Genomic DNA, 57,671 nt, shown 5'->3' on the forward strand with positions numbered 1-57,671 from the left:
GCTCGTCGTCGCTGGTGGCCCTTCACCTGGCCTGCCAGAGCTTGATCAGCGGCTCCAGCGACCTCGCCGTGGCCGGGGGAGTCGCCCTCATGACCACCCCGATCAGCCACGTCATGCTCAGCAAGACCGGCATGCTGTCCCCCACAGGGAGCTGCCGCACCTTCGACGACGCCGCCGATGGACTGGTCCCCGCCGAGGGCGCGGCGGCCGTTATCCTGAAGCCCCTCGACGCGGCCCTGCGCGACCGCAACCACATCTATGGAGTCATCCGTGGATCCGAGGCCAACCAGGACGGCAGGAGCAACGGCATCACGGCGCCCAGCACCCCCTCGCAGGCCGCCCTGGAGATCGAGGTCTACCGCAAGGTCGGCGTCCACCCGGAGACCATCGGTTACGTCGAGACCCACGGCACCGGCACCAAGCTGGGCGATCCCATCGAGATCCACGCGCTCACGGACGCGTTCGCCGCCTTCACCGACAAGAAGCGGTTCTGCCCGGTCGGCTCGGTCAAGACCAACATCGGCCACACGCTGGCCGCCTCCGGCATGGCCTCCCTCATCAAGGTGCTCTGCTGCCTGAAGCACCGCACGCTCGTGCCGTCGCTCCATTTCGACCGGCCGAACCGTCATATCGATTTCGACAACAGCCCCTTCTACGTGAACACCGCGACGAGGGACTGGATCCCCGCCGGCGACCATCCGCGCCGGGCGGCCATCAGCTCCTTCGGCATGAGCGGCACCAACGTGCACGTGATCGTCGAGGAGGCGCCGGCAGAGGCCGAGATCACGGCGCCCACGGTAGCCCCGTACACCCTTGTCCCGCTCTCTGCGAAGGCGCCGGGGCCGCTTCACCGGAAGGTGGTGGACATGATCGCCTGGCTCGACGCCGGCGGGAGCGACCACGAGCTCGGCGACATCGGATACACCCTCGGGGTCGGCCGCACCCACTTCCCCTTGCGGCTCGCCTTCGTGGCGCGCGACACGCGCGATCTGCGCCAGGAGCTCGCGGCGTGGCTCGCGCGCCACCCCGCGGCGGCCGACGCGCCGGCGCCTGCCGGGCAGCCAGATCCCACGTCAGAGCAGCTGGCGAGCCGCCTGGTGAAGGAGCTCCGCGACGCCCGCCCAGCGCGCGCCGAGGCCTACCGCGAGAAGCTGCAGGCGCTGGCCGACGTGTACGCGACGAGGCACGACCTCGAGTGGGCCGCGCTTTACGCTGGTCAGGCGCGGCGTCTGCTGTCCCTGCCCACGTACCCGTTCAACAACCGCAGGTTCTGGGTGGACGAGCCCCGGCAAAGCGGCGCCGAGCACGAGGCCCTGCCCGCCGCCGGCCCCGCGCCGACGCCTCGACCGGAGCGCGCGCCGGCCGAGCGCTCACGGCCAGAGGCCAGCCAGCCGGATCGCGCAGACCCGCGAGCGACCTCGATCCTCTATTTTCAGCCGACCTGGGAGCCTGCGGCCGCCGGGCCCGCGACAGGCCAGCTCCGCGGTCCAGTCCTGCTCTTCGACACCGACGAGGGCGCGCGCGATCGCCTGAGAGATCGCTGCGGTCCGATCCTGCTCGTCAAGCCGGGCGCGGAGTTCCGCGAGCTGGGCGACGGGACTTACGAGATCAACCCTGACGAGGAGACGAGCTATCACCGCCTCGTCGCGGCCTGCGGACAGCAAGGCATGCCGCCGCGCCACGTGGTGTACCTGTGGCCGCGCACGCAAGCTCCCGAGGAGGGTGGGCCGACCGTCCCGTTCTTCCGGGCGACGTCTCTGTGCCGCGCGCTCGCTGCCCATCTCCCGGCCCGCGGCGAGGGCACCGACATCCTGTACACCTACGGGCGGCGCGGTGACCGGCTGGACTCGACCCACGCGGCCATGAGCGGGCTGGCCGCCAGTCTCCGGCTCGACGTTCCGCACCTCCGCCTGAAGGCGCTCGGCCTCGACCCGCAGCGCATGGACAGCGCCGCGCTGAGCGACCTCCTCGTCGCCGAGATGACCGCCCCTCACGAGGGCGCGGTCCGCTACGAGGGGCGAGAACGGCAGATTCAGCGCTCGCGACCGTGGCGGCCCCACGAGGAGACGAAGGCGCCTCTCCGCAGCAAAGGGGTCTACCTGATCACCGGCGGCGCCGGCGGGCTGGGCCGGGTGTTCGCCGAGCACCTCGCGCGCCGCTTCCAGGCCAGGTTGGCCCTGTGCGGGCGCTCTCCCCTGACCTCCGCCACCGAGGAGCTGCTCCGCCGCCTCGCGCAGCTGGGCGCGGAGGTCGCCTACATCCGGGCTGACATCGCCGATCGCGAGGACGTGTTTGCGCTGCTGGGGCGCGTAGAGGCCCGATTCGGCGCGGTCCATGGCGTCATCCACAGCGCCGGCGTCACGGCCGACGCCAACCTGCGGAGCAAGGGCCGCGAGCAGATGGCCGCGGTGCTCGCGCCCAAGCTGCTCGGCGCCCTGCACCTCGACGACGCCACCCGCCATCGAGAGCTGGACTTCTTCGCCCTGTTCTCCTCCGTGACCGCCGTCCTGGGCAACATGGGCCAGACGGACTACGCCTACGCGAACAGCTTCATGGACCACTTCGCGGCGTGGCGCGAGGCCGAGCGGAAGAGCGGCCGCCGCACCGGGAAGACGGTGTCCATCAACTGGCCGCTCTGGCGAGAGGGCGGCATGGGCGTCTCGCAGGAGATGCAAGCGCTGTTGACCTCCGCCTTCGGCATGACCGCGCTCGACAGCGAGGCGGGCGTCGACGCCTTCACGCGCGCCGTGACATCGGAGCATCCTCAGGTCCTCGTGCTGGCCGGCGACGAGGCCAGGATCCACCACAGCCTGGGGCTCGCGGGGTCGCAGGCGACCGCCGGCGGGCCTCGCCCTGCGGCCCCGCGGGCGCGAGGGGCCGCCGTCGAGGCGCACGCGGAGGCGCCGTCCAGCGCGGCCGCTGCCCGGACCGCGCTGGCGGAGCGGGTCAAGGCGCTCCTGCTGGAGGCGGTCTCCAGGGTGCTGAAGCTCACCCCCGAGGAGCTGAATTACGAGACGCCGCTGATGGAATACGGCCTGGAGTCCATCAACGTCATCGTCCTCGCCAACCACCTGAACCGCACGTATGGCCTCGCGATCACGCCGGTGCGCTTCTTCGAGCACGAGACGCTGGCGTCGCTCGGCGCCTGGCTCTGCGAGGCCTACGAGGACCACCTGGCCCGGCGCCTCGGCGTCGCGTCCGCGCCGGCGGTCGAGCCCCCGGCCTCTGCCGCGGAGACCTCCGGGCCCGCGCGGCGAGAGCCAGCGGCGTCGAGCGCGCGAGATGCGCGGCGCTTCGATCCGGCCGTGCCCTCGGCCACCGCCGAGCCGGGCGGCTCTTCACGCGACGAGCCCGTGGCCATCATCGGCATCAGCGGGGCGCTGCCCGGGTCGAGCACCCTGAGCGCGTTCTGGGAGCACCTCGATGCGGGCCGCTGCCTCGTCTCCGAGCTGCCCGGAGACCGCTGGGACTGGCGCGCTCACGACAACGGCGAGCCGAACCGCAAGGGGCTGCGCTGGGGCAGCTTCTACGAGGACATGGACAAGTTCGATCCCATGTTCTTCGGCCTCTCGCCCCGGGAGGCCGAGCTGATGGATCCCCAGCACCGGGTCTTCCTGCAGACCGTGTGGAAGGCCATCGAGGACGCCGGGTACAGCCCCTCCGCCCTGAGCCAGAGCAACACGGGCGTCTTCGTGGGCGCGGCGGCGGCCGACTACCTCGATCTGCTGAACGGACACCGCACCGAGGCATACGCCCTCACCGGCACGACACACTCGATCCTGGCGAACCGCATCTCGTTCCTGCTCAACCTACACGGGCCGAGCGAGCCCATCAACACGGCGTGCTCCAGCGCGCTCATCGCGATCCATCGGGCGGTGGAGGCCATTCACACCGGCTCCTGCGATCTGGCCATCGCCGGCGGGGTCAACGCCATCCTCAGCCCCACGACCGCGCTGTCCATCGCGAAGGCCGGGATGCTCAGCCCGGACGGGAAGTGCAAGACGTTCGACCAGAGCGCCAACGGGTACGTGCGCGGCGAGGGGGCCGGCGCGCTGCTCCTCAAGCCGCTCCGCCGCGCCCTCGCCGACGGCGACCATGTCTATGCGGTCATCAAGGGCAGCGCCGAGAACCACGGCGGGCGCGCCAACTCGCTCACGGCGCCCAACCCGCGCGCCCAGGCCGATCTCATCGTCGCGGCGTTCCGCAAGGCCGGCGTCGATCCCACCACGGTCGGCTACATCGAGACGCACGGCACCGGCACCGCCCTGGGCGACCCGATCGAGATCAACGGCCTCAAGATGGCCTTCGAGCGGCTCTACGAGGCCCATGGCCGACCCGCGCCCGAGGCGCCCCACTGCGCGATCGGCTCGGTCAAGACCAACATCGGCCACCTGGAGGCGGCGGCGGGGATCCCCAGCGTCTTCAAGGTCCTCCTGGCGATGAAGCACCGCAAGCTGCCCGCGAGCCTGCACCTCCGCGACCTGAACCCGTACATCGAGCTCGAGGGCAGCCCCTTCCGCATCGTCACGCGGACGGAGGACTGGAGGCCCGCCCTGACCCTGGAAGGGCGCGCGCTCCCGCTGCGCGCGGGGATCAGCTCCTTCGGCGTCGGCGGGTCCAACGCCCACCTGGTGCTCGAGTCGTTCGACGAGGAGCGCGCCGAGGGCTCGCCGACGGCCGAGGGGCGGCGCGACCCTCATCTCATCGTCCTCTCCGCCAGAGACGAGGAGCGCCTGAGCGACGCCATCGACGCGCTGATCGCCTATCTCCGCGGGACCGCCCCGGAGATGCGACCATCCCTGGAGCGCATCTCGTACACGCTGCTCACCGGTCGTGACGTCATGAGCGCGCGGCTCGCCTGCGTGGCGACCGACGCGGAGGAGCTCATCACCTTGCTCTCCCGCCACAGGGCAGGCGAGGCGGTCGACGGGCTCTTCACCGGGCAGGGGGACGAGCCGCACGCCGCGACGCCCGTGCTGGCGGAGGGGGAGGAGGGCCGGCAGTTCCTGGAGGCGCTCGTCAGCAACCGCAAGCTGTCCCGGCTCGCCCGGCTGTGGGCCGCTGGGCTCACGCGCCTCGACTGGTCCGCCCTGTTCGGCGGCGCCCGCGTGACGCGCGCGTCGCTGCCCACCTATCCCTTCGCGAGGGAGCGGTACTGGGTGCCCGAAGGCGACGGCAAGCCGCGCTCGGGCCAGAACGGCGTCCATCCGCCGCCGGCGAGCGCCGAGAGCGCGCCACACCCGATGATCGACGAGGAGCTCTCCAGCCCTGATGGGCGCGTCTACCGGAAGGACCTGGACGCCGGGGTCTTCTATCTGAAGGATCACGTCGTCGCCGGCGACATCATCCTGCCGGGCGTGGGCCACCTGGAGCTCGCTCGCGCCGCCGGTGAGCTCGCGGGCGGCCGGCCGGTCCGGGTCATCCGCGACGTCATGTGGATCAAGCCCATCCTGCTCGGCGGGCCGCGACACGAGGTGCGGGTCGTGATCACCCCTGGCAAGCAGGGAGTCGAGTACCAGATCCGCCACGAGCGCGAGGGCCACGCCGCGCTCTACTCGCGTGGAAGGCTCGCCCACGAGCCCCCCACGAACGGTCACGGCGACGCGCACCGGTACGATCTCGAGGCCATACGCTCCCGCTGCCGCGAGCGCAGGGATCACGAGACGTTCTATCGGGGGTACCGGGAGGCCGGCTTCCATTATGGCCCCTCGTTCAGGGTCAACCAGGAGGTGCGCGGCAACGAGCGGGAGTCGCTGGGCGCGCTGGTCCTGCCGGATCACCTGCGCCAGGAGTTCTCCCGGTTCGGCCTGCATCCCTCCTTGCTGGACGCCTCGTTGCAAGCCATCACCGGGATCCGGCTCGATGGCGGCCGCGACGCGCCCTCCCTGAGCATCCCGTTCGCCCTCGGCCAGCTGGAGATCCTGGGGCCGTTGCCCCCGGTCTGCTACGCGTACGCGACGCTGGGATCGCGGCGCGGCGAGGGCGCGCGCGAGATCCTCAAGTTCAATGTGGCCATCCTCGACGAGACCGGTCGAGCCCTGGTGCGCATCACGGACTTCAGCGCGCGCGCCTTCAAGCAGGAGCAGGGCCGCGCGCCTTCCGCGCAGCCCGCGCAGCCGCTCACCTACTACCACGCTGCCTGGACGCAGAGAGCGCTTTGAGCATCAAGGGATATTCCATGTCCAGCCATCTTCGTCCTACAGACACCATCCTCGTCTTCCAGCCTGAAGGAGCGGCGTTCGGCGGGCTCGACGAGCAGCTGAAGGCTCGGCTCTCCGGGGCGCACAGGTCGCTCTTCGTCCGGACCGCGGAGCGCTTCACGTCGATCGATCCGCACACCTACGGCATCGACCCGGGTCGCCCGGAGGACTACCGGCGGCTGTTCTCGGCGCTGGAGCAGCGCCATGCCCTGCCGACGCACGTCCTGCACGCGGGCAACTGCGTGGGCGGCAGCGCGGGGGCGGCCGGGGCGGCCGACGCGCTCGCGACCCTGCGCGAGAGGCTCGATGAAGAGCTCGGGCGGGGCCTGTACGCGATGCTCGCGCTGGTCCAGGCCAAGCTGGCCGTGAACCCGTCCGGCGCCACCCGCTGCGTGTTCGCGTTCACCGCCGACGAGGCCGGCCCGCGGCCTCACCACGAGGCCGTGAACGGCCTCGCCAGGGCCCTCACGACGGTCGATCACCGCTTCGAGCTGGCGACGGTGCAGATCGATCGCTGCGACGCGGCCACCGCCGCGCGCCGGCTCGTCGACGAGCTGACCTCCCCTCACCATCGCAACGGCGGCGAGGTGCGCTACCAGGACGGGAACCGGTACAGCCACGAGATTCAGCGGCTCGAGCCCGCTCCGCACGAGCCGGAGCCGACCTCCAGCTTGCCGCTGCGCGCGGACGGCGTGTACCTGGTGACCGGCGGATGCGGCGGCCTGGGCATGCTGTTCGCTCGCTACCTGGCGAGGAGTTACCGCGCCCGCCTGGTCCTGAGCGGCCGCGCTCCGCTCGATGACGAGAAGCGCGCCATGCTCGAGGAGCTCTCGTCGCTCGGCGGTCGCGCGGCGTACGTGCGCGCGGACGTGGGCGACGCGGCGGAGACCCGGCGCCTGCTCGCCGCCGTCGACGCGGAGTTCGGCGGCCTCGACGGCATCTTCCACTGCGCGGGCATCGCGGATCGCACCCCGCTCGCCAGGGCCACCTTCGCGGATTTCGACAGGGTCCTGCGTCCCAAGGTCCACGGCACCCTCCACCTCGATCTGGAGACACGCGACCGGAAGCTCGACGTCTTCGTCCTGTTCTCGTCGGTCTCGGCGCTGGTCGGCGACTTCGGCGCCGGCAGCTACTCCGCGGCGAACTTCTTCCTCGATCGATTCGCCGAAGCCCGCGAGCGCATGCGACGCAGCGGCCTGCGCGCCGGGCAGACGCTGTCGGTCAACTGGCCCCTCTGGCAGGACGGGGGCATGAGGCTAGAGGAGCAGGACAAGGCCCTCTATTTCGAGTTCTCCGGCATGGGCGCGCTGGGAGCCGCCCAGGGACTCGCGGCCTTCGAGGACGCCCTCCGGGCCGGGCGCCCTCAGCTCCTGGTGATGAGCGGTGACCGCAAGAAGATCGACCGCATCCTGCAGGTGCGCGAGCCGCGGGCGGCGTCTGCGCCCCGCGACGAGCCCCGGCGGCCCGACGCTCAGGTCCCCGCGCCGCCGCGCGCGTCCGGCGCGGCGCCGGGCCCGGACCGCCGGGGCGCCGCCGCGAGCTCGAGGCCCTCGTCGGGCCAGGGCGACCCCGCCCGGCCGGCCCCCCGGGCTGCGCTGCGGCGCGAGCAGCTCGTGGCCCTCACGCGGGATTACCTGCGCAGGATGCTCGCCCAGGCCACCAAGATCCCCGTCGACAAGATCCACGCGGACAAGGACCTGGAGGTCTACGGCATCAACTCCCTCATGATCATGGAGCTGAACTCGCTCCTCGACATGGATTTCGACTCGCTGCCGCGCACCCTCTTCTTCGAGTACAAGAGCCTGGCCGAGCTGGCCGCCTTCTTCGTCGACGAGCACGAGGCGCGGCTCCAGCAGCTGCTCGGCGCGCCCCCGGCCTCGTCCCCGATCGCGGCCCCTTCCGAGGAGGAGCACCGTCCGGCCGAGGAGGGCGCGCCAGAGATCGTGCTCGACGCTGGGCCGGAGCCCGCGCTGGCCGCGCCCGCGGCGCTCGGGCCGGAGGATCTCGGCATCGCGGTCATCGGGTACGGCGGCCGCTTCCCGAAGGCCGACGATCTCGACGCGTTCTGGGAAGCCCTCAGAGCCGGCGTCGATTGCATCACCGAGATCCCGCGCGAGCGCTGGGACTGGCGCAGCTACCACGATGATGCCCCGGGGACGCCCGGGAAGAGCTACTGCAAATGGGGTGGCTTCGTCAGCGATGTGGATCGCTTCGATCCGCTCTTCTTCCGCCTCTCTCCCCGCGCCGCGCACAGCATGGACCCTCAGGAGCGGCTCTTCCTGAAGGTGGCCTGGGAGACCCTCGAGCACGCGGGGTACACCGTCGATCGGCTGGTGCGCGGGAGAGAAGCGCCCCCGGGCGCAGGCCGCCGCAACCGGGTGGGCGTCTTCGCGGGCGTCATGTGGGGCGACTACGGCAAGCACGGGCAGGACGAGCTCCACAAGGGCAATCCCGTGATCGCGAGCGCCGACTACTCCTCGATCGCCAACCGCGTCTCCTACGCGCTCAACCTGCACGGCCCCAGCATCGCCTTCGATACGGCGTGCTCGTCCTCGCTCGTCGCCATCCACCTCGCCTGCGAGAGCCTCAGGCGAGGCGAGTGCCACTACGCCATCGCCGGCGGCGTGAGCCTCTCATTGCACCCTGCCAAGTACCTTCAGATGAGCAACCTCAAGGCGCTGTCCGCCGAGGGCAAGTGCCGCAGCTTCGGCGCGGGGGGCGCGGGGTACGTGCCCGGCGAGGGCGCGGGCGCGCTCCTCCTCAAGCCGCTGCGTCGGGCCATCGAGGACGGCGACCACATCCACGCCGTCATCAGGGGCACCGCCGTGAATCACGACGGCAAGACCAACGGCTACACGGTGCCGAACCCGAACGCCCAGGCCGAGGTCATCTCGGAGGCGCTGCGCCAGGGCGGCGTCGACGCGCGCACGATCAGCTACGTGGAGGCCCACGGGACAGGGACCGAGCTGGGCGACCCGATCGAGGTCGCGGGCCTGACCAAGAGCTACCGCCAGGACACCAAGGACAGGCAGTTCTGCGCCCTTGGATCGGCGAAGTCCAACATCGGCCACCTCGAGGGCGCGGCCGGGGTCGTGGGCGTGATCAAGGCGCTCCTGCAGCTGAAACACAGGCAGATCGCGCCGTCGCTGCACTCGCAGCAGCTGAACCCGAGCATCGATTTCGCGAGCTCGCCTTTCTGGGTGCCCCAGGAGCTCAGCGCATGGGAGCGGCCGCGCCTGGCGGGGCCAGACGGCGAGAAGGAGATCCCGCGGCGGGCCGGCGTCAGCTCCTTCGGTGCCGGCGGGGCCAACGCGCACGTCGTCCTGGAAGAGTGGGAGAACCCGCCGCGCGCGCGGCCGGGCCGGGACGAGGTGCTCGTGGTGCTCTCGGCCATGAGCGAGGAGCGCCTGCGCGCCTACGCCGGAAAGGTCGCCGCCTTCCTGAGCCGGGCCGAGCCCGATGAGGCTGCTGCCGAGCGCCGCGACCTCGAGCGCGTCGCGTACACCCTTCAGACCGGGCGTGAGGCCCTGGAGTCGCGGCTGGCCATCCTCGCCGCCGATCACCGGCAGCTGATCGCGGACCTGATGGCCTACGCCGAGGGTCGCCCGGGCGAGGAGCCGTCGCGCGTCGTTCACGGGACGGTCAAGCCCTACGAGCTGCCCGAGCTCGGGGAGGCCGACCTGACCGCGCTCGAGGAGGCCGTGGCGCGCCACGACCTCACCACGATCGCGCGGCGGTGGGTCGCAGGATACGCGGTCGACTGGCGCCGCCTCTATCCCACTCCGCCGCCCTACCCGCTGCCCCTGCCCACGTACCCGTTCGCTCGAGACCGCTACTGGATACCCGTGGTCGCGGAGCGACCTGCGGTCGTCGGCGCCGCGAAGGCGCTCCACCCGTACCTGGACACCAACGTATCCACCCTGGAGGAGCTGGCGTTCGAGAAGACCTTCACCAGCGCTGACCCCGTGCTGCGGGATCACGTGGTCGCCGGCCAGCCCGTGCTGCCCGCGGTGGTGTACCTGGAGATGGCCCGCGCCGCCGGCCGCCGCGCGGGACGCGCGCCGGTCTCCGGCATCCACGACGCCGTGTGGGCGAGGCCCGTCATCGCGGCGGGCGACACCGTCACGCTGCGCATCAGCCTCGCCTCGGAGCGTCACTCCGTCGTCTACCGCATCTACTCGCAAGCCGAGGGCCCGCCCGTGATTCACGGGTACGGGTACCTCGCCACGGATCCGCCCGGGGACGCCCGCCCTGCGGCGTCGATCGAAGCCCTGCTGGGCCGCTGCTCGCGGCAGATCGCGGCCGATGAGCTCTATCGCTTCTTCGAGGGGCTGGGGATTCAGTATGGCCCTGCGTTCCGGCCCGTGGAAGCGCTGCACTGCGGGGACCGGGAGGCGGTCGCCCTGCTGCGGTTGCCCGACGCCGCCGCCGCGGGCGGAGACGATGACGGGCTGAACCCTTCTCTCCTGGACGGCGCCCTGCAGGCGATCGCGCACCTCGGGTTCGATCACGAGCTCGAGCCCGCGCTCCTGCGCCTTCCCTTCACCCTCGGCCGGCTCGTGATCCGGCGGCCCCTCACCGCGCCGTCGTGCTACGCGCACGCGGTCCTCACCCAGGACTCCCGGGCTGGCGGGGAGCGGGTCCTGAAGTTCCGGATCGACGTGTTCGACCCGGGCGGCGCTCTCCTGGTCGAGATCGTCGATTACAGCGTGCGCATCGTGGCGCGCGGCGCGCTCGGCCAGCCCGCGCCCCGAGCAGCCCAGGCGGCTCGCGCGGCGCCCGCCCACACCCTCTGGTACCAGCCGGTCTGGGAGGCGACGCCCCTCCCCACCGGGCACGCAGCCGCCATGGCGGGGGAGCTGCCCGAGCGGATCCTGGTCCTCGGCCGGGAGGACGAGCTGACGTCGCGCCTGGTCGACGCGCTGAGCCGGGTGCGCCCCACGCGCAGGCTGGTCCCGGGCACGAAGTTCAGTGAGCTCGATCCGACGGGCTACCGGCTGGATCCGGCAGATCCGAGCCACTACAAGCGTGCTCTCGAGGCGCTCTCGCGCGACGGCCGATGGTCCGGCGGGAGCCTCGGGGTCGTTCACCTCTGGCGCTATCCCGCCAGCGCCGAGAACGCCCTCGCCGAGGGGCTCCACTCTCTGCTCTACCTCGTCCAGAGCCTCGCCGCGCCGGGCGAAACGCAGCGCGTCCGCTGCCTGTTTGCCTCTGGCCACCGCGACGGCATCGCCGATCCGCACGACGAGGCGCTGGCCGGCTTCGCCGCCGCGCTCGCCCCGGCAACACCGCATATCGAGCTGATCACCCTGCAGGCGGATCCGACGCGGCTCCACGCCCAGGAGCTCGTGGGCATCCTGTCGAGCGAGCTCGCCGCCCGCGACATCGGCCCTGGGAGCGAGATCCGTTATACCTCCGCGACCGCCCGGTGGACGCGCGCGCTGCGGCCTCTCGAGGACGGGCCGCCGCAGATCGAGGACGCCGCGCCGCTGAGGACCGGTGGCGTGTACCTGATCACCGGCGGCTGCGGCCACCTCGGCTCGCTCTTCGCGCGCCACCTCGCCGGGCGTCACGGTGCGCGGCTCGTCCTCAGCGGCCGGTCCCCGAGCGACGCCGCCAAGGACGCCCTGATCCGCGAGCTCCGCGGCCTGGGCGGTGAGGCCATCTACGTTCAAGCGGACGTGAGCGACGCGGAGGCCGCGCGGGCGCTGGTGCAGACCGCGCAGCGGCGCTTCGGCGGGCTTCACGGCATCTTCCACGCCGCCGGCACGGGCGAGGCGCCGCCCATCGCCCAGGCCGACGCCGCCTCCTTCGCCAGGGTCCTGGGGCCCAAGGTCCAGGGTACCTTGAACCTGGACGCCGCCACCCGTCACCTCACCAGCCTCGAGCTCTTCGCGCTCTTCTCCTCCCTCGCCGCGGTCATGGGTGACTTCGGCGCAGGCTGCTACGCTTACGCGAACGCGTTCATGGACCGCTTCGCCGCGCGCCGCGAAGCGCAGCGCGCGCAAGGCCAGCGTCATGGCAAGACCCTGGCGATGAACTGGCCTCTCTGGGCAGGCGAGGGCATGAGCCTGCCCGCAGGACAGAGCGCGCTTTACGCCGACGTGGCAGGCATGCGCGCGCTCGATCCGGCGCTCGGGCTGGACCTCTTCGTCCGGGCCCTGAGGGCGGACGCGCCGCAGCTCCTCGTGGCCCACGGGAGCCCCGAGCGGATGCGGCGGGTGATCGAGCGGAGGAACCCGCGCGCGGCCGCGGTCGCGCCGCCCGCCGCCGGCATCGCCGGCGAGCCTGCCCTCGAGGAGCAGCGCCTCGCGGAGGCCGTCGAGGAATACCTCAAGGGCCACTTCTCCGCCGTCTTCACGATGGCCGCCGACCGGATCGACGCGCAAGCCAACCTGGAAGACTACGGCATCGACTCGATCATGATCGTGGAGCTCCACGCGCGCCTCGATCGGGACATGGCGCCGCTGCCGCGCACCACCTTCTTCGAGCTCCGGACCGTCCGTGCGCTCGCCGACCACCTCGTCAAGGTGCGGGGCGCCGAGATGCGCCGGGTGCTCGGCCTCGACCGGGCGGCGAAGGCGCCTGCTCCCTCGAACGTCGGCGCGCCCGCGCCGCGCGAAGGGGCGCCGGCCTCGCTCCCCGCGCTGGACCCGCGCCCGCCCGTCAGCGCGTCACCGGACGAGGACACGCGCGCCGGCGTGGACAGCCAGCCCGACAGCGCAGCCGCCGCGCGGCCCGGCGCGCCCCCCGCGGACGACGACATCGCCATCATCGGCATGAGCGGCCGGTACCCCAAGGCGCCCGACCTGGACGCGTTCTGGGCCAACCTCAAGGCGGGGCGCGACTGCATCGAGGAGATCCCCGCGGAGCGCTGGGATCACCGCCGGTACTTCGATCCCGAGCCGGGCACCGAGGGGAAGAGTTACTGCACGTGGGGCGGGTTCATCGACGACGTCGACAAGTTCGATCCGCACTTCTTCCATATCTCGCCGAAGCAGGTGGCCACGATGGACCCGCAGGAGCGGCTCTTCCTGGAGACCGCGTGGGCCACGCTGGAGCACGGCGGGTACGCGCGCGTGCACGAGGAGGCCGCTGCGATAGGGGTGTTCGCCGGGGTCATGTGGGACGATTACGGCCTCCTCGGGCTGGAGCAGGCCGCGCTCGGGAACCACGTGCCTGCCGGCTCGGACCATGCATCGATCGCCAACCGGGTCTCGTACGCGATGAACCTGAGCGGCCCGAGCCTCACGGTGTCGACGGCGTGCTCCTCGTCGCTGCTGGCGGTGCACCTCGCGGTGGAGAGCCTCAGGCGCGGCGAGTGCGCGATGGCCATCGCGGGCGGCGTCAACCTCTCCCTTCACCCCAGCAAATACACCCGGCTGTGCCAGCTCCAGATGCTCGCGCCGGACGGCCGCTGCCGGAGCTTCGGCGCCGGCGGCAAGGGATACGTGCCCGGAGAGGGCGTGGGCGCCGTGCTGCTCAAGCCATTGAAGCGAGCCCTGGCCGACCGCGACACCATCTACGCGGTGATCAAGGGCAGCGCCGTCAATCATGGCGGCAAGACCAGCGGGTACACCGTGCCGAACCCCAGGGCGCAGGCCGACGTCATCGGCCGCGCCCTCGAGCGCGCCGGCGTCGACGGGCGCACGGTCAGCTACGTCGAGGCCCACGGCACCGGCACCGCGCTGGGAGACCCCATCGAGGTCGGCGGGCTCGACGAGAGCTACAGGCGCCACACCAGCGACAGGCAGTTCTGCGCGCTGGGCTCGGTGAAGTCGAGCATCGGTCACCTGGAGTGCGCGGCGGGGATCGCGGCGATCACGAAGGTCGCTCTCCAGCTGCACCACCGGCAGCTCGTGCCGTCCCTGCACGCGGATTCCCTCAACCCGAACATCGATTTCGAGAGCACGCCCTTCTATGTGCAGCGCACGCTCGACGCGTGGCGCCGCCCCGACGTGCGCGAGGGTGGAGCGACCGTGGTGTACCCGCGCCGCGCGGGCATCAGCTCGTTCGGCGCAGGCGGGACCAACGTCCACGTCATCCTGGAAGAGTACCAGGGCCCGGCGCCGGTCGCGGAGGCCAGCAGGCCTGAGCCGGCGCTCATCGTGCTCTCGGCGCACACCGAGGATCGGCTGCGCGCCTATGCCGAGCGACTGCTCCGCTTCTTGAGCTCCACGGACGGAGACGGCGGGGCAGAGCCCGCGTCTCCTCCGGCCTCCGCGCCGGCCCTGCGCGACGTGGAGCCGCCGCGGATCGCGCTGCGGGACCTCATCGCACGCCACCTGCGCATCGACCCCGGCGAGATCGACACCGACGCAGCGCTGAGCGAGCTCGGCCTCGAGGCGCTCGACCTGGCGCTCCTGGCGGAGCAGATCGAGCGTCGCTTCGGCGTCCCGGTGAGCCGCCAGCAGCTGAACGGCCAGGCCACCCTGGATGAGCTGTCGCGGCACCTCGGGGGCGGGGCGGCGCCGGACGCGGCGCAGCGCCGCGAGACACGTCGCCGCGACGTGCTCCTCAAGGATCTCGCCTATACGCTGCAGGTCGGTCGCGAGCCCCGGCAGCACCGCCTCGCGCTGCTCGCCGCCAGCGTGGACGAGCTCATCGAGCGCCTGGGCGGGTATTGCGACGACGCCGTCGTGGACGCGTCTTCGTCCTTCACCGGTCAGGCGACCCGAAAGCCCGGACCGGGCAGCTCCCGGCAGGGAGCCCAGATCGAGGCAGATCGCGTGCGCGCCCTGCTCGAGGAGCGGGACCTGGACACGCTCGGCCGGCTCTGGGTCACCGGGTGCCACGTCGACTGGTCGCTCCTCTACCGCACCGAAGCGCCGCGCCGGATCGCCCTGCCGACAACCCCCTTCGCGCGGGAGCGGTACTGGTTTTCCCGGTCCGCGGAGCTCCGGCCGGACGGCCGCGCTGCGTCCGAGGCGGCTCCTGCGGGGACCGCGCTGCATCCTCTCGTCGGCCGCAACACGTCGACCTTCCGGGAGCAGAGATTCGCCACGACCTTCACGGGCGCGGAGGTGTTCGTCGCCGACCACCGGATCCGCGGCCGCGCGTTGCTGCCCGGCACCGCCTACCTGGAGATGGCGCGCGCGGCCGGCGAGCTCGCGGCCGAGCGCCAGGTGCGCCGGATCACGAGCGTCACCTGGTCGAGGCCGATCGAGGTGGCTCGCGGGCCCGTCGAGGCCACAATCCACCTGGAGCCGACCGACACAGACAGCGAGTTCCGGGTCTGCACGGAGGACGGGGCGGTCGTCCATGCCGAGGGCCGTATCCACCTCGATCCCGAGCCCCTGGCGAGCGAGCCGCCCATGGATCTCGCCGCCATCAAGGCGCGCTGCGCCGAGCACCGAACCAGGGAAGACAACTACCGCTTCCTGCGCGAGCGAGGGTTCGAGTACGGGCCAGCGTTCCAGGCGGTGGAGGCCTTCTATGACAACGAGCGGGAAGCCCTGGCCCTGCTCGCCCTGCCCGAGCCCTATTTCAGCGCCTTCCCCGCGGGGTTGCACCCGCTCCTCCTGGACGCGGCCGTTCACTCAGGGGTGCTGCACATGCGCCGCGAGGCCGCGGGCGAGGGCGGAACCCCGGTGCCGTTCCACCTCGACGAGGTGATCCTGCTCCGCCCGCTGACGAGCCGTTGTTACGCCTATCTCCAGCTGCGTCGACCCGCCGCACGAGGAGCCCGGAGCGACGCCGTCCTCGATATCACCCTCCTCGACGAGGGCGGCGTGCCCCTCGTGAAGGTCAGAGGGTTCACGGGTCGACGGCTCGACAGCGCCGACGGCGCCTCGGAGAAGAACAGCCTCCTCTTCTTCGCGGAGGGGTGGCAGCCCGCCCCGCTCGTGGAGGCGCCCGGGCGCGCGGCGATCGCTCGCGTGCTCTTGCTGGCCGAGGACGGCCCGCGGGCGCGCGCGTTCGAACGGCTGGTCCGCGGCCAGGGCACCGACCTGGTGTGGGTCCGACCGAGCACGACAGGCGGGGAGCAGAGCGCGCGGAGCGAGGCATCGAGTCGACCCCGGCGCGCCGGCGCGCGGCAGAGCGGCGACGGTGCCGGGAGGCTCACGATCGACCCGTATTGCGCCGAGGACCACCGCGCCTTGCTCGCGGAGCTCGAGGAGCAGGGCCGATTGCCCGACGGGATCATTCGCCTCTGGGACGCCTCGCTCGATGGCGCGGGAGCGACGGAGCCCGGAGCGCAACCGGAGCGCGTCGAGGAGCTGGAGGAGCTCTTCCACCTCGCCGGTGCCCTCGGGCGGGTCGCTCCTGACCTGAGGGCGCGCCTGCTCCTCGCCTTTCACGGGGAGACACCGCCCCTCGCGCTCGAGGCCGCCTCCGGCTTCTGTCGATCTCTCGGCCTCGTCATGCCCGGCCTCCGGGCGAGCACGATCCAGTGGAGCCACCGAGAACCCGCGTCGCACGCCCGGGAGCTCTGGGCCGAGCTCGCGGCCGGCGGCGCGACCCCCGCGTCGGCGGCGAGCGTCGGCAGGAGCGCGGCGGAGGTCTGCTACGACAGCCGCGACCGCCTCGTGCGCCTGGCCGTACCCACGGAGCTGACGCCCGAGGCGAACGCCGGCTCTCCCGCGCTCCGCCGCGAGGGGGTCTATCTCATCACCGGTGGCTGCGGCGGTCTGGGGCACCTCGTCGCCCACCACCTGGCGCAGCGCCACGGCGCGAAGCTCCTCCTCACCGGCCGCTCCCCGCTCGACGACACGAAGGAGCGGCAGCTGGCCCGGCTCCGCGCCGCAGGCGGGGACGGTATCTACCACCCGGCGGACGCGGCGGACGAGCGGGCCATGGCAGCCGCGGTGCGCCTCGCGAAGAGGCGATTCGGCGCGCTGCACGGGGTCATCCACGCCGCGGGCGTGGCCGACAAGCGGGCTGTCACCGACAAGACCTGGGCGGAGTTTCACGCCAACCTGCGACCCAAGGTGGAGGGCACCGTCGTCCTCGACCGGCTCACCGCCGGCGAGCCCCTCGACTTCTTCGCGCTGTTCTCCTCCACGTCCGCCCTGCTCGGCGACTTCGGCGCCTGCGACTATGCCACCGGCAACCGGTTCCAGATGGCCTATGGCGCCTACCGCGAGCGGCTGAGACACGAGGGCCGGCGGCAGGGCGTCACCCTCGTCATGAACTGGCCTCTGTGGCGCGACGGCGGCATGGGCGGCCGCGCCGAATCGGAGCAGACCTACCTGAAGACCAGCGGCCTGGATTACCTCGAGACGGACGCCGGTCTGGCCACCTTCGAGCGCATCCTCCATGCGCGGCGCTCCCCCATCACCGTGTTCTACGGCAAGCCTTCGCGGGTGGCCCGGGCCCTCGGCGTCGAGGCGCCGCCGCGCGCGGCGAGCGCGCCGGAGGCCGCGGCGCCGGTGCACGCCGCGACGCCCGCCCGCCGAGCCCCGGAGCCGGCGCGTCCGATCGAGGCCGCGTCCACGGCCTCGACGCAGCCAGAGCTGCGCGACGTCATCATCGACGCCATCGTCGACGTGCTTCACCAGAAGCGCGGCGTCATCGCTCCGGACATCAACATCGCCGAATACGGGTTCGACTCCCTGTCCATGGCGAAGTTCGCCGGCCAGCTGGGTCGCCGCCTCGGGTTGAGCCTGCCTCCTCTCATGCTCTTCGAGCACACCACGGTTCGCGAGATCGAGGGTTACCTGGAGCAGAATCACGGGGCCGAGCTCCGCGCGCGGCTGAGCCAGGAAGCAAGGGACGCCGCGCCCGCCTCGCCTCCGGCGTCGAGCGCCGCCGCCTCGCCCCCGGCGTCGCCGGGCGGCGGCTCCCGGCTCGCCGGCGCGCGTCGCTCGAGCGCGGCGCGCCCGTCGCAAGGCGGAGATTCGAGCGGCGACATCGCCATCATCGGCGTCGGCGGCCGCTACCCCAAGGCCGACGACCTGCGCACGTTCTGGTCGCGGATCAAGGCGGGCGAGAGCTGCATCGAGGAGATCCCCGCTGGCCGCTGGGACAAGGAGCTGTACTTCGACCCCCGGAAGGCGCGGAGCGGAACGACGGCCAGCAAATGGGGCGGCTTCCTCGAGGGAGTGGACCAGTTCGATCCCCTGTTCTTCAACCTGCCTCCGAACCGGGCCCGGCTCATGGATCCGATGCAGCGGCTCTTCCTGGAGAGCGTCTACGAGACGATCGAGGACGCTGGCTACACCCGCGGGAGCCTCTCGGCGGGCGGCGGCAAGGTCGGCGTGTACGCCGGCGCCATGTACAACCACTACGCCATGCTCGCCGGAGACGAGGCGACACGCGGCTATCTGCTCGCGACCTGCGGCGCCAGCATCGCCAACCACGTGGCGTACTTCCTCAACCTCCACGGGCCCTGCCTGACGGTGGACACCGCCTGCGCGTCGTCCCTCACCGCCGTCCACCTCGCCTGTGAGAGCCTGCACCTCGGTCACTGCGAGATGGCCATCGCCGGGGGTGTCAACCTCTCCCTCATCCCCCAGAAATACGTGGGTCTCAGCGAGCTCCAGTTCCTCAGCGGAAGCAATCTCAGCCGTCCTTTCGGCGACAGCGACGGCATGGTCCCCGGCGAAGGCGTGGGCTCGGTGCTGCTGAAGCCCCTCGATCGCGCCGTTCGCGACCGCGATCATATCTACGGGGTCATCAAGTCGAGCGCCATCAGCCACGGTGGGACCAGCACGGGCATGACGGTGCCAAACCTCAAGGCGCAGGCGGATCTGTTCGTCGAGGCGCTGGAGAGGGCAGGTATCGACCCGCGTACGATCAGCTACGTGGAGGCCGCCGCCAACGGCTCGGCGCTCGGCGATCCGATCGAGGTGAACGCGCTGACCAGAGCGTTCCGGCGCTCCACGGCCGACACGGGCTTCTGCGCGATCGGCACCGTCAAGTCCAACATCGGGCACCTGGAGGCAGCCTCCGGCATCTCGCAGCTCACCAAGGTGCTGCTGCAGCTCCAGCACGGCGAGCTGGCGCCGACCATCAACAGCGAGCCACGCAATCCCCGCCTCCAGCTCGACGGCACGCCGTTCCGCGTCCAGGACCGCCTCGAGGAGTGGCGACGACCGGTCATCGACGGCCGGGAGGTCCCGCGCCGCGCGTTGATCAACGCCTTCGGGGCCGGCGGCGGATACGCCACCCTGCTCGTCGAAGAGCACCGCCAGCCCCCGCGCCTGGAGGCGCAGGCGCACTCGCCCGCCGGTCCACCGGAGGTCTTCGTGTTCTCCGCGAAGAGCCGGAAGAGCTTGCACGACCTGGCGGCCCGGGTCCTCCGCTTCATCGACGAGGCGGCTGTCCTCTCCCTCGAGGACATGGCCTACACCCTGCAAGTGGGCCGCGAGGCCATGGAGGAGCGCATCGCGGTGGTGGCCGCCACGCGAGACGCGCTGCTGGCGGCCCTGGGCGCCTACGTCCGCGATCCTGACGCCCCCGCGCCTGGCCTGTTCAGCGGCCGGGTCGACCTCGATGAGGCGCCGGCCGGCGGCGCCGTCCGTCCACCCACCGAACCGGTCCGCGGCCGCGAAGAGGCGGCGCGCCTGTGGGTCGGAGGCGCCACGATCGACTGGGAGGCCCTGTATCCTCACCGCGCCGCGCATCGCATCACGTTGCCGACCTACCCGTTCGACCGCCGGCGCTGCTGGCTCGATCCATCACCCACCTCGGAGACGCCCGCGCCCCCTGCGGCGTCCCCGTCCGAGCCCCGCCGGCGTTCGGAGGCGCGAGCAGCGCCGGCCATCGCTGGAGCCCCGGATCTGGAGAGCTATCTCTGCGATCGCGTGGCGGCGGCGCTGGGGCTCTACCGCGGCGAGCTGACGGCCGACGCGTCGTTGCGCCGCTTTGGACTGGACTCGATCACGACCGCGAAGCTCAAGGTCACCCTGGAAGACGAGCTCGCCGTGATCATCCCGATGGAGGTCATGAGCGGAGCCCGCAACGTGGCCGAGCTCGCCGAGCACCTCTCGGCGCGGGGAGCCCGCGCGCCGCGGGGAGCGGCGAAGCACGTCGAGGTCCCCGCCGACGGGGCGCTCTGGCCTTCAGACGAGCCCCCTCCCTTGAACGGGAAGCTCAGGACCCAGTTCCTGGCCTTTCATCACGACCTGACCGGCGTCGCCGACGAACACCTCGTCCGGCTCTATGCCAGCTTGCGAGAGGACACATGACGACCGAGAGAGCGGTGAGCAGCAGCGAGTTCGCCGCGCTGTCCACGGAAGAGAAGAGGCGGATCCTGCTGCGCTTGCGGGCGGAGCGCGCCTCGGTCCTGGCGGCCGCCGGAGCGCCGGACGGAGCGCAGGACGGCGGCCGTCCGCGCGACGCTTCCCCGCTCCGCCCCGTCATCACGGCGCGTCCAGGTGACCGCTGGCTCCCTTTCCCGCTGACTCCAGTTCAGGAGTCCTTCCTGGTCGCCAAGCAGCTCGACAGTGCGTCAGATCCTGTGGGCTGCCACATCTACCTGGAGATCGAGGAGGCGGGCCTCGATGTGCTGCGGCTCGAGCGCGCCTGGCACCGGCTCGTCGGTCATCACGACATGCTCCGGGCCGCCATCTTCCTCGACGGCACACAGCGGGTGCAAGAGCACGCGGAGGTCCGGCCCTTTCGGGTCGACGACCTGCGCGAGCTGCCCGGCTCGGAGCTCGCTGCGCACCTGCAAGCCGTCCGCGCCGGCATGTCCCACCGGGTCTACGGGCCTGGGTCGTCGCCGCTCTACGAGATCCGCATCACCTGCTGCCGCGATGACCGCAGCGTTATCCACCTCAGCATCGATGAGTGGATCGTGGACGCCGCCAGCCTCAACCTCCTGCTCGCCCAGTGGTACCGCCTCTACCACGATCCCGAGGCGGTCCTGCTTCCCTCCGAGCTCACCTTCCGCGACTACGTCCTGGCCCTCCGGGCCTTCGAGCAGGCGCCCGCCTACCAGGCGGATCTCGCGTACTGGTGCGACAAGCTGGCCCGCATGCCCGCGGGCCCCGCGCTCCCTCGCGCCGAGCTCCCCCGAGCACCCGAGGACAGCGCCGGGCACCCCCGGCGCCGCGTCCACGGCCTGCTGCCCCGGGATCCATGGGGTGCGCTGAAGGACCGGGCGACGGTGCTCGGCGTCTCCCCTACCACCCTCCTCCTCACCATTTTTTCCGAGGCCCTCGCCCTCCACTGCCCGTCCGGGCCGTTCTCCCTCACGCTCACCTATTTCAATCGCCCGCCGATCCACCCGGATATCGAGCGTCTGGTCGCTCCTCTCATCTCTACGCACCGCTTCCTCGTCGAGCACCTGCCCGACCTCGCCATGCAGGAGAAGGCCCAGCGCAACCAGCGGCAGCTCTGGCGCGACATGGACCACGACCGCGCCGACAGCATCAGCGCCTTCCGCGCGCTCAAGGCCAGGCGCAATCTGACCCTCACGAGCCCAGTCGTGTTCACCAGCGTCATCAACAACGTGGGCAAGGAGGCACGGCAGCAGGGCGGCAGCTGGATGGATCAGGTCACCCACTCCATCACCCAGACCCCGCAGGTCCACCTGGATCACCAGGTCTCCGAGAAGGACGGCGACCTGTATTTCACCTGGGACGTCGTGGACGCCGTCTTCGCGCCGGGGCTCATCGACGCCGCCTTCGACGATTACCTGGGCCTCCTGCATGCGCTCGCGACGGAGGACCAGCTCTGGACGTCGTCCCGGTGGCGCGATGAGCTCCGCGATCTCCGCCCCCGGCTCCGGGGCGGCCCCGATCGGCCCTCACCGGCGCCGAAGGGCGACGGCTTCGAGATCATCGCTCGGCCGGAAGAACGACACCGCAGGTTTCCCCTGTCCGATCTGCAACAGGCCTACTTCGTGGGTCGCACCGCGCTCATCTCCAACGGCGGCGTGAGCTGCCAGATGTACCAGGACTTCGAGCTCCGCGACCCGGACGTCGCGGGGCTCGAACGGGCGTGGCAGCGCGTGATCGATACCCATGAGATGCTGCGCGCCGTCATCCACAGCGACGGCACGCAGAGCATCCGCGCCGAGGCGACCCGGTATTCCATCCAGATCGCCGATTACCGTGACCATTCGCCCGAGGCCCGCTCCGCCGCCCTGGCCGAGCTGCGAGCGGCCATGGTCGCGAAGGTCTTCCCCCTGGACGGGTGGCCCTTCTTCGACGTGCGGCTCTCGCTCACGGAGCCGTCCAGGGCCGTCCTGCATGTCAGCATCGACCTGCTCATCGCTGACGCGGTCAGTATTCACACCGTCTTCAAGCAGTTCTTTGCTCTGTACCAGCAGCCTGACGCGCGGTGCTCCGCGCCTTCGCTCTCCTTCCGCGACTACCAGATCGCCCTCAAGGAATACGAGCGCACGCCAGCGTACAAGATCGACGCGGAGTACTGGCGCCGCCGGCTCACGGACCTCCCCGGGGGCCCCGAGCTCGGCATGCGCCTGCCCGAGGACAGAGATCGCCGCCTGGCGCGCCGCGAGCTGCACGGCGTCCTGCATCGGTGGCCGCTCTTCCAGGAGACGGCCGCGGCGCTCGGTGTGTCGGCTGAAACCGCGCTGCTTGGCGCCTACATCGAGGTACTCGGCAGCCGCTCCGCCCGGCAGCCCTTCACGGTGGTCGCCGTTCGCTGGGATCGACCGCCGGTGCACCCGGACGTCGCCGAGCTCGTCGGCGACTTCACGGCGATCAGCTGGATCGCATCGCCCCGGGGCGACACCTTCGCCGAGCGCCTGCTGCACATCGAACGCACCCTGGCCGACGATCGCGCCCGCCGCCTGGTCAGCGGCCCCCGGATACTGCAACAGCTCGCCAGGAAGTCCCGCGAGCGGCAATTCCTCACCTTCCCGGTGGTGTTCACCGGCCTCGGGCCCACCCTCAAGGGCCTCCTCCCTGACGGCGTCGCCCTGGGGTATCGGATCACCCAGACGCCCCAGGTCTTCCTGGACAACATCAGCATGGAAGTGGGCGACTCGCTGCAGCTTCACTGGGATTCGGTGCAAGACATCTTCCCCGAGGGGCTCATCGAATCCATGTTCGACGCCTACTGCGGCATCCTCGGCCGGCTCGCGCAGGACCGCGGCGCCTGGCATCGGCCTCGGTTCGATGAGCTCCTGCATGGCCCCGCGGCCGCGCCGCCTCCCAGGGCGGCCTCCTTCGATCCGGGCCGCGCCGCCGCCCAGCCGCCCGGAAAGGCGCCGGGGGGCGGCCAGCGCTCGTCCAGCGATACCCGGTACCTCACGAGCCTGCACCGGCTGATCGAGGAGCGCGCGAGCCTGAGCCCCGACCATCCGGCGGTGGTCTTCGAGGGCGAGCAGCTCACGTACCGGGAGCTCAACCGGCGGGCCAACCAGACGGCGCGCTACCTCCAGAAGCACGGCGTGGGCCCGGATCGGCTGGTGGGCGTGCTCGCCGAGCGCTCGCTCGAGATGGTGGTCGGCCTGCTCGCCATCCTCAAGGCCGGGGGCGCTTACGTGCCCATCGACCCCGCCTACCCGCGCGATCGTATCGAGTTCATCGCCGAGGACGCCGGCATCTCCGTCCTCCTCACCCAGGAGCGCCACCGGCTCCCGCGCTTCCGCGGCGCCCAGCTGTGCCTGGACGCGCAGCGCTCTCTCGTCGACGGCGAGGCGGCGCACGCTCTCGATCAGACCGCCGGGCCGGAGGACCTAGCCTACGTCATCTACACCTCCGGGTCCACCGGCAGACCCAAAGGGTGCATGATCTCCCATGGCGCGATCTGCAATCGCCTGATCTGGATGCAGGACCGCTATCAGCTGCAGCCCACGGATCGCGTCCTGCAGAAGACGCCCTACACCTTCGACGTCTCCGTATGGGAGTTCTTCCTTCCCCTGATCGCCGGCGCCACGCTGGTCATGGCGAGGCCTGGGGGCCACAAGGACACGGCCTACCTGGCCCGGGTCATGGAGGAGCAGCGGGTCACCACGTGCCATTTCGTGCCCTCCATGCTCAATTTCTTCCTCAGGAGCCCGGCGCTCCCCACGCACCTGCGCCAGGTGTTCACGAGCGGCGAGGCCCTGCCCTACGAGCTCATGGAGACCTTCCTGCATCGCTCCAGGGCCAAGCTCCACAACCTGTACGGCCCGACGGAGGCCGCGGTGGACGTATCCTACTGGCAATGTGAGATCCGCCCCGATCGAAATGTGCCGATCGGCCGCGCGATCGACAATGTCACGCTTCATATCCTCGACGATGACCTGCGGCCCGTGCCCGCGGGCGCCGAGGGCGAGCTCCACATCGGCGGCGTCTGCCTCGCCCGTGGCTACCTCAACCGCCCTGAGCTCACGCGGGAGAAATTCATCCCGAGCCCGTTCGAGCCCGGCGATCGCCTCTACAAGACCGGCGACAGGGCCCGTTACCTGGAAGACGGCAACATCGAGTTCCTGGGTCGGCTCGACTCCCAGGTCAAGCTGCGCGGGTTCCGCATCGAGCTCGGCGAGATCGAGGCCGTGCTGTGCGGCCACCAGGACGTGAAGGACGCCGTGGTGGTCGTGCAGGACGCCCAGACCGAGGACCCCAGGCTGGTCGCCTACGTGGTCGCCGGCGACCGGTCCTCCCCCGGCCCCACAGCGCTCAGAGCCTACCTCAAGGACCGCCTCCCCGAGCACATGGTACCCAATCAGCTCGTCGCGCTCCCGGAGCTCCCCGTGACCGCCCACGGCAAGCTCGACCGCAAGGCGCTGCCCTGGCCCGTGCCTCGCTCGCCGGCCACGCCCGGGGCGCCGCCGGCCGCGGCCACGCCGGAGCCGCCCGCCGCGGCCACGCCGGAGCCGCCCGCCCAGGCCGCTCCTCCCGTGCCGGCGGTCGACCCGGAGCCGGCGGTCCGCGACGAGCTCCAGCGCTTCTTCGGCGAAGCGCTCCGCCTGGCCCATGTCGATGCCGACGCCGACCTCTTCGAGCTCGGGGCCACGTCGCTCACCGTCGTCCAGGCGTCGCAGCACATCCAGGGACGCTTCGGCGTCGAGCTGCCGGTCAGCATCGTCCTCGCCACGCCGACCCTCGGCGCCGTCGTTCGCCACGTCGTCGAGCGCACGGCCGCCGGCGTGCGTGCGCCCTCAGCCCCGGCGACCACGGCTCCCGCACCTGCCGCGGCCCCCGCACCTGCCGCGGCCCCCGTGACGACCGCCGCGCCTCGCGCTCCTGCAGCGCAGCCGTCCACCGGCACGGACGCAGGCACCCCGCTCAACTTCTTCTCCAAGGAAGATCGCGATCGCCTCAAGCAGCGAGAGCTCCACCTGCGGCACGATCTCGAGGGCCTCCCGACCGTGGACCTGATCGACGCGCCCGCGGACCCGCAGGTCTATCGCGAGCGCGCCAGCCGGCACGATTACCAGCCGAAGCCGATCCCGTTCGCAGCCTTCTCGAGCTTGCTCGCCGTCCTGAGGCGGTATCCGAGCGGACAGCGGACCCAGTTTTGCTACCCCTCCGCCGGCGGCACCTACGCGGTCCAGACCTATGTCCACGTCAAGGAGGGTGCGGTCGAGGGCCTCGAGCCAGGCCTCTATTACTATCATCCGGAGCGCAACCAGCTGGCGCTCATCAACGCCCGCTTCTCCATCGGCCGCGCGCACCACTTCTATTACAACCGGGAGCACTTCGATCGCGCCGGGTTCGGCCTGTTCTTCATCGCTCAGACCGACGCGCTGCAGCCCATTTACGGCGACAGCAGCTTCACCTTCGCCGCGATCGAGGTGGGGTGCATGGTCCAGCTGCTCATGAGCCATCAGACCAGGACGAGCCTGGGCCTGTGCCCCATGGGAGGGCTCGATTTCGACGCGATCAGCGCTGATTTCGAGCTCGGCAGCGGGCACCGCTACGTCCTCTGCATGCTGGGCGGCCACGTCGACCACCCCCGCGACCCCGTGGACGGCCGCGCGAAGCCCGGCCAGAGCGCCCGCGATCCTGGCTTGCCCGAGCTGTCCGCCGCGCCGGCGGATCGGCGCTCCCCCGCGCCGACGGTCGCTTCCGGGTCGCGCGATGTCGCCGTCATCGGCCTCGCGGGCCGCTATCCTGGCGCCGACACGCCCCACGACCTGTGGCGGCTGCTCAGCGAGGGCAGGAGCGCCGTCACCCGGCCTCCCCCCGCGCGCTGGAGCGCCGGCGCCGCCGACGAGGGAGGCGACCCCGGCTGGGGCGGCTTCCTCCCCCGCATCGACGCGTTCGACAGCCTCTTCTTCAACATCTCACCCGCCGAAGCGCGGCACATGGATCCCCAGGAGCGCCTCTTCATCGAGGTGGTCTGGGAGTGCCTGGAAAACGCCGGCTACACCCCCGAGGAGGTGAAGCGCTCGGCTCCCCGGGTGGGGGTCTTCGTGGGTGTCATGTGGAACGACTACCAGAGCGTGGGGCTGGAGGCCTGGCAGCGGGATGGGCGCGCGCAGGCGGTGACCCTCCACTCGTCGATCTGCAATCGTATCTCTCACCTCTTCGACTTCCAGGGCCCGAGCGCGACCGTCGACACGTCCTGCTCCTCGGCCCTGACCGCGCTGCACCTGGCCTGCCGTAGCCTCCAGCGCGGCGAGTGCGACGTGGCCCTGGTCGGCGGCATCAACCTCCTCGGCCACCCTTCCCATCGCGACCTGCTCTCCGCGCTCAACCTCACCTCGAGTGACGAGAGGACCCGCGCCTTCGGCGCCGGCGGCACCGGCTGGGTGCCCGGCGAGGGTGTCGGCGCCGTGCTGCTCCGGCGCCTGCGGGACGCCGAGCAGCACGGCGATCACATCCACGGCGTCCTCAGAGGCACCGCGGTCGCCCACGCCGGCAGGACTGCCCGGTACGGCATGCCGAGCACGCACGCGCAGGCCGAATCCATCCGCGCCGCCCTCGCGGACGCCGAGCTCGCCGCGGCGGAGATCGATTACGTCGAGTGCGCCGCGACCGGCTCCGGCATCGCGGACGCCTCGGAGGTCAGCGCGCTCCAGCAAGCGTTTCAGGGGCGGAGCCCCGACGGCCCGCCCTGCGCCCTCGGCTCGATCAAGCCCAACATCGGTCACCTCGAGTCTGCCTCCGGGATATCCCAGCTGATCAAGGTCCTCCTGCAGATCGAGCACGGCCAGCTCGCCCCGTCGCTGTACTCCGAGCCGCGCAACCCGTTGATCCAGCTGAACGGCACGCCCTTCCGGATCAACCAGGAGCTCACGCCCTGGCCCGGCGCCGCCGGGGTCGCCGGCGCGCCCCCCTCGCCGCGGCGAGCGCTGCTCAACGCGTTCGGCGCCACCGGCTCCTCCGCGCACGCCATCGTGGAGGAGTACGGCCCCCGTCGCGCCGGCGCCCACGCCGGGCCCGCGGGCCCGTGCGTCTTCGTCCTGTCCGCGGAGACGGCCGAGCAGCTCGACACCCACGCCGGCGCTCTCGCAGACCACCTGCGCGACCTGCGGAGCCGGCCTCGGCGTGCCGGCGCCGCGCCGCCGGCGGCCGCGGACGTCGCGTACACCCTGCTGGTGGGCCGCCGCGCGATGGACGAGCGCCTGGCCATCGTCGCGACGGATCTCGACGAGCTCGAGGCCCGCTTGCGCGGCCACCTCGCCGGGCGCGGAGCGCAGGACGGCGAGCACGTCATCCGCGGCCGCGCCACGAGCCGCGACGGGGCGCCCCCGCCCCTCGACACGCCGCGCGCGGCCCTGGCGCGCGCATGGGTGCACGGAGCGCCCGTCCCCTTTCGCGATCTGCATGGCCAGGGTCCGCGCCGCCGGGTGCCCCTCCCGACCTATCCTTTCGCCCGCCCGTCCCACTGGCTCGGGCGGCATCCGGCGGGCTCGGTCGCGGAGTTCCGCCCCCCGACTGCGGAGCCCGCGCCGCAGCGACACACGGCCGAGGAGGCCCCCGCCGCCGTGAGCGCGCCCTCCTCGGATCCCGCCCTCCGCAAGGCCGCCCTTCGCCTGGTGTGCACCTGCTTCTCCGATGCCGCCGAGATCCCGCGCGAGCGCCTCGATCCCGAGGTGCCCCTCGACCGCTATGGCCTCAACTCGATGCTCGTCGTCCGGTTCACCCAGCTGCTCGAGGCGCAGCTCGGAGAGCTGCCGAGGACCCTCGTTTACGAGCACAACACGCTCGCGTCCCTCGCCGATGGCCTCATCGCCCGCCGCGGCGACGCGCTCCTCGAGCACCTCGGCCTGCCCCGGCCGTCGCCCGCGACGCGCCTCCCGGAGCTCCCCGCGCAGAGTTCCCCCGCGCCGCGGGCCGCAGACGCGGTCCTGCCGAGCTCCGAGTTCGCCATCGTCGGCCTGAGCGGCCGCTATCCCGGCGCCGACACCATCGACGCGTTCTGGCAGAACCTGCAGCACGGGCGAGACTGCATCACCGAGGTGCCCGAGGGCCGGTGGGGGTCTGCCGCTGCCGGCCCGCAGGGCGGCCCTGACGCCGCGCCCCGCCGGCACTGGGGCGGCTTTCTCAGCCACATCGACCGGTTCGATCCCCTCTTCTTCAACATCTCGCCGCGCGAGGCAGCGGCGATGGATCCCCAGGAGCGGCTGTTCCTGCAGACCGCCTGGGGCGCCTTCGAGGACGCGGGCTACACCCGCCAGCGGCTCGCGGACGACCAGGAGCGGCAGGGCGCGGGCGTGGGCGTGTTCGTCGGCAGCATGTACCAGCACTATCCGATGCTGGCGCGAGATCCGGCCGCCGAGGCCTCCTCCTCGTTCTGGTCGATCGCCAACCGGGTATCCTATTTCTTCGATCTACGGGGGCCGAGCCTCGCCGTCGACGCCGCGTGCGCGTCCTCGCTCACCGCGATCCACCTGGCCTGCGAGAGCCTGCGCCGAGGCGAGTGCTGCCTCGCGCTGGCCGGCGGCGTCAACCTCCACCTGCATCCCGGCAAGTACGCCGCCCTCGAGCGCATGGGGCTCCTGAGCAGCGGCGCGTTGAGCAAGAGCCTCGGCGACGGGGACGGCTACGTGCCCGGCGAGGCGGTCGGCGCCGTCGTGCTCAAGCCCCTCGCTCGCGCCGTCGCGGACAACGATCGCATCTACGGTGTCATCAAGGGCAGCTTCACGAACCACGCCGGCAGGACCGTGGGTTACGGGGTCCCCAGCCCGGCCGCCCAGGCCAACCTCATCGCGGCCGCCCTGCGGCGGTCGGGCGTTCACCCCGAGACCATCGGCTACGTCGAGGTGGCGGCCAACGGCTCCTCGGTCGGCGACGCCATCGAGCTCGCCGGCCTCCAGCAGGCGTTCGGCAGGTTCACGGACAGGAAGCGGTTCTGCTCGGTGGGCTCCGTCAAGTCCAACATCGGTCACCCCGAGGCCGCCTCGGGGATCGCGCAGCTCACCAAGGTCCTCTGCCAGCTCCAGCACCGGACGCTGGCGCCCACGCTCCACGCCGAGCCGCTCAACCCCGGTATCGCCCTGGACGACAGCCCGTTCTACGTCCAGCGGGAGCTCTGCCCGTGGCCGGCGCCGCCCGGCGAGGAGGGAGGGCGCCCTGTCCCGCGCCGCGCGGCGCTCAGCTCGTTCGGCTCCGGCGGGACGAGCACTCATATCGTCGTGGAGGAGTATGCGGATCCCGATCGCGCGGCGCAGCCCGCGCAGGACGCCGCTGGCGACGGGCGCCTCGAACCTGCTGCGTTCGTCGTGCCCGTCTCTGCGCGGACCCGGGAACAGCTGGGCGCGCTCGCCGCCGCGCTGGCGCACGACATCGAGCGCCGGATGCGCCCGCGCAGCCATGGCGAGCGTCCGTTGAGCGATCGCGACCTGCCTGCCATCGCGTACACCCTGCAGGTCGGGCGGGAGGCCATGACCGAACGCCTGGCCGTGGTGACCCAGAGCCTCGGCGATCTCGTGGCCCGGCTGAAGCAGCTCGCCGAAGGCCGCGGCGACGCGGAGGACCTCCACCTGGGCAGCGCCTCCCCCGGTCCCGCGTCGATGCTCGACGGCCGTGAGGGCGAGGCGTTCCTCTCGATCCTCCTCCAGGACGGCAAGCTCGACAAGCTGGCCCGGCTCTGGGTGAGCGGCGCCGCCATCGACTGGCGGCGCCTCTACAGCGGGCGGGCGCCCAGGCCCCTCTCGCTGCCCGGTTATCCCTTCGCGAGCGAGCGTTACTGGATCGCCGAGAAGCCATGGCCGCTGCCCCCGCGCGCCGAGCCCCCGGCGCTGCGGGGCAGCCCCGAGCCCGCCGAGCGCGCCCAGGCCCTGGACCGCGACGCGGAGACGCCGGGATCCATCGAGCAGGAAGTCGCGGCGACGCTGTGCGACGTGCTCGGGCTCGACGCCAGGCACGTCGATCGAGATCGGGAGTTCCGCGATTACGGCATGGACTCACGCCTCTCGGTCGCCTTCATGCGATCGGTGCAACGACGGTTCGGCCCCCGCGTCACGCTCACCGCTGCGCACACCCATCCGACCCTGAGCCGGCTCGCGGCTTACCTCCACCGGACCCTCGCCAACGGGCATCGCGCGAGCGACACCGCCCCCGCCTCCGCGGCGCCTCAGCTGCCCGCGCCCGCCGATCGGAGGGCGCCCGGGGAGCCGCGCGCGTCCGGCGCCCTCTCGCTCGACGTTCGGTCCGCGTCGCGCGACGTCGTGGTGCCGCTCGCGCCGGGCCCTGATCCGACCGAGCTCGTCTGCATCAACCCGAGCGGCGCGCGCCGGACCTCGTTCTGGGTGCACGGCGCGCCCGGGCTCGCGCAGCCCTTCTTCCAGCTGTCCGCCGCCCTCGGCGGCGATTACCCGCTCTTCGCCTTCCAGGCCCGTGGCATGGACGGCAGCGCGATGCCGTTCACCAGCATCGAGGAGACCGCCGCCTATTACATCGCGTGCATGCAGCAATGGCGCTCCAGGGGGCCCTATTTCCTGGGGGGGCTGTCCTCCGGCGGCATCATCGCCTTCGAGATGGCACGTCAGCTCCAGCAAAGAGGAGAGACCGTCTCCCGGCTGGTCCTGCTCGACACGTATCCCTCCGTCGGCGGCATCATGGAGTCGACCCCGGAGAACAGCGATCCGACGTTCCACAACCTGCTCATGGCCAACTCCTTCCTCAGTTTCAATCTCTCGGGCAAGGCCGCCATCAGGCCCGCCGATCTCGTCGATCTGCCTCCCGAATACCAGATCCCGCGCATCGTACGGCTGATCAAGGAGCGGAGCGGCACCGCGCTCACGCCCGACCAGATCTACAGGCAGCTGAGCGGGAGCATCGCCGTGTACAAGTACCTGGACCTCGCGCTGAAGAGCTACGAGCCCCGGCCGCTCGACGGGGTGGACGTCCTCTTCTTCCAGGCCCAGAACGGCTTCTTCGGCGGCGCGAACCCGCTCGACCTGCCTGTGCTCGACGCGCTGACCGGCTACGATTCCGTCACCCCCTGGCGCCAATGGCTCAGGGGGAACCTGCTCGTCGCGCCGCTGCCGTGCGCGCACGTCGAGATCATGGATCCTCCGGCGCTGGAGCAGATCGTCGCTCACCTCCTGGAGGATCTCGCGTGACGTCCACGGGCGCGCGCCGCTTCCGTGGCCCCGGACGCCACGCGCATGCAATGGCACCTGGCCAGGACGACACAACAACAATGCCAGATGGCATTTCGATTGACCCCTGCAGATTCATGCGATATGCGATAGCAGTCGCCGCTGCCAGCGCATAAATGAATGATCCAGGGCGCCCCGGCCGCATGTCGCTGCGCCCTGGATCGATGTGAAATCAGAGCTGCGGCGCACCCCCCATCGCACAGGCTCTGGGCGCTGGAGGCGTGAACGATCAACGGCCGAAAGGCTTCTCACGCACGGAGATTCTCGATGGCATCAACGACAGATCGAAGGCGCGAAATTCACGACGAGCTTCCCGAGACTCGCCCGCTGCCGCCGCGCGGCATGGAGTGGCGCAAGGCGATGCGCCTGGCCAGGGAGCTGAAGAGGACGCCGTACAATCCCTCGGTCTCCTACGAGCTGGTGCTCTGCCTCGACGGGGGCGATTTCGAGCGCATGTTTCAGGATTTCCTCGCCGAGCCGGGCGCGCGTGACATGATCACCGAGCAGCCTGATCTGATCACGCTGCTCGCCGATCGGAAGGCGCTGGCGGCGATGGATGAAGGCAGCCTGGGTCGGACCTACCTGGCCTTGACGCAGGAGGACGGTTACACCGCCGACGGCCTCGCCGACGTGCAGGACCAGACCCCCGGCTTCAAGGAGATCGCCCCGGACCCGATCCGCCGCTGGTTGTACAAGCGCAACGCGGCGCTGCATGACGTCGCGCATGCGTTCACAGGATACGGACGCGACAGGGCAGGTGAAGCCGCGTTGAACGTGTTCACGTCGGCCATCTACCCTCACCGGATAGTGCGCTTCTATTCGCTGGTCGGGGCGCTCGTCGCGCCGCGCGACCGCTATTTCCGGAACCTGTCGTATATGCACGAGACGTGGCTGCGCGGCCGGCGCGCGCGCATCCCGCTCAGCGCCCGGTGGGAGCAGCTGCTCCCGCTCCAGCTCAAGGAGGTGTGCCGGCGCCTTGAGGTCCAGACTGTGGATGACGCTCACCCCAGCGGGATCATGCGTGAAGCCACCGTGGGCGGCCCCTGGGTCTCCACGCGCGATGTCCAGGGCAACGCCTAGAACACCGATCACGTTGATCGAGCGAGAAATGAACCGCCAAGGCGCCAGGGACGCCAAGACAATGTTCTTTTCTTGGCGCCCCTGGCGCCTTGGCGGTTCAAAATTCTGCTCTCTTCTGGCGGCTTCAACCCGTTCGTCGCTCGTGCGCCAGGCCAAGCCTGGGCGAGGAGGATGCGATCAGCTGAAACTTCGCGAAGAAACCCGGCGGGTGAGAGTCCCGCCCGGCAAGGTTGGCCCACCAGCCGGAAGCGAGTCTTGCGTGGCGCTGGGTGACCGGCGGCGCGAAGCGTAGACAGCGAGCGTGCGGGCCGTGGGATAGAGCCTCGAAAGAACGGAAGTCGTGGGGCCGACGTCGTGAGCGTAGCGGAAGGCAACATCGTCGCGTCAAGAGCGAGCCCGGGTAGCCCCCACTCGCAGGGCCTGGCGCGGCGACCCACCGGGGTCAGAGACCAGGGCACGTACGCAAGGGTTTCCCGAGGAACCTGGGAGGTCCCGCCGCCTCCACCGAGAGGTGGAACCGCCGAGCGGAGCGCAAGCGAGCGGAGCGGGGGCGACGGGAAGTCGGAGTGCACTCGTAGTACCGCGGAAGCGGGGGAACCAACCCGAGGGACCCCGTGGAGGGAAGGGGAGCACCGGGGCACGGGATCGTTGGAGGGAAAGATGAAGGAGACATCGGGCTCCGAAACCGTCTGCACGAAACTCGAACGAATAGCGGAGCTGGCGCGGCAGGCACCCACCATGGTGCTGACGACGCTCGCCCATCACATCGACCTGGACTGGATGCGCGAAGCCTACCGGCGAACGCGCAAGGACGGCGCGCCCGGCGTGGACCGGCAGACCGCGGAGCAGTACGCGGAGCAACTGGAGGACAACCTCCGGTCGCTGCTGGAACGAGCCAAGGCGGGCACGTACCGCGCGCCGCCGGTGAGGCGGGTCCATATCCCGAAGGGCAACGGGGAAACACGCCCGATCGGCATCCCGACCTTTGAGGACAAGATCCTGCAGCGCGCGGTGGCCATGGTGCTGGAGGCCGTCTTTGAGCAGGATTTTCTTGACTGCTCGTACGGTTTCCGGCCCGGCCGTTCGGCACACCGAGCGCTCGCGTCGTTCTGGGACAAGGCGATGGAGATGGCGGGCGGATGGGTCATCGAGGTCGACATCCGAAAGTTTTTCGACACGGTGGACCGTCAGCACCTGATGGATGCGCTGCGCCGCAGGGTACGAGACGGCGTGCTGCTCCGTCTCATCAGCAAGTGGCTGCACGCGGGCGTGCATGAAGACGGTAGCCTCAGCTACCCGGAGGCCGGCACACCGCAGGGCGGCGTGGTTTCGCCGATCCTGGCGAACATCTACCTGCACGAGGTGCTCGACACGTGGTTCGAGCGCGACGTCCGACCCCGGCTTCGAGGCAGGGTACACCTCATCCGCTACGCGGACGACGCGGTGCTGCTGTTCGAAGTGGAAGAAGACGCGCGCCGGGTGATGGCCGTGCTACCGAAGAGATTCGGCAAGTACGGGCTGAGCCTGCACCCGGACAAGACGCGCCTGTTGCCGTTCCAGCGGCCGCCGAAGAGACCCCCGCCGAGCGGCGGGGCGTCGCCGATGTGGCCGTCGACGTTCGAGCTGCTCGGCTTCATGCATCACTGGGGCAGGTCGCGGCGAGGCAACTGGGCGATCAAACGCAGGACCGCCAAGGACCGCTTCAGCCGCGCGCTGCGGCGCGTGGCGGAGTGGTGCAGGGACCACATGCACGATGAGCTGAGCAGCCAGCAGGAGGGCCTGGCCATGAAGCTGCGGGGTCACTACGAGTACTACGGGATCACCGGGAACTCGGAGGCGCTCCGTCGCTTCGCCTGGGAGGTCGTGGCGGTGTGGCGCAAGTGGCTCGATCGCCGCTCGCAGAACGCCAAGATGACCTGGGAGCGGATGCACCGATCGCTGGAGAGGTACCCCCTTCCGCGGCCGCGCATCACGCACCCCGCTCCTGCCCGCTCGTAGCGAACCCGTGTCCCGAAGAGCCGGATGCGGGAATTCCGCACGTCCGGATCTGTGGGGGGCCGGGGGGTAGTCGACCCCGGCCTACCCGACTAGGCCGCCTCGCGAGCTCACGAGCTGCGTCGCCCGGGGTCACGCAGGTCGCGCGCGCGAACAGAGTTCTCTCTCGAGGAAGCACCGATGAAAACCTACATGTTTCCAGGGCAGGGATCACAGTCGCAAGGGATGGGAGGAGAGCTGTTCGCGGAGTTCCCGGCGATCACGGCCAAGGCGGACGAGGTCCTGGGGTACTCCATCCGGGAGCTGTGCTCCGAGGACCCTCGCCAGCAGCTGGGCCAGACCCAGTTCACGCAGCCGGCGCTCTATGTCGTCAATGCGCTGATGTTCTTGAAGAGGCGCCAGAAGGAAGCCCTCCCCGATTTCCTCGTCGGCCACAGCCTCGGTGAGTACAACGCCCTCTTCGCCGCGGGCGTGTTCGATTTCGAGACCGGGCTCGAGCTGGTGAAGAAGCGCGGGGAGCTGATGAGCCAGGCCCGCGACGGCGGGATGGCCGCCGTCGCGGGCCTGGCCCCGGAGCAGGTGCGCAAGGTCCTTGCGCAGAACGGCGCCGAGGCGGTGGACGTCGCCAACATCAACAGTCCATCCCAGGTGGTGATCGCCGGCGGGAAGCACGAGATCTCCCGCTTGCAAGCCCCCTTCGAGCGAGCCGGGGCGAAGAGATACACCGTGTTGCGGGTGAGCGCCGCGTTCCACTCCCGCTTCATGCGGCCTGCGATGGAGGAGTTCGGCCGCTTCCTGACGAGCCATCGCTTCGCCCCGCCGGCGATCCCCGTGATCTCGAACCTGACCGCCCGGCCGTACCGCGCCGATCGCATCCGCGACACCCTGTGCGAGCAGATCGCGAGCCCGGTCCGGTGGTGCGAGTCGATACGTTACCTGATGGGCAAGGGAGTGAAGGAGTTCGTGGAGTGCGGCCACGGGATCGTGCTGACGGGCCTGTACTCTCAGATCCGGCGCGATGCCCAGCCCCTGATCGTCGATGACGACCAGCCCGGATCGCCGCCGGCGGACGGGGCGGAGGCTGGTCGATCTCCGGCCGACACCACCTCGCGCGAGCCGGCGCGCCCCGCCGCTGCGGCCTCGAGCAGGAGGGTGTCGCCCGAGTCCCTGGGGAGCTCGGCCTTCCGGGAGGACTATCGCCTGCGCTACGCCTACGTCGCCGGATCCCTGGTCGAGGGCATCTCGTCCAGGGAGATGGTGGTGCGCATGGGCAAGGCCGGGCTGATCGGCTATCTCGGAACCAAGGGGCTCACCCTGGACGAGATCGACCGCGCGATCCGCGGCATCCAGGCCGAGCTCCGCGGCGAGGGCAGCTACGGCGTGAGCCTGTGGTGCGATCTGGACGCGCCCCGCCTCGAGCGGGAGGCAGTGGATCTCTATTTGAAGCACGACGTACGGAACATCGAGGCGCTCGCCTGCCTTCAGGTCACCCCGGACCTGGTCCGCTTCCGGCTGACGGGCGCCCACCGCGATGCCAGCGGCCGGGCTGCGGCGCGCCGACGAGTGCTCGCGAGGGTCTCGCACCCCGAGATCGCCCGGGCGCTCATGAGCCCCGCACCGGAGCAGATCCTCGACCGGCTCCTCGAGGAGGGCGTGCTCACCCGCGAGGAGGCGGCGCTCGGCCGGGAACTACCCGTCAGCGAGGACATCTGCGTACACGCCGACTCCGGAGGACACACGGAGCTCGGCTCGGGCGCGGCGCTGATGCCGTTCATGGTGCGGCTGCGCGATGAGATGATGACGCGGCACCGGTACGGCAAGCCCATCCGCGTGGGCCTGTCCGGCGGCATCGGCGCCCCGGAGGCGGCCGCCTCCGCGTTCGTGCTCGGCGCCGACTTCATCGTCACCAACTCCATCAACCAGTGCTCTCCGGAAGCGGGTACCAGCGACCGGGTGAAGGACATGCTGCAGGCCGTGAACGTGCAAGACACCACGTACGCGCCCGCCGGTGACATGCTCGAGAGGGGGACCAAGGTCCAGGTCCTCAAGCGGGGCGTGCTGTTTCCTGCGCGGGCCAACCGGTTGCACGAGCTGTACCGGCAGCACGCGTCGCTGAACGATCTCGACAAGAAGACGACGGACCAGCTCCAGAAGAGCTACTTCAAGCGCGATCTCGGCGAGGTCTGGGAGGACACGCAGTCCTACTGGCTGCGCACGCACCCGGAGGAGCTCGACCGGGCGGAGCGCGATCCCAGGCGCAAGATGTCGCTGGTCTTCGGATGGTACTTCCGCCGCTCCTCGGAGCTGGCTCGGCGGGGGGAGGCGAACCAGGTGGATTATCAGGTGCAGTGCGGCCCGGCCATGGGGGCCTTCAATCAATGGGTGAGGGACACGGTTCTGGAGAGCTGGCGCGGCCGCCACGTGGACGTGATCGCGGAGCGCCTGATGCAGGCCTCGGCCGATCTCCTGGACCGCCGCTTGCGCGCGCTGTCGCGGTGAATCGTCGAAAGTAGAGTCTTCGATCGGAGGTGATTGTCATGCTTGCAAAGCTCATGTTGTCTCAGGCACGGAACCCGAGGGGTCTCGGCGGAAAGATCACGTCCTTCTTCATGAACAAGGGCAACCAGGACGTGAACGACCTCACGCTGGAATTTCTCGATATCCAGCCGCATCATCACGTACTGGACCTCGGCTTCGGCGGCGGTCTCACGTTTCCGATCTTGCTCGACAGGCTCAAGGGCGGGAAGCTCTATGGCCTGGAGCTGTCCCGGACGATGGTCGAGCAAGCCGCGAAGAAGTACTCGAGGTACATCGACGATGGCAAGCTGGAGGTCAAGGAGGGCGTCGTCGACAGGATGACCTTCAACGATGGCCAGTTCGACCGCCTCCTCACGGTCAACACGGTCTATTTCTGGCCGAACCTGGGCACCGGCTTCAAGGAGATCGCGCGTGTCCTGAAGCCGGGTGGGATGATCGGGGTCGGCTACCGAAGCAAGCAGACCGTGCTCTCTCTGGGTTACGAGAAGCATGGAGTCAACGCGATCTCCGAGGGCGATGTCGAGGCCGCCGCGACGGCGGCCGGCCTGACGATCCGGGAGACGCGCTCCCGAAAAGGGCGTTTCGACGATCGCGTCACCATCGCTCAGCGGGCGGCGTAGCCGGGCGGGGAGCGCCTCGGGACCTTCGGCCCTGCGAGCGTCCCTCCCGCCCCCGCGGTGCTCCGCCGCCGCGCCGAGCGCACCCCACGCCCCTCAGAACCCGCCCTCGATCGCGATCCCCGGCATCGTGATGGGCCCGATCGTCTGCGGCGTGCACCCGCTGTCGTCGCAGCTCACGTCGAACACCTCCTTCGCGAGGGTCGCGTTCTGCACGTCGAGCACGAGGCCGAGGTAGCTCCGCGCGCTCAGGGCCCAGCGCTTCGACAGGCGCGCGTCGAGCCGGTAGAATGGATGGATGCGATCCGGGTGCTCGCGCGGGGGGCGGCCCGGCGCGGCCTCGTCGGCGGGGAAGCCGGTGTAGAAGACGTGGCGGATCCCGGCGCGCCAGCCCTTGCCGAGGTCGTAGAGCAGCGCGACGTGCGCGACGTGCGTCCGGTCGTAGGCGGAAGGGATCGTCACCTTGCCGCGCGTGCGCGTGGAGCGCGACAGCGTGTACGACGCCAGGAAGAACATGTCGCGCCGCAGCGCCCCGCGCGCGCCGAGCTCCAGGCCGTAGGTGTCGCCGAGGCTCCGCGTCAGGAAGCGCTCCGTGCTGAGGTTCGTGCCGCGCCCGGTGCCAATCGGATCGCTCAGGCCGAAGATCACCTGTCGAAATACCGTGGTATTGAAATTGACCGGACCCACGTTGACCTCGACGCCGAAGCTCGACTGCAGGCTGCGCTGGAGGCCCCCTGGGATGCCGCCGATCTGGAGCGCCGGCAGCGGGGCGAGGCCTGGCAGCTGCGAGGCGACGCCGAAGGCGGGGATGAGCCGCACGTGCTCGCCGATGCCGAAGCGGCCGACGATCCTCGGGTCCACGGCGACGGCGCTCCGGCCGAGCGAGGTGTAGTGGTCCACGCGCACGCCGGGCGTGACGGTCGAGCGCTCGTCGAGCACGAGCAGCGCGTCGGCCCACGCGCCCAGCGCGAGATCGAGCCGGCTGCGGAAGAGCTCGGGGAAGCTCTCGTCGAGCTGGTCGATGCCCTCGGCGGGCTCGTCGTCCGCGCCCTCGGCGGGCTCGTCGTCCGGCGGCGGGCTGGGGCGCGGGGTCACCTTGTAGCGGTCGACCGCGGCGTCGACCCCGGCCCGCAGGAGCGCGCGCCCCCCGAGGACGGGCCGGGCCAGGCTGAGCCGCGCGTTGAGCTTCCAGGCCTGCGCGCTCTCCACGCCGACCCCGCGCGACTGGTCGAGCCCGAGGGTGACCGCCGCCCGGACGCGCGCGCCGGAGGCGTCGTCGCGGTCGTAGCGCAGGTCCAGACGGTGGAAGTCGCTGTCGAGCAGGACGTTTGTCGCCTCGGCGCCGCCTTCCTCGTCGCGGGTGGCGAGGTAGTCGTACGCGCCGAAGGCGAACACGGTGAAGCGCTCTTCCGGCCCGAGCCGGTAGGTCATCCGGCCCTGGTAGTCGGCGTAGCCCACGTCGACGCTCGGCACGAGCGCCGAGGTGAGCGCCGCGCCGGCGGCGTAGTGGCCTCCGACGAGGACGTGCGTGTCCCTGTCCATCGGCCCCTCGACGACGCCGCCGAGGTCGACGAACCGGAGGCTCCCCTCCCCGCGCCAGACGTCGGACGGCGGCGCGCTCTCGGCCTCGATCGCCGCGCCGGCGAGCCGCCCGATGTCCGCGGGATACGGGCCGAGGTGCATCTCGACGCGCTGGACCATGGAGGCCGGGATGACGCTGGGGCCGGCGCCCACGTGGAAGAGGAGCGGGACCTGGATGCCGTTGAAGAAGTAGCCGATGTTCCCGGGGGGCGCGCCGCGGATGTAGTAGTACGGCATGCCGCTCGCGATGCCGGTCACGCCGGGCTGGATCTCGATGGCGCGGTAGGGGTCGCCGAGCGCGCCCGGCAGCTCGCGGATGTCGCGCCGCGAGAGCGAGACCGAGCCCGGCGGAGCGCGGCTCCCCTCGACGGTCACCTCGATCCCGGCGGGAGCCTCAGCCGGCGCGCCGGGTGCCCCGGCGGGCGACGCGGGCACGTCGGCCGGCGCGGTGGCCGCTGGCGGCTCGGCCGGGGGCGCGCCGGGCATCGCCGGGGCGGGCTGGGGGTGCGCCTCGCCGGCATGGAAGCTGGCGGCGACGGCGATCGCGAAGGCGAGGAGGGCGCTGGAGGATCTCACGCGGATGTCGTCGATACGCCGCCGGGGAGGTGGAAGATCCGCCTCCTGGCGCCCTGGAGTTAGCAAATCCAGCCGCTCCGCGAAAGCCATGGAGGCACGGCGGGCGCTCCTTGCCGCCGGGAACATCGCCGTTGCGGATGCCGCGGCCGCCTCCGGCCCCTCGGTGCACGGAACGACGATCTGCCGTGCCCGCCCGCGCTCTCCTGGAACGAGCCATCCAGCGCGTCCCCGCCGGGTCCGCGGCGCGCGATCGCCGTCGTGCGCAGCGCCGGCGATCGCATCGGCGAGGCGGCGCCCCTCCGCGCTCGCCCCGTGACAGGAGCACAAAAAACAGAGCGCCCATTCGACGGCGGGGGGGATGCCGTCACGGGCGCTCTGCCTGAATCCTTAGCAGGACACGGGCCAGGGCTCGGCCCTCCTCACTTCACTAGGTTATCCCTAAGGATGACCCTTACATCTTTCGTTCTTGAGATCGGTGCTTTCAGTCCTGACATCTCGGCAGCTCCGCGCCTCCGCAGCTCCGCCGAGGTCGAGGCCGAGGCGCGCGAGCGAGCTCGGGCTCCAGGGTCGACGAACCGTACGTCGTACGTTACACGGCACGTACGAGCTCGCCCTTGCCCGTGGACAGCGACTTCCTCCGCGTGCGCTCGCGCGAGCCCGGCGCGCTGCCGCTGATCGTGACGCACGGCTGGCCGAGCTCCGTCGTGGAGTAGCTCGACGTCATCGGTCCGCTGACCGATCCCCGCGCTCACGGCGGCGATCCGGCGGACGCGTTCCACCTGATCATCCCCTCGCTCCCTGGATACGGGCTCTCCGGGTCGACACACCGTGGCGACGCGCCGCGGCGCGGGAGGCGCCGGACGACCACGACGAGGGGGCTAGCCAGTGACTGGTTCCGCCCGCGACCGATGCGCGCGATGCACGGCGGCGACGTCCCCAGCCGATCCGGATGCGATCCAGCCGCGATACGCCTTCCGTGACCACCAGCAAAATTCTCATAAAACAATCAGCGCACAGACTGATAATCTCGTGAACCCAACCGGAATGCTCTCGATGCTTCGAGGCTTCATGGCAGATTGGGCTTTCCTGCCCTGGCCGACCCAAGTATGGATTCAGCGTGCGCGCTCTCCCTGCTCTGAATCGGCGCTTGCGCCGCGCCCCGGGCGCGTGGGCCCACCGGCGTGAAGGAGCACGACGAGAGGTTGGGGAGGCGGCGCCGAGAGATCAGCGCGGCGCAGTGACCCCTGTCCGAGAGCCGGGCCGAAACACGCCAGAAAAGGGCCACCACGATGACACCAAGGAAGTACCCGATCCTGATCGCGCTCACGCTCGCTGCGGCCGGGAGCTTCGCGGGCTGCTGGCCCGGCACCGCCGTCCAGCTGTATTCGTGCGACGACCCGTGCTGGGGCCTGGAGGCCTACGAGTGCGACGAGCCGTGCCCCGTGTGCGAGGGCGCGTGCGTGGAGCTACCGTACCTCGGGTTCAGTGATCCCATGCTGCTCTGGCGGGGCGACTCGACCGACGGGGCCTCTGCGCCGGAGTGCCCGGCGGAGACACCGGACCTCGTGTTCGACGGTTACGGCGGCTTCACCGACGCGCACAGCTGCTCGACATGCCTTTGCACGCAGCCCTCCTGCGAGCTGCCGCCGGGCCTCCGGGGGAGCGCCTCGACCACGTGCGACGGGACGGCGCCCGCGTCGTTCGACGCCCCCGACGGATGGGACGGCGCATGTACCGCGCCCGACGCAGCGGCCTCGGACGAGCTCGGCTCGCTGCTCATCCCGGCGCCGACGGTGGACGCCTGCGCGCCGACGCTCGATCCCGGAGGGGCGCCGCTCGAGCTGCCCGCACCCTTTGCTGTGCGGGCGCGCGGCTGCGCCGGGTCGGCGGACAAGCACACGTGCGGAGATCCCTCGATGATGTGCATCGCTTCCCCCGTGCCGCGCCCGGAGGGCTTCTCGATCTGCATCCACCACCTCCGCCAGGGCGAGCCGAGGTGCCCGAAGGAGTACCCCGAGCTGCAAGCGCTGTACACGGGCTTCGACGACACGCGCAGCTGCACGCCGTGCGGGTGCGATCCGCTCCAGGGCAGCGCGTGCTCCGCCCTCGTGTCGGCCTACGAGGACGGCAGCTGCCGCCAGCTCCTCGGCGCCGAGACGGTGACGCTGGCCGGGCCGAAGTGCGTCGCAGGGCCGGACCTGCGGATCGAGAGCATGGCGGCGCGGTGGGTCACGAACGAGCCGGGCACATGCGCCCCGACCGGCGGAGTCGCCACGGGGCAAGTGATACCGAAGGGCGCTTCGTATTTTTGCTGTCAGTCCGACGAGGCTGTCTTCGTGCACTGATGACCTCGCCCGCCCCGCACGCCCGTTCGACGCAGCGCGCGCGGTGCCCTTTGGCTCGAGGACGCGACTTCGTGTACCCGGGCGCGCGCTTCGCGGGTATAGAAGCGAATCACGCGGAAGGGAGAGCGGATATGCGAATCGCACGATGGTGCTTCTGGATGGCGCTCGCAGCGAGCGGCTGCAGCGTCTCCGACAGCGGCACGTCCCCGGCAGACAGCGGCCAGCCCACAGGCGCCGGCGATGACGGCGGCGAAGGTGGCCGGGGCGGCGCGGGCGGCGCGGGCGGCGAAGACGATACGTTCGGCGCCGGCGCCGGGACCGGCGGGAGCAGCGGGGACAGCGGGAGTGGGGACGCTGACAGCCGTTGCATCGAGCGGGCGGCCTTCGTGTATGTGCTCTCGCAAGACAACGAGCTCTACAGCTTCAAACCGGATCGCAAGGAGTTCACGAAGATTGGTGTTCTGGGTTGCCAGACCGACATGGATCCGAACTCGATGGCGGTCGATCGCGACGCGGTGGCGTGGGTCAACTACGCGCAGGCCGACGACAGCGCCGGGACGCTGTTCAAGGTCAGCACCGAGGACGCGAGCTGCGAGCCCACGGAGACGTCGCTCCCGGAAGGGTGGTCCCGGCTCGGAATGGGCTTCTCGAGCGACCTCTCGCGCCCGGACGCGGAGCAGCTGTTCGTGGCGGGCGCGACAGGCACGCCGGGCATCGGGCTCGGGAGGATCGACGGTCCATCGGTGAGGCCGGTCGGGGAGTTCAGCGGCTCGCTGCGCGGCGCCTCGGCGGAGCTCACCGGCACGGGCGATGGACGCCTCTTCGGCTTCTTCACCACCTCGCCGGTCCAGCTCGCCGAGATCGACAAGGAGACCGGCGAGATCATCGAGGCCACGGACCTGCCCGGCATCGAGACCCCCAGCGCCTGGGCGTTCACCTTCTGGGGTGGCGACTTCTACTTCTACACCGCGCCGGATCGGTTCCAGTCCGCGTCGCGGACCACCAACGTCAGCCGCTATCGCCCCTCGGACGGCTCGATCGACACGGCCTACATGACGAACATCGGCTTCCGCATCGTCGGCGCCGGCGTGTCGACCTGCGCCCCGCTCGAGACGCCGCGCTGAGGGGCTGCCGGGCTCGTCGCGCCATAACGCCTCGCACGCCTCGCGGGCGCCGGCGTTCCGCCTTTCCCGACAAGACGTCTTCGTGAGAATCCCGGCACGATCGGGAACGGATCCAGCGAGCCCGTTCCCGGTCGTATCGACGTCTACCGTTCCGGCCCCGGCGGCATCACGTTGGGTGTGCCCGATCGGGCGTGGAGGTGCTGCGATGCGGATGAGGCTGCTCCCTGTGCTCGCGCTGCCGCTCGCCGCGGCGTGCGGGGCGGCGCCGGGCGCCGATCACCCGGCGCGCGAGGGCATCTTCGGCGCAGCGGGGCCGAGCGAGTTCATCCTGCTCACCGCCCGGGGCGAGCTCGTGAGCGCCGACATCGAGCCGGGGCGCGTCGTCGGGCCGGACGTGAACCTGGGCGTGTACGCGGCGGGCGGCCAGCGCGGCGGGCAGGCGGTCCGGGGGATCGCGTTCAACCAGGCCGTGAGCGTCACCACGACCGGGCAGGGCGCGACCGGCATCGTCGGCGCCATGCCGCTTCAGCTCTCGGTGACCCGGGCGGAGGAAGGGCTCCGCGCGCGCGGCCTCGTGGCCGGCGCCCTCTCCGACTACAGGCTGGACGACCGGCAGCTCACCGGCCAGATCGGGCGATGCAGCTACGAGCTCACACGGACGGGACGCACCTACGAGGGATCGCGCAGCTGCGGAGGCCAGCCTCACCACGTGACCGTCCTCCTGCCCCGCGGGCTGTCCTCGTGGAACGACGCCGCGCTCGCGACCACGCTCGGGCTGCTCCTCGGCGCCTGAGCGCGCTGCCCGCCGTCGCGCCGTCGCGTGGCGAATGACAGGCCGCGCAGCGGCTGCTAGAGCTCCGGTCCACCTGGCAGGACGAGAGCCGAGAGCCCGCCGGGCACGGGAAGGCCGCGCCTCCTGGGCCCCAGCCTCGGAAGGCCTTTCTTCGTGCCTCGCACGAAAACCCCTCCACTACCTCCGTGACGAAGCCCAGATCCGATGGCAACGCGCCGGGCAGGTCGGCCGCGGCGACTTCCCCCAGCCCCCTCCTCGAGGGGCGCTCTGCGCCCATCCCTGTCGGACCGCGGCTCGAGGCCGTGCTCGATCTCGCGTACCGCGCGCGGCGCTCGGTGCTGCTCGAGGGGCCGACGGGCATCGGCAAGAGCGAGCTCGTCCGGCAGCTCGCCGAGCGGCTCGGCATCGCCACGGTCGTGCTCGACCTGAGCCTCCTCGAGCCGCCCGATCTCGTGGGCCTGCCGGTCATCCGGGACAACCGGACCGCCTACGCGGCGCCGTCGGTGCTGCCCCAGGACGGCGCCGGCATCCTGATGCTCGAGGAGCTCAACCGGGCGGAGCGGTACATCCAGCAGCCGGCGCTCCAGCTGCTCAGCGCCCGGCGGCTGCACGAGTACGAGCTGCCCGCGGGCTGGGTGTGCTTCGCCGCCGTGAACCCCGAGTCGGCCGACTACCAGGTGACCCCGCTCGATCGTGCGCTCCGGGCGCGGTTCCTCAACCTGAGCGTCCGCGCGGACCGGGCGTCCTGGCTCGCCTGGGCGCAGGTGAGCGGGCTCCACCCGGGCGTGATCGCGCTGGGGCAGGCGCACGAGCGCATCCTCGACGACGTCCCGCCGCGCACGTGGACGTACGCGTCGCAGGTGCTCGGCGCGCTCCGTCCCGAGGAGCTCGCGGACGGCGTGCTCCTGCGCGATGCGCTCGGCGGGTACCTGCCGCCGAGCTGGGTGGAGCTCCTGCTCGCGTCGAAGGATTCCTGGTCGACGCGGCTGCCGTTCGACCTGCGCGCGCTGCTCGCCGACTACGGGCCGACCTCGCCCGCGGGCAAGGTGCTGCGCGCCGCGCGCGAGCGCGGGGAGACCGACCGGTTCGACGAGGTGACGACGCGGCTCGCGCCGCTGCTCGAGGGGCCGGAGGTCGGCGTGCTCGCGGCGCAGCGGAAGCTGTCGCTTTCGGCGTTCGAGGCGCTGCTCGCCGACCTGCCCGGCGACCACCGCGAGCGCCTCCAGGACGCGCTCGGCGGCAACGCGACGGCGACGCAGCTCATCGACGTCCGCCCCGAGGAGCTGCTCCAGAACTACGCGAGCAGCGCCGCCGAGCAGAAGGTGCTGGCGTGGCGCGCCGATCCGCTGCGGCAGCACCGCGTGGGGCTCGTCGTGACCGCGCTGTCTGCGCACCTCGCCCAGCAGGCGAAGCTCGTCGAGGTGCGGCGGAGCAACGTCGCGCGGGCGTGCCTGGGCCAGCTGCTCGCGCAGCTGCCGGAGCGCTGGGCCCTCCGGCTCGCGGGAGCGCTGAAGAAGCACGGCGTCACGCCCATCCGGCCGCAATGAAGCGGGACAAGGAGACGGCGCAGCCAGCCCCGGGGACGGAGGAGCCGGCGCTCAGGGACGCGAAGCCGGCGCGGGGGAACGCCGATCCCGCGCTCGGGAGCGCGAACCCCGCGCTCGAGAGCGCAGCGCACCGCGAGGTGCCCGAGGACGAGCTCACGGCGTGGCTCGACGCCTTCGTGCGCGATCCGGGGTTCCTGGAGCGGTATCCCTGCTATGCGGCGATCCTCGCGCGGCTCGCGCCGGTCGCGGACCCCTCGGTCAAGCGCATGGCCGTCTCGCTGTTCGAGGGCCGCTTCTTCCTCCACGTCAACGTGGAGTCGTTCATGAGCGAGCCCGTGTTCCTGCGCGGCGTGCTCCTGCACGAGGTGCACCACGTGGCGCTCGGGCACCTCTGCCACCCCAAGTTCGCGGGCGCGGACGAGCCGGAGCTCATGGATCTCGCGCTGGAGATGTCGGCCAACGAGTACATCGAGGAGCCGCTGCCCGACCCGATCCGCTGGCAGCCCTACGCCGCGCTCGGCCTGCGCGGCGGCCAGAGCACGCTGGAGCGCTACGCGCTGCTCGTGAGCGCGGCGCGCGAGGGCAAGCTCCCGCAGCGGGGCGGTGAGGCCGTCGACGACCACCGCGTGCTGCGCCGCCCGTCGCGGGAGCCGGGCGCGGTGGAGCAGACGCGGCAGCTGCTGCTGCGCGCCGCCGAGGAGGCGGGCGCGCTCGCGGGCGACGGCGACCCGGCGGACCTGCCCGGCCTGACGCTCGCGGGCAAGACGCCCGGCCGGCTCATCGAGGAGCTCACGGACGTGCTCGGCCCGCGCGCGACCCCGCTCGACTGGAAGACCGCGCTGCGGATGTTCGTGGCGAGGGAGCGCGCGCCGGTGCACACGTACGCGCGGCCGAACCGGCGCTTCCCGGGCCGCATCGGCGAGGTGCCTGGCAGGACGTACGCGCCCCGGGCGATCGCGAAGCCGTCGGTGCTCGTGGCGATCGACACGTCGATGAGCATGCGGCGCGACGAACTGGAGGAGGTCGCTCGGCAGCTGCAGGCGATGAGCGAGGTGGCGCGCATCACCGTGGCCGAGTGCGACACGGAGATCGGGCGCGTGTACGCCTTCGACGGCCGGCTCAACGACGTGGGCGGCCGCGGCGGGACCGATCTGCGGCCGGTGTTCGCGCCGGAGTTCCTGGCGGCGCGGAGGGTCTCCGGCGTTATCTACTTCACGGACGGCGCGGGTCCCACGCCGCCGGCGCCGCCGCCGCTGCCGGTGCTCTGGATCCTGACGAAGCCGCTGGAGTTCGCGTGCCCGTGGGGGCAGCGGGCATGGCTGGACCGGAAGCCGCGGCGGGGGTGACGGTGGCGGGCAAGGGCACGAAGAGGATCGCGCGCGGGGGGAGCGCTGCAGCGGAGGGCGGCCGGGGCGGCGCGCCGGCCGGCCGCGGGGAGGACCCGCCGGCCCGCCGTGCGGCGGCCCCGTCGCGCCGCGCATTCTATGGCGGCTGGTCCGAGGAGATCGTCGAGCACCTGGAAGACGAGTTCCGGAAGCTCCGCGCGCTCGCGACGCTCGAGCTCGGCCCCGAGCTGGAGATCGCGATCTGCCATGCGCTCCGGAAATTCCTCCCCGAGCGCGCGGGTGTCTGTCGCGGCTGGGTGGTGGACACCACCGGAGACAAGCAGGGCGAGGACATCATCATCTACGACGCCGCGCGCTTCCCGACGCTGCGCGGGCTGGGCGGCGATCTCGCGATCCGGGAGCGCGTGCCCGCCGAGGCCGTCCTGGCGTACATCGAGGTCAAGCACACGCTGTATGTGCAGGCGAAGGTGCCCGCGAAGAGCCGGGGGCAGTCGCTCGTGAAGGCGTGTCGCCAGGTGGCGGCGGTGAAGGGGCTGCGCCGCGCCCCCGTGCCGCCGGAGATGATCGCGCCGAGGATCTTGCTGGAGAACGCGGTCAAGCGGAGCAGCGGCTTTCCAGCGATCCGCAACCCCTGGTATGCAGCCATCTGGGCGCTGAACCTCCGCGTCGACAAGGATCTAGAGCACAACCCGGCCGAGGCCGTGAAGCGCCGTATCGCTGCCGTCCGGCGGGCCGGCACCCGGGCCGAGCACCTCCCCGATGTGATCGCCGCCGGCCCGGTCCTGATGACGCCCGCGATCGTTGCCTCGGGGGTACTGGAGTCGCGGCCGTTCACGACGCCGGACACGGAGCTCATCTTCACGAACGGCATGAAGGCGCTGGGCGCGGCCATGGAGCATCTCACGTGGGCGATCGACGACATCCTCCTCGGCGAGATCCCGTGGAGGCGCATGCTCGAGCATCAGCTCCGGCAGGCGGACGATGAGGCAGGGAGCGTCCGGCTCGGGATCACCTGATCCGGCGGGCGGCAGCGCTGCTTCGAGCCGCGGTTGCCGTCTCCAGCGCATCGGGTGAGCTGTGGGACGTCAACGGCTTACGTGCTTCATCGCCAACTCGTTGCGAAAGAGTGTTCCGGATCCGTTTTCCTCTGCGAAGGCACGGAGTTCGACGAGGTGCGACTCGGTCGTCGTCACGGCGTCTCGGCTCGCCGCATGCGCTGCTTCGGGTTTCCGCGAACATACGCTGGATACGGCGACCGGCGCCTGCTATCGCCCGGTGCCATGGGTCGGCCGGACCAGTTCGCCAAGAGGACCTTTGGCGAGGAGACCGAGCGCATCACCGCCGGTGCGGCCAGGTGGCAGGATCCTCCTGAGATCAGGCTCGAGAAAGTTCAATGCGATGGCTTCCTCGTGATCAGCCGTCCAGATCGGCTCGAGCATCTTCCCGCGCCGTGGTCGGAAGCGCGAGCTCATGACGAGGAGATCATCGAGCTGAAGCTGGCCGGGGACCATTTCCTGTGGATCGCTGCCAACGAGCTGCCTCTGCGCGACGATCGGCAGCTCAAGCTTCTGCGGCGCGACGTCGACGGGCTCGCCCGCGAGCCGGCGCGGGGCGCTCGCCGGCCCGGGTGACGGGCGCCGGAGCCGGCGCGCCGAACGGCTCGCCGAGGAAGGGCTCGTCGAGCCAGGGCCGACCCGCCCGCCGCCCCGTCCAGGCCGGCTCAGGCGCCGCGAGCTGGGCGTGCACCGCGCGCCAGGAGCCCCTGTCCTGCAACGCACGCGCTGATCCATGCGCCGACGTCCGGTCGCTCGACGGAACCTCGAGCGCCTGAACGTCATCCGCAGCGCGCCGCACGAGCCGCTCGCTCGATGCCCGTTCACCACGTTGCGACACGAGGTCTCCCCTCTGGAGTCGACTTCTTCCCTGCGACAATGAGCAGACCATGACGGACTAGATCCGCCGGGGAGGTAGCGCAAGCTCAATCACGCTGTGCTGCACGCGCAGAATGCTCACCCAGAGCATTGCGGCCACACACATTATTTTCTCTCCCAACGCGCACAATCATAGCATTATGATCACGCACGTTATTTTCTCGCTCAAAGCGCGACAACCAGAGCATTTCGCGCACGGGTCCGGTTTTCGTTGCCCGACTCCTGGCTGCGCGAGGCTTCGAACCGATCCTGGCGCCACCGGCGCGGATCGTTGCTCTGCTGGGCTCTGGTTTCGGCCGTGTCGTCGGGCTACCGCGCCCGCCGGAGCATGGCCACGCCCTTCCAGGGCGGCGTCTGCGCGTACACGATGAGCTCTCCCTGGTCCGAGAACTCGCACAGCGCCTCGTAGGCAATCCCCGCCTCGTCGTAGGAGATCAACTTGAAACGATCCCACACGGGGTCGCGGATCTCGTAGGCGCGGTCGACGTGGAGGCCGGGCGAATCCGCGAGGATGCGCTCCCCGTCGAAGCGGACGATCAGGTGCGCGTACTGGAACTCGAGCATCGACGCGAGCATCGGCTCGAGCGGGACCTCGGGCTCGAACCGCACGAGCCGGAAGCTGCCGCGCAGGCGCGCGTCGATCGACGCGAGGGCGGCGGCCGCGTCGGGCCCCTGGGACGCGCTGGAGCCGCAGCCGGCGGACTGCGCGGCAAACACGGCGGCGCAGGCGACGAGGAGGAGTCGGGAAGCGCGGAACGCTCCGGAGGGACGCAGGGAGGGACGGCTCGCCGGGAGCGACATGGGCGGAGCTTAGGGCGGTCGGGCGAGCAGCGCAAAGCGGAGCAGGAGCGCGCGGCTGAACGCAAACGTGCGAACGATCCTCCTTCGTCGGGCGCCTGCCGCCCTGCGCCATCGACGCTCCGCCCCGGCGATCCACGGGAGCCGCGCGGCCTTGCGCGGCTCTCGGGCGCTCCGCACAATCCAACGAGCGAGCCGGCCAGCCCTCGACACGCCGGCCGGACCGCGCCGCGCGGCCGGAGCGACGCCCGCGCTCGACCAGGGGGAGCCATGACCGACGTCCCGCGAGGCACCGATTTCGTCGCACGCCTTCCCGAACGCGCCTGCGCCGCGCGCGAGGACGCCCTCCTGGAGGCCGTGCAGGCCGGCCACCTGGCGCCCATCTCCTGGCTCCCGGTGCACAGCGAGCACGGCGAGCACCGCGCGACCTTCCTCGTGAGCGCCGACGCGCTCCGCATCGGCGACGCGCACGACTCGGTCCGGATCAACGCGTCCGCCAGGACGACGCAGCGCATGGCGGATCAGCTCGAGTGCGCGATGCTGACAACGCGCCTCTGCGATCTCGTCTGGGAGCAGGCCACCGTGCGGATCCAGCCGTGCTTCGGCGCCCCGGATCCCACGATGGCGAACACCTCCCGCATGCTGGAGCACCACCGCTGCGTCGAGGCGCGGGTCGCGGGGCGCACCGGGCTCATCGAGAACGTGGGCAAGCACTGGGTGCTCACCAACCGCCTCGCCGGCAGCCGCGACCGCGCCGCCAACTACGGCTGGTTCGACCCGGGCGCCGTCCACAGGCACGGCCGGCACTCCCTGTGGCAACCGCTCGGGCTCGCGCACGACCTGGATCACGTGGACTATTCGCAGGTCGTCCGGCTCGTGCGGCGGCGGTGCACGGTCGACGACGCGGAGCGCGACCTCCTCGAGGTGATGACGGATCCGGCGCTCGCCGGCCTCGTCTCGTCCGAAGGCCCCCTGCGCGTCCTCCGGCAGCCCGGGGTGCCGGAAGAGGCGTGATCGCCGCAGCGACCTCCGCGATCGTGAGCGCACCGGCCGCGCCGGAGCGCCGCGCTCACTGGTTCACGAGCCGCATGCCGACCTCCGGGTAGCGAGGACCGGCGGCCGCGCCCTTCGGCGCCACCGCGTCGAGGCGCCGCAGATCGCCCTCGGTGAGCGCGATCGCCTCCGCAACGACGTTCTCCTCGAGGTAGCTGCGGCGCTTCGTGCCGGGGATCGGGACGATGAAGTCCCCCTGCGCGAGCACCCACGCGAGCGCGAGCTGCGACGCCTTCACGCCCTTCTCCCGCGCGATGTCCTCGACCTTCGCGACGAGATCGAGGTTCTTCTGGAAGTTCTCGCCCTGGAAGCGCGGCGCGAAGCGGCGGTAGTCGTCCGGCGCGAGGTCCTCGAAGCGCTTGATCTGCCCCGTGAGGAAGCCGCGGCCGAGCGGGCTGGTAGAGATCGATGACGTCGACGCGGAGGCGCCGCAGGCTCGCGTCGCAGGCCGCGCGGATGTACTCCGGCGTGCCGTTGATGCCGCGGACCGTGACGTCGCTCGCGTCGCGGACGACGCCGCACTTGGTCGCGAGGACGACCCGATCGCGCCGGCCCTCGATCGCCCGGCCGACGAGCTCCTCGTTCGTGAAGGGACCGTACATGTCCGCGGTGTCGAGCAGCGTGACGCCGAGCTCGATCGCGCGATGGATCGTGGCGATCGACTCGGCCTCGTCGCGCTGGCCGTAGAAATCGCTCATGCCCATGCAGCCGAGACCGAGGGCGGAGACCTGGAGAGGACCGAGCTTGCGCGTGTGCATGGTTGGGCTCCTCGGGGCCGCAGGGATGGGGCCCCGGCGCTTCGACGCACGCCACGGTAAGAGTGAGAGCGCGCTCGAAGTCAAGAGGAGCGCAGAACAAATGGACTCTGTGCCTCAATGGTTCAAGCGCTTCCCCACCACGGAATCGGGGAGGAGCCCGGGGCGCTGCGCACGAGCCCCCGTTGTCCCAGGGTGGCTCAGCCGCCCGGCGGAGCCGCCGGCGCGTGGCCGCCGAGCGCGCGCACGTCGTCGGCCGTGTCGACGTCGATCGCTCCGCCCGCCCAGTCGATCGCCACGACGTCCTCGACGCGCAGCAGCCGGCCGGCTCCCTGGTCGCCTTCGAGGCGCGAGAGGGTGTCCCAGCGAGATCGGTCGAACACCGCCGGCGCGCCCACGACGCCGCTGAACCGCGACGCGGCGATCGGCGCGCCCGCAAGCCAGGCATTCCGCAAGGCGGTGAGGTGCTCGGCCGTGATCAACGGCTGATCCGCGAGCGCGATCAGGAGCGCATCGGCCTTCGAGGCCTCCGCCCACCGGACCGCGGCGCGGATCGAGGAGGCGATGCCCTCTTCCCATCCATCGTTCGCGATGAGCGCGACGCCCAGATCGCCGAGCGCGCGCGCGACCACGCCGGCGTGGGCGCCGAGCACGACGCCGACCGGTCCGGATCGCGCCTCGACGCACGCCGTCGCCACGCGCCGGACGAGCGGCGCCCCGTCGAGCTCGACGAGCTGCTTGGGGCGGCCGAGGCGACGTGAGCCGCCGGCGGCGAGCACGACAAGCGCCAGGCCGGCATGCAGAGCTCGGGCGCGGTCGCGGAGCTTTCCCCCCCGCGCCCGGCGCGCGACGGCCTGGAGCTCGCCGACGACCGAGAGCGCGATCTGCTCGGGCGTCTCGGCGCCGAGATCGAGCCCGATAGGCGCATGGATCCGCGGATCGTCGCCGGGGCGGCGGCCGATCTCGGCGAGGAGATCGCGCGTGCGGCGCGCGGGCCCGAGCACGCCGATGTAGCGGGCGCGCGACGCGAGGGCGACCGCGAGCGCGTCGCGATCCGGCGTGCGCTGATGATGCATGATCACGACGTACGGCTCGGCCGCCGCGTCGATGAGCGCGCCGAGGCGATCCATCGCCCCGCCGGTCGAGAGGGCGCGATCCGCAGCGAGGAACCGGGCGCCCTGGTGGAGGGTGGGAGAAGCGACCGTGACCCGGAAGCCGACCGACTTCGCGAGCGTGACGAGGGGCGCCGCGTCGTGGCCGCCCCCGAGCACGAAGAGCTGCGGCGACGGCGCGATCTTCTCGACGAGCACGGTGATCCCCAGCCCGTCGAGCTCCACGACCCCGGCCGGCCCCCGCGCCACGGCCTCGATCGCGGAGCGCGCGGCGGGATCGGCCACCGGGTGCGCGAGCGCGCACGGCGGACCGAAGGCGAGGCGCGCGCCGACCCGGACCGCGCCGGCCGTCGAGCGGATCACCGTGACCAGCGTGCCCGTTGTCTCCTCGGCGAAGCAGGCGCCGGCGAACGCGAGCGCGTCGTGGGTCGCTCCTGCCGCGACGTGCTCGAGCAGGACATCGACGACGCCGTTGCAGCCGAGCCCCACACCCCACGCCTCCCCGTCCTCGGTTGTGGAGTCGTAGGTGACCACCACGGCGCCATCGCGGCACCGGTGCTCTCCGCGGAGCATCACGTCGCCCTCGAGGCAGCCCCCGCTCACGCACCCCGACAGCCATCGATCGCCGGCCACCAGCATCCGCGCGCCGGGGCGCCGGTACGACGACCCCGACACCCGCACCACGGTCGCGAGCAGAAACGGGGAACGATCCGTCGCCAGGGCCGCCGCCTCCCGCACGATCCGCTCGATCTCATTCATGCGCCCGGCATCATCATCCTTTCGCGATGCGCCCGCCAGGGCGTTCATCGACACTCGGCGCCGCGGGTCGCCCTCGGGCGTCGCAATCCGACGTCAAACGACGTCAAACGGCGTCAAACGCCGGTGAGCCGCTGGTCGATGTTGAAGAAATGATAAGAACCAGCGCAGTTGCTTGACGTCGCACCAGCGCAAACGTATGGCGTGGACGGCCATGAAACTCGATATCAACGGCGTTGTTCGCGAGGTGGATGCCGCTCCGGAGATGCCCCTGCTCTGGGTGCTCCGGGATCTGCTGGGATTGACCGGCACCAAGTACGGCTGTGGCATGGCCCAGTGCGGCGCCTGCACGGTCCACATCGACGGCAAGCCCGCACGGTCCTGCGTCCTGCCGGTGTCGAGCGTCGGGGCGCGCAAGGTGACGACGATCGAGGGTCTGTCGGCCGACGGGTCGCACGCGGTGCAACAGGCGTGGGCGCAGGCCGACGTCGTCCAGTGCGGGTACTGCCAGTCCGGGCAGATCATGACCGCGGTCGCCTTGCTCGAGCAGAAGCCGGATCCGAGCGACGCCGACATCGACGCTGCGCTGTCCGGAAACGTGTGTCGGTGCGGGACGTATGTGCGTGTACGCGAAGCGGTGCTCCTCGCTTCGCGGCTCAAGCGAGGTGGCAAGTGACCGTCTCCCGGCGTGACTTTTTGCAAGCGACCGCGGGCTCGGCGGCGGGGCTCCTGCTCAGCTTCTACGTTCCGCAGGGGGTCCGTGCCGCGCCGAAGGCGGCGCAGCCTCCCCCGCTGTCGCCGAACGCGTTCGTGCGCGTCGGAACGGACGAGTCCGTGACCGTGCTGCTCGCGCACTCCGAGATGGGCCAGGGCATCTGGACCGGGCTCGCGATGCTGATCGCCGAGGAGCTCGAGTGCGACTGGTCGAAGGTGCGGTCCGAGCACGCGCCGGCCGCGCCTGTTTACGGCCATCCGGTGATGCAGTTCCAGATGACCGGCGGGTCGTCGAGCACGAACGGCGAGTTCGATCGGTATCGCACCGTCGGCGCGATGGCCAAGGACATGCTGCTGCGCGCGGCGGCCGCCCGATGGAAGGTCGCGCCCGCGGCGTGCGTCGCCGCGAAGGGGGTCGTCACCCACGGCAAGGATCAGCTGACCTTCGGCCAGCTCGCCGAGGACGCGATGAAGCTGACCCCGCCGGCGAAGGTGAAGCTGAAGGACCCGAAGGACTGGAAGCTGATCGGCACGCTCGTGCGCCGCATCGATACGCCGGAGAAGATCACGGGCAAGGCGCAGTTCGGGATCGACGTGCACTTCCCCGGGTTGCGCACCGCCGTGGTGCTGCGCCCGCCGGCGTTCGGCGCCAGGCTCGTCAAGTTCGACGCCGCGGGCGCCCTCAAGGTGCCCGGCGTCGAGAAGGTCGTCCCCACCGCGAACGGCGTCGCCGTCGTCGCCGCGCATTTCTGGGCCGCCAAGCTCGGGCGCGACGCGCTCCTCGCCGAGTGGACGAAGCCCGAGGGCGGCGGGGCCGACAGCGCCAGGCTGCTCGCCGACTTTCGCGCGCAGGCGCGGACGCCCGGCGCGGTCGCCAGCCAGGTCGGCAAGGTCGAGGACGCCCTGGCCGCGGCCAAGTCGAGGCTCGAGGCGGAGTACGACGTGCCCTACCTCGCGCACGCCCCGATGGAGCCGCTGAACTGTACGGTCAAGATCGAGGGCGATCGCTGCGAGATCTGGACCGGCACGCAGTTCCAGACCGGCGACCAGATGGCCGCGGCGAAGATCCTCGGCACGACGCCCGAGAAGGTCCAGATCCACACGACGTTCCTCGGCGGCGGCTTCGGGCGGCGCGCCAGCCCCGTGGCGGATTTCGTCGGAGAGGCCGTGATCGTCGCGAAGGCCGCCGGCGTGCCGGTCAAGGTCGTGTGGACGCGCGAGGACGACATGCGGGGCGGCTATTACCGCCCCGCGTACGTTCATCGCGTCCGGGTCGGCGTCGACGGGCGCGGCATGCCGGCGGCGTGGGATCACATGGTCGTGGGCCAGTCGATCGTCGCCGGCACACCGCTCGAGTCGTTCATCACCAAGAACGGCATCGACCACACCTCGGTGGAGGGGATCGCCGAGTCGCCCTATGTCGAGGGGACGCCCGCGCTGCGCGTGTCGCTGCACTCGCCGAGGACGCCGGTCACCGTGCTCTGGTGGCGCTCGGTCGGCAACACGCACACGGCCTTCGCGGTGGAGAGCATGGTCGACGAGCTGGCGCACGCCGCCGGGCAGGATCCGCTCGCGTACCGCCTGGAGCTGCTCAAGAACAAGCCGCGACACGCCCATGCGCTGAAGGTCGCCGCCGAGGAGGCCGGCTGGGGCACGGCGCCCGCGCCGGGGCGGGCGCGCGGGCTCGCGATGCACGAGTCGTTCGGCTCCATCATCGCCGAGGTCGCCGAGGTCTCGATCGAGCAGGGGCGCATCCGCGTCCACGCGGTCACCTGCAGCGTCGATTGCGGCACCGCGGTGAACCCGCTCGGCATCGAGGCGCAGGTCCAGGGCAGCGTCGCCTTCGGCCTCACGGCCGCGCTCTACGGCAAGCTCAACATCGTCGAGGGGAAGGTCCAGGAGAGCAACTTCCACGACTATCCCGTGGTCCGGATGGTCGACATGCCGCGCATCGCCGTCCATCTCATCCCGAGCAAGGCCAAGATGGGCGGCATCGGGGAGCCTGCCACCGCGCCGATCGCGCCCGCCGTGGCGAACGCGGTGTTCGCGTTGACCAAGCAGCGGCTGCGCTCCCTCCCGTTCCGCCTCGCCTAGGTACTGACCATGATCCGATCGTCTCTTGTTCTCGCCTTCCTCCTCGCCGCGTGCGGGGGACAGACGCCCGGGGCCTCGCAGGGCCCCTCGTCGTCGCCCGTCAGCCGCGAAGCCGCCCTCGCTGCGTTCGAGACCGTGCGCGGCGTCCTCCAGCATCCTCGCTGCCAGAACTGTCACCCCGCGGGCGACGTACCGCTGCAGGGCGACGAGGGCCGCCTTCACAACCAGTTCGTGCTCCGCGGTCCCACGGGCAACGGCATGGCCGGCGCCGAGTGCACGACGTGTCACGGGCCGACGAACCCGCCCGGCAGCTACGGCCCGCACGTGCCGCCCGGCGTCTCGAAGGGCTGGCACATGCCGCCGCCCGAGATGCCGATGGTGTTCGTCGGTGTCGCCCCGGGGGCGCTCTGCGAGCAGATCAAGGATCCGGCGCGCAACGGCGGCAAGGACATGGCGGCGTTGCGCGTCCACCTCGAGGATCCCCTCGTGACCTGGGGCTGGAGCCCCGGCGCTGGCCGCACGCCCATCCCGACGCCTTACGCGCGGTTCGTGGCTGCCTGGGAGACCTGGGCCCGCGCCGGCGCCCCCTGCCCGGGCGGGTGATCTTCGTCCACCCTCCGCGACAGGACAGTGTGCCAGGCTCTGATCGTCGTGTCATGAGGGGGCGCCGACCGCGCGTCCCGCGACGCGAAAGGGATGAGCTCCCCAACGATCTCACCGGACCTGCCCGGCGGATCGGGCTCCAGGGCAGCGACGCGGTGGCGATCGCGACTTTTCACTGTAGACGGTACGACTTTTGCAGTGGGCGTGTCGCGGAAAGGTCACGCTCATGTCCAATCGGCTACCGTCTTCTCCTTCTGTTCCTTCTGTTCGGTCATGGTCGTCCCGCACGCGAGCGATCTCGCTGCTCGCGCTGTGCGCCATCCCGTCTGCCGGCTTCCTGGCGGGCTGCGCGGATGAGCCGGACAATTACTACAACTACTATTACACGACCGGGGAGGGCGGGGCCGGGGGCGCCGGCGGCGCCGGCGGCGCCCCCGCGGAGGAGTACCCCGGAGCGCCCGTCGCCGACACCGAGGTGGCCGAGCATGCGCTCGATGTCTTCGGCATCATCGGCAACCGCTACTGGTTCGCTGTCCCGGAAGAGCAGCTCGAGATCATGAACGAAGGGTTCGCCGGCGGCGGGATCCCCATAAAACGATCGGAGTTCGGGGATATCTACTCACCGACCGGGGAGGACGCGACCTTCGTGGATCATCTCTGGGTGACGACGGCCGGCGCCGAGGGCAAGACGGCGGATTACGGCAAGGTCCA

The 57,671-nt window shown here is 71.2% G+C and carries 22 protein-coding genes and 2 pseudogenes (2 of these 24 only partly in view); 20 read left to right on the forward strand and 4 right to left on the reverse strand.

All coding sequences use genetic code 11. From position 1 onward, the window contains the following. The 7 genes from WMF17_RS24355 to WMF17_RS24385 form a co-directional block, all read left to right on the forward strand. Positions 1 to 6,161: the 3' portion of an SDR family NAD(P)-dependent oxidoreductase gene (locus WMF17_RS24355; protein ID WP_437643500.1), read on the forward strand. Its footprint begins 12,016 nt before the window's first position; 6,161 of the gene's 18,177 nt are visible here — the last part of the coding sequence; its start codon lies off the left edge, out of view; it ends in the stop codon at positions 6,159 to 6,161. Positions 6,162 to 6,178: 17 nt separating this feature from the next. Further along, positions 6,179 to 20,332 carry an SDR family NAD(P)-dependent oxidoreductase gene (locus WMF17_RS24360; protein WP_437643502.1) on the forward strand — a complete coding sequence of 4,718 codons (14,154 nt, stop codon included), beginning with the start codon at positions 6,179 to 6,181 and terminating at the stop codon, positions 20,330 to 20,332. Further along, entirely contained in the window at positions 20,329 to 31,563 is an 11,235-nt protein-coding gene (locus tag WMF17_RS24365; RefSeq protein WP_437643504.1) for an amino acid adenylation domain-containing protein, read from the forward strand. Before WMF17_RS24360 ends, WMF17_RS24365 begins: the two co-directional genes overlap by 4 nt. 381 nt (positions 31,564 to 31,944) lie before the next feature. After that, entirely contained in the window at positions 31,945 to 32,682 is a 738-nt protein-coding gene (locus WMF17_RS24370) for a Coq4 family protein (RefSeq protein WP_437643506.1), read from the forward strand. A gap of 738 nt (positions 32,683 to 33,420) precedes the next feature. Further along, positions 33,421 to 34,680: a group II intron reverse transcriptase/maturase gene (gene ltrA, locus WMF17_RS24375; protein WP_437643507.1), complete on the forward strand. Its 1,260-nt coding sequence runs from the start codon at positions 33,421 to 33,423 to the stop codon at positions 34,678 to 34,680. A gap of 177 nt (positions 34,681 to 34,857) precedes the next feature. Continuing rightward, a complete protein-coding gene (gene fabD, locus WMF17_RS24380) occupies positions 34,858 to 37,176 on the forward strand; it encodes an ACP S-malonyltransferase (RefSeq protein WP_437643509.1) in 2,319 nt (772 codons plus the stop codon). 38 nt (positions 37,177 to 37,214) lie between these two features. After that, a complete protein-coding gene (locus WMF17_RS24385; protein WP_437643511.1) occupies positions 37,215 to 37,835 on the forward strand; it encodes a class I SAM-dependent methyltransferase in 621 nt (206 codons plus the stop codon). A gap of 93 nt (positions 37,836 to 37,928) precedes the next feature. Here the strand turns inward: WMF17_RS24385 and WMF17_RS24390 are convergent, their stop codons facing one another. After that, on the reverse strand, positions 37,929 to 39,989 hold the full coding sequence (locus WMF17_RS24390; protein ID WP_437643513.1) for a TonB-dependent receptor plug domain-containing protein: 2,061 nt from the start codon (positions 39,987 to 39,989) through the stop codon (positions 37,929 to 37,931). A 620-nt stretch (positions 39,990 to 40,609) separates the two neighbouring features. Here WMF17_RS24390 and WMF17_RS24395 point away from each other — a divergent pair. The 8 genes and pseudogenes from WMF17_RS24395 to WMF17_RS24430 form a co-directional block, all read left to right on the forward strand. Beyond that, positions 40,610 to 40,822: pseudogene (locus WMF17_RS24395) on the forward strand (epoxide hydrolase N-terminal domain-containing protein); the annotation flags it as partial. Between the two features lie 456 nt (positions 40,823 to 41,278). Then, complete coding sequence (locus WMF17_RS24400) at positions 41,279 to 42,334, forward strand: hypothetical protein (RefSeq protein ID WP_437643515.1); 1,056 nt, start codon at positions 41,279 to 41,281, stop codon at positions 42,332 to 42,334. A 131-nt stretch (positions 42,335 to 42,465) separates the two neighbouring features. After that, on the forward strand, positions 42,466 to 43,458 hold the full coding sequence (locus WMF17_RS24405) for a hypothetical protein (protein ID WP_437595511.1): 993 nt from the start codon (positions 42,466 to 42,468) through the stop codon (positions 43,456 to 43,458). A gap of 211 nt (positions 43,459 to 43,669) precedes the next feature. Continuing rightward, complete coding sequence (locus WMF17_RS24410) at positions 43,670 to 44,251, forward strand: hypothetical protein (protein WP_437643517.1); 582 nt, start codon at positions 43,670 to 43,672, stop codon at positions 44,249 to 44,251. A gap of 185 nt (positions 44,252 to 44,436) precedes the next feature. Continuing rightward, complete coding sequence (locus WMF17_RS24415; protein ID WP_437595515.1) at positions 44,437 to 45,798, forward strand: AAA family ATPase; 1,362 nt, start codon at positions 44,437 to 44,439, stop codon at positions 45,796 to 45,798. Further along, positions 45,795 to 47,144 carry a vWA domain-containing protein gene (locus tag WMF17_RS24420; RefSeq protein ID WP_437643519.1) on the forward strand — a complete coding sequence of 450 codons (1,350 nt, stop codon included), beginning with the start codon at positions 45,795 to 45,797 and terminating at the stop codon, positions 47,142 to 47,144. Before WMF17_RS24415 ends, WMF17_RS24420 begins: the two co-directional genes overlap by 4 nt. Then, on the forward strand, positions 47,114 to 48,160 hold the full coding sequence (locus WMF17_RS24425) for a DUF6602 domain-containing protein (RefSeq protein WP_437595518.1): 1,047 nt from the start codon (positions 47,114 to 47,116) through the stop codon (positions 48,158 to 48,160). Before WMF17_RS24420 ends, WMF17_RS24425 begins: the two co-directional genes overlap by 31 nt. A gap of 195 nt (positions 48,161 to 48,355) precedes the next feature. Next, a complete protein-coding gene (locus WMF17_RS24430) occupies positions 48,356 to 48,775 on the forward strand; it encodes a hypothetical protein (RefSeq protein ID WP_437595520.1) in 420 nt (139 codons plus the stop codon). A 609-nt stretch (positions 48,776 to 49,384) separates the two neighbouring features. Here WMF17_RS24430 and WMF17_RS24435 read toward each other — a convergent pair. Continuing rightward, on the reverse strand, positions 49,385 to 49,876 hold the full coding sequence (locus tag WMF17_RS24435) for a hypothetical protein (RefSeq protein WP_437595521.1): 492 nt from the start codon (positions 49,874 to 49,876) through the stop codon (positions 49,385 to 49,387). Between the two features lie 267 nt (positions 49,877 to 50,143). Here WMF17_RS24435 and WMF17_RS24440 point away from each other — a divergent pair, with 267 nt between their 5' ends. After that, positions 50,144 to 50,887, forward strand: a complete 744-nt coding sequence (locus WMF17_RS24440; protein ID WP_437643521.1) for a hypothetical protein — start codon at positions 50,144 to 50,146, stop codon at positions 50,885 to 50,887. A 55-nt stretch (positions 50,888 to 50,942) separates the two neighbouring features. On the opposite strand, the pseudogene WMF17_RS24445 reads toward WMF17_RS24440, so the two are convergent. Beyond that, positions 50,943 to 51,684 (reverse strand): annotated as a pseudogene (locus tag WMF17_RS24445) (aldo/keto reductase). A 197-nt stretch (positions 51,685 to 51,881) separates the two neighbouring features. Next, complete coding sequence (locus tag WMF17_RS24450) at positions 51,882 to 53,552, reverse strand: NTP transferase domain-containing protein (protein ID WP_437595524.1); 1,671 nt, start codon at positions 53,550 to 53,552, stop codon at positions 51,882 to 51,884. Between the two features lie 211 nt (positions 53,553 to 53,763). Between WMF17_RS24450 and WMF17_RS24455 the strand changes: the two genes are divergently transcribed. From WMF17_RS24455 to WMF17_RS24470, 4 genes are all read left to right on the forward strand, one after another. Beyond that, positions 53,764 to 54,225: a (2Fe-2S)-binding protein gene (locus tag WMF17_RS24455; RefSeq protein ID WP_437595525.1), complete on the forward strand. Its 462-nt coding sequence runs from the start codon at positions 53,764 to 53,766 to the stop codon at positions 54,223 to 54,225. Next, a complete protein-coding gene (locus WMF17_RS24460) occupies positions 54,222 to 56,357 on the forward strand; it encodes a molybdopterin cofactor-binding domain-containing protein (protein WP_437643522.1) in 2,136 nt (711 codons plus the stop codon). The genes WMF17_RS24455 and WMF17_RS24460 overlap by 4 nt, the downstream gene beginning before the upstream one ends. 9 nt (positions 56,358 to 56,366) lie before the next feature. Beyond that, on the forward strand, positions 56,367 to 56,960 hold the full coding sequence (locus tag WMF17_RS24465; RefSeq protein WP_437595527.1) for a hypothetical protein: 594 nt from the start codon (positions 56,367 to 56,369) through the stop codon (positions 56,958 to 56,960). Positions 56,961 to 57,186: 226 nt separating this feature from the next. Then, a protein-coding gene (locus tag WMF17_RS24470; RefSeq protein WP_437643524.1) for a hypothetical protein crosses the window boundary here: on the forward strand, positions 57,187 to 57,671 show its 5' end (the start). The gene runs 1,210 nt beyond the window's last position; the window shows 485 of its 1,695 coding nt (coding positions 1–485); the start codon lies at positions 57,187 to 57,189; its stop codon lies off the right edge, out of view.

The organism is Sorangium sp. So ce362, from assembly GCF_051519845.1.
In the GTDB taxonomy this organism is placed as follows: domain Bacteria; phylum Myxococcota_A; class Polyangia; order Polyangiales; family Polyangiaceae; genus Sorangium.

Coding starts and splice junctions, on each gene's coding strand:
- WMF17_RS24450 (WP_437595524.1), bottom strand. CDS start 53,552: ATGAATGAGATCGAGCGGATCGTGCGGGAGGCGGCGGCCCTGGCGACG.
- WMF17_RS24400 (WP_437643515.1), top strand. CDS start 41,279: ATGACACCAAGGAAGTACCCGATCCTGATCGCGCTCACGCTCGCTGCG.
- WMF17_RS24435 (WP_437595521.1), bottom strand. CDS start 49,876: ATGTCGCTCCCGGCGAGCCGTCCCTCCCTGCGTCCCTCCGGAGCGTTC.
- WMF17_RS24465 (WP_437595527.1), top strand. CDS start 56,367: ATGATCCGATCGTCTCTTGTTCTCGCCTTCCTCCTCGCCGCGTGCGGG.
- WMF17_RS24440 (WP_437643521.1), top strand. CDS start 50,144: ATGACCGACGTCCCGCGAGGCACCGATTTCGTCGCACGCCTTCCCGAA.
- WMF17_RS24455 (WP_437595525.1), top strand. CDS start 53,764: ATGAAACTCGATATCAACGGCGTTGTTCGCGAGGTGGATGCCGCTCCG.
- ltrA (WP_437643507.1), top strand. CDS start 33,421: ATGGTGCTGACGACGCTCGCCCATCACATCGACCTGGACTGGATGCGC.
- WMF17_RS24430 (WP_437595520.1), top strand. CDS start 48,356: ATGCGCTGCTTCGGGTTTCCGCGAACATACGCTGGATACGGCGACCGG.
- WMF17_RS24360 (WP_437643502.1), top strand. CDS start 6,179: ATGTCCAGCCATCTTCGTCCTACAGACACCATCCTCGTCTTCCAGCCT.
- WMF17_RS24405 (WP_437595511.1), top strand. CDS start 42,466: ATGCGAATCGCACGATGGTGCTTCTGGATGGCGCTCGCAGCGAGCGGC.
- WMF17_RS24365 (WP_437643504.1), top strand. CDS start 20,329: ATGACGACCGAGAGAGCGGTGAGCAGCAGCGAGTTCGCCGCGCTGTCC.
- WMF17_RS24370 (WP_437643506.1), top strand. CDS start 31,945: ATGGAGTGGCGCAAGGCGATGCGCCTGGCCAGGGAGCTGAAGAGGACG.
- fabD (WP_437643509.1), top strand. CDS start 34,858: ATGAAAACCTACATGTTTCCAGGGCAGGGATCACAGTCGCAAGGGATG.
- WMF17_RS24385 (WP_437643511.1), top strand. CDS start 37,215: ATGCTTGCAAAGCTCATGTTGTCTCAGGCACGGAACCCGAGGGGTCTC.
- WMF17_RS24420 (WP_437643519.1), top strand. CDS start 45,795: ATGAAGCGGGACAAGGAGACGGCGCAGCCAGCCCCGGGGACGGAGGAG.
- WMF17_RS24410 (WP_437643517.1), top strand. CDS start 43,670: ATGAGGCTGCTCCCTGTGCTCGCGCTGCCGCTCGCCGCGGCGTGCGGG.
- WMF17_RS24425 (WP_437595518.1), top strand. CDS start 47,114: ATGGCTGGACCGGAAGCCGCGGCGGGGGTGACGGTGGCGGGCAAGGGC.